The sequence below is a fragment of the Enterococcus sp. AZ103 genome (assembly GCF_051714685.1).
GTDB classification, from domain to species: domain Bacteria; phylum Bacillota; class Bacilli; order Lactobacillales; family Enterococcaceae; genus Enterococcus_A; species Enterococcus_A alishanensis.
Genome location: NZ_JBIOSI010000001.1, coordinates 1,611,237 through 1,668,907 on the forward strand (window position 1 = coordinate 1,611,237; position 57,671 = coordinate 1,668,907).

57 protein-coding genes, 1 riboswitch and 1 other annotated feature (2 of these 59 cut by a window edge) are annotated in these 57,671 nt (G+C 35.4%); of the genes, 44 read left to right on the forward strand and 13 right to left on the reverse strand.

Translation table 11 applies throughout. From position 1 onward, the window contains the following. The 5 genes from ID741_RS08125 to rlmN form a co-directional block, all read left to right on the forward strand. Positions 1–531, forward strand: the 3' portion of a protein-coding gene (locus tag ID741_RS08125) for an amino acid ABC transporter substrate-binding protein (protein ID WP_218326949.1). Its footprint begins 306 nt before the window's first position; only the last 531 of its 837 coding nucleotides appear in the window; its start codon lies off the left edge, out of view; the stop codon is at positions 529–531. Between the two features lie 75 nt (positions 532–606). Then, positions 607–2,952, forward strand: a complete 2,346-nt coding sequence (locus ID741_RS08130) for a DNA translocase FtsK (RefSeq protein WP_438719674.1) — start codon at positions 607–609, stop codon at positions 2,950–2,952. Between the two features lie 125 nt (positions 2,953–3,077). Further along, positions 3,078–3,398 carry a PadR family transcriptional regulator gene (locus ID741_RS08135; RefSeq protein ID WP_218326805.1) on the forward strand — a complete coding sequence of 107 codons (321 nt, stop codon included), beginning with the start codon at positions 3,078–3,080 and terminating at the stop codon, positions 3,396–3,398. A gap of 1 nt (position 3,399) precedes the next feature. Continuing rightward, the gene (locus ID741_RS08140; RefSeq protein ID WP_218326804.1) at positions 3,400–4,236 is read left to right on the forward strand and encodes a DUF1129 family protein; all 837 of its coding nucleotides are present in this window, start codon (positions 3,400–3,402) and stop codon (positions 4,234–4,236) included. Between the two features lie 84 nt (positions 4,237–4,320). Then, a complete protein-coding gene (gene rlmN / locus ID741_RS08145) occupies positions 4,321–5,391 on the forward strand; it encodes a 23S rRNA (adenine(2503)-C(2))-methyltransferase RlmN (protein WP_218326803.1) in 1,071 nt (356 codons plus the stop codon). An 84-nt stretch (positions 5,392–5,475) separates the two neighbouring features. Here the strand turns inward: rlmN and ID741_RS08150 are convergent, their stop codons facing one another. The 4 genes from ID741_RS08150 to ID741_RS08165 all read right to left on the reverse strand — a co-directional run bounded on the left by ID741_RS08150 (position 5,476) and on the right by ID741_RS08165 (position 8,428). Further along, positions 5,476–6,309, reverse strand: coding sequence for an NUDIX hydrolase (locus ID741_RS08150; protein ID WP_438719675.1), 834 nt, complete (start codon positions 6,307–6,309; stop codon positions 5,476–5,478). Between the two features lie 106 nt (positions 6,310–6,415). After that, positions 6,416–7,468 carry a peptidylprolyl isomerase gene (locus ID741_RS08155; RefSeq protein ID WP_438719676.1) on the reverse strand — a complete coding sequence of 351 codons (1,053 nt, stop codon included), beginning with the start codon at positions 7,466–7,468 and terminating at the stop codon, positions 6,416–6,418. A gap of 195 nt (positions 7,469–7,663) precedes the next feature. Continuing rightward, positions 7,664–7,978 carry a YtxH domain-containing protein gene (locus ID741_RS08160; RefSeq protein ID WP_438719677.1) on the reverse strand — a complete coding sequence of 105 codons (315 nt, stop codon included), beginning with the start codon at positions 7,976–7,978 and terminating at the stop codon, positions 7,664–7,666. After that, positions 7,979–8,428, reverse strand: a complete 450-nt coding sequence (locus ID741_RS08165; protein ID WP_438720455.1) for an HIT family protein — start codon at positions 8,426–8,428, stop codon at positions 7,979–7,981. 182 nt (positions 8,429–8,610) lie between these two features. Here ID741_RS08165 and ID741_RS08170 point away from each other — a divergent pair, with 182 nt between their 5' ends. The 19 genes from ID741_RS08170 to ID741_RS08260 all read left to right on the forward strand — a co-directional run bounded on the left by ID741_RS08170 (position 8,611) and on the right by ID741_RS08260 (position 25,014). After that, entirely contained in the window at positions 8,611–9,348 is a 738-nt protein-coding gene (locus tag ID741_RS08170; protein ID WP_438719678.1) for an ABC transporter ATP-binding protein, read from the forward strand. Continuing rightward, positions 9,341–10,549 carry an ABC transporter permease gene (locus ID741_RS08175; protein WP_438719679.1) on the forward strand — a complete coding sequence of 403 codons (1,209 nt, stop codon included), beginning with the start codon at positions 9,341–9,343 and terminating at the stop codon, positions 10,547–10,549. The genes ID741_RS08170 and ID741_RS08175 overlap by 8 nt, the downstream gene beginning before the upstream one ends. Before the next feature lie 2 nt (positions 10,550–10,551). Beyond that, positions 10,552–11,421, forward strand: a complete 870-nt coding sequence (gene dat / locus ID741_RS08180) for a D-amino-acid transaminase (RefSeq protein ID WP_438719680.1) — start codon at positions 10,552–10,554, stop codon at positions 11,419–11,421. A gap of 82 nt (positions 11,422–11,503) precedes the next feature. After that, entirely contained in the window at positions 11,504–12,286 is a 783-nt protein-coding gene (locus ID741_RS08185) for a phosphotransferase family protein (protein WP_438719681.1), read from the forward strand. A gap of 54 nt (positions 12,287–12,340) precedes the next feature. Beyond that, a complete protein-coding gene (gene trmB, locus ID741_RS08190) occupies positions 12,341–12,994 on the forward strand; it encodes a tRNA (guanosine(46)-N7)-methyltransferase TrmB (RefSeq protein WP_438719682.1) in 654 nt (217 codons plus the stop codon). Between the two features lie 51 nt (positions 12,995–13,045). Continuing rightward, on the forward strand, positions 13,046–13,957 hold the full coding sequence (comGA, locus tag ID741_RS08195) for a competence type IV pilus ATPase ComGA (RefSeq protein WP_438719683.1): 912 nt from the start codon (positions 13,046–13,048) through the stop codon (positions 13,955–13,957). Next, entirely contained in the window at positions 13,938–14,945 is a 1,008-nt protein-coding gene (comGB, locus tag ID741_RS08200) for a competence type IV pilus assembly protein ComGB (protein WP_438719684.1), read from the forward strand. The genes comGA and comGB overlap by 20 nt, the downstream gene beginning before the upstream one ends. Next, on the forward strand, positions 14,945–15,214 hold the full coding sequence (gene comGC, locus ID741_RS08205) for a competence type IV pilus major pilin ComGC (RefSeq protein ID WP_218326792.1): 270 nt from the start codon (positions 14,945–14,947) through the stop codon (positions 15,212–15,214). The genes comGB and comGC overlap by 1 nt, the downstream gene beginning before the upstream one ends. Then, positions 15,211–15,663 carry a competence type IV pilus minor pilin ComGD gene (gene comGD / locus ID741_RS08210; RefSeq protein WP_218326791.1) on the forward strand — a complete coding sequence of 151 codons (453 nt, stop codon included), beginning with the start codon at positions 15,211–15,213 and terminating at the stop codon, positions 15,661–15,663. Before comGC ends, comGD begins: the two co-directional genes overlap by 4 nt. Further along, complete coding sequence (gene comGE / locus ID741_RS08215) at positions 15,650–15,913, forward strand: competence type IV pilus minor pilin ComGE (protein ID WP_438719685.1); 264 nt, start codon at positions 15,650–15,652, stop codon at positions 15,911–15,913. Before comGD ends, comGE begins: the two co-directional genes overlap by 14 nt. Continuing rightward, positions 15,900–16,352, forward strand: a complete 453-nt coding sequence (gene comGF / locus ID741_RS08220; protein WP_218326789.1) for a competence type IV pilus minor pilin ComGF — start codon at positions 15,900–15,902, stop codon at positions 16,350–16,352. Before comGE ends, comGF begins: the two co-directional genes overlap by 14 nt. Further along, positions 16,336–16,614: a competence type IV pilus minor pilin ComGG gene (gene comGG / locus ID741_RS08225; protein ID WP_438720456.1), complete on the forward strand. Its 279-nt coding sequence runs from the start codon at positions 16,336–16,338 to the stop codon at positions 16,612–16,614. The genes comGF and comGG overlap by 17 nt, the downstream gene beginning before the upstream one ends. Before the next feature lie 133 nt (positions 16,615–16,747). Next, entirely contained in the window at positions 16,748–17,755 is a 1,008-nt protein-coding gene (locus ID741_RS08230) for a class I SAM-dependent methyltransferase (protein ID WP_438719686.1), read from the forward strand. A 28-nt stretch (positions 17,756–17,783) separates the two neighbouring features. Continuing rightward, on the forward strand, positions 17,784–18,980 hold the full coding sequence (locus ID741_RS08235; protein WP_438719687.1) for an acetate kinase: 1,197 nt from the start codon (positions 17,784–17,786) through the stop codon (positions 18,978–18,980). A 152-nt stretch (positions 18,981–19,132) separates the two neighbouring features. Next, positions 19,133–19,702, forward strand: a complete 570-nt coding sequence (locus ID741_RS08240; protein ID WP_438719688.1) for an NAD(P)H-dependent oxidoreductase — start codon at positions 19,133–19,135, stop codon at positions 19,700–19,702. Positions 19,703–19,742: 40 nt separating this feature from the next. Then, positions 19,743–19,803, forward strand: a riboswitch (Fluoride riboswitch). Between the two features lie 80 nt (positions 19,804–19,883). Further along, a complete protein-coding gene (gene eno / locus ID741_RS08245; RefSeq protein WP_438719689.1) occupies positions 19,884–21,161 on the forward strand; it encodes a phosphopyruvate hydratase in 1,278 nt (425 codons plus the stop codon). A 102-nt stretch (positions 21,162–21,263) separates the two neighbouring features. Continuing rightward, a complete protein-coding gene (locus tag ID741_RS08250) occupies positions 21,264–22,115 on the forward strand; it encodes a DUF368 domain-containing protein (RefSeq protein ID WP_438719690.1) in 852 nt (283 codons plus the stop codon). 45 nt (positions 22,116–22,160) lie between these two features. Further along, positions 22,161–22,378: a binding site (T-box leader), on the forward strand. Between the two features lie 57 nt (positions 22,379–22,435). After that, positions 22,436–23,875, forward strand: a complete 1,440-nt coding sequence (gene proS, locus ID741_RS08255) for a proline--tRNA ligase (protein WP_438719691.1) — start codon at positions 22,436–22,438, stop codon at positions 23,873–23,875. Positions 23,876–24,054: 179 nt separating this feature from the next. Then, entirely contained in the window at positions 24,055–25,014 is a 960-nt protein-coding gene (locus ID741_RS08260) for a D-2-hydroxyacid dehydrogenase (protein WP_438719692.1), read from the forward strand. Positions 25,015–25,055: 41 nt separating this feature from the next. On the opposite strand, the gene ID741_RS08265 is transcribed toward ID741_RS08260, so the two are convergent. Further along, the gene (locus ID741_RS08265; RefSeq protein ID WP_218326781.1) at positions 25,056–25,991 is read right to left on the reverse strand and encodes an aldo/keto reductase; all 936 of its coding nucleotides are present in this window, start codon (positions 25,989–25,991) and stop codon (positions 25,056–25,058) included. Between the two features lie 84 nt (positions 25,992–26,075). Continuing rightward, positions 26,076–27,008: an aldo/keto reductase gene (locus tag ID741_RS08270; RefSeq protein WP_438719693.1), complete on the reverse strand. Its 933-nt coding sequence runs from the start codon at positions 27,006–27,008 to the stop codon at positions 26,076–26,078. 416 nt (positions 27,009–27,424) lie between these two features. Between ID741_RS08270 and hisS the strand changes: the two genes are divergently transcribed. From hisS to ID741_RS08290, 4 genes are all read left to right on the forward strand, one after another. Further along, positions 27,425–28,723, forward strand: a complete 1,299-nt coding sequence (gene hisS, locus ID741_RS08275; protein ID WP_218326779.1) for a histidine--tRNA ligase — start codon at positions 27,425–27,427, stop codon at positions 28,721–28,723. A 100-nt stretch (positions 28,724–28,823) separates the two neighbouring features. Continuing rightward, positions 28,824–30,596: an aspartate--tRNA ligase gene (aspS, locus tag ID741_RS08280; RefSeq protein WP_218326778.1), complete on the forward strand. Its 1,773-nt coding sequence runs from the start codon at positions 28,824–28,826 to the stop codon at positions 30,594–30,596. Positions 30,597–30,699: 103 nt separating this feature from the next. Then, positions 30,700–31,578: a YitT family protein gene (locus ID741_RS08285; RefSeq protein WP_218326777.1), complete on the forward strand. Its 879-nt coding sequence runs from the start codon at positions 30,700–30,702 to the stop codon at positions 31,576–31,578. Positions 31,579–31,738: 160 nt separating this feature from the next. Then, on the forward strand, positions 31,739–33,616 hold the full coding sequence (locus tag ID741_RS08290; RefSeq protein WP_218326776.1) for an acyltransferase family protein: 1,878 nt from the start codon (positions 31,739–31,741) through the stop codon (positions 33,614–33,616). A gap of 28 nt (positions 33,617–33,644) precedes the next feature. Here ID741_RS08290 and ID741_RS08295 read toward each other — a convergent pair whose 3' ends face one another. Then, positions 33,645–33,920 carry a GIY-YIG nuclease family protein gene (locus ID741_RS08295; RefSeq protein ID WP_218326775.1) on the reverse strand — a complete coding sequence of 92 codons (276 nt, stop codon included), beginning with the start codon at positions 33,918–33,920 and terminating at the stop codon, positions 33,645–33,647. Continuing rightward, positions 33,910–34,644 (reverse strand): tRNA1(Val) (adenine(37)-N6)-methyltransferase, encoded by a 735-nt coding sequence (locus ID741_RS08300; protein ID WP_438719694.1) that lies wholly within the window; start codon positions 34,642–34,644, stop codon positions 33,910–33,912. The genes ID741_RS08295 and ID741_RS08300 overlap by 11 nt, the downstream gene beginning before the upstream one ends. A gap of 80 nt (positions 34,645–34,724) precedes the next feature. On the opposite strand from ID741_RS08300, the gene ID741_RS08305 reads away from it, so the two are divergent. After that, positions 34,725–35,363 carry a lysophospholipid acyltransferase family protein gene (locus ID741_RS08305; RefSeq protein WP_438719695.1) on the forward strand — a complete coding sequence of 213 codons (639 nt, stop codon included), beginning with the start codon at positions 34,725–34,727 and terminating at the stop codon, positions 35,361–35,363. 55 nt (positions 35,364–35,418) lie between these two features. Here the strand turns inward: ID741_RS08305 and ID741_RS08310 are convergent, their stop codons facing one another. Next, positions 35,419–36,150: a DUF554 domain-containing protein gene (locus tag ID741_RS08310; RefSeq protein ID WP_438719696.1), complete on the reverse strand. Its 732-nt coding sequence runs from the start codon at positions 36,148–36,150 to the stop codon at positions 35,419–35,421. A 155-nt stretch (positions 36,151–36,305) separates the two neighbouring features. Between ID741_RS08310 and ID741_RS08315 the strand changes: the two genes are divergently transcribed. From ID741_RS08315 to ID741_RS08325, 3 genes are read left to right on the forward strand one after another with little or no spacing between them, the layout of a single operon-like run. Beyond that, the gene (locus tag ID741_RS08315; RefSeq protein WP_438719697.1) at positions 36,306–37,442 is read left to right on the forward strand and encodes an exonuclease SbcCD subunit D; all 1,137 of its coding nucleotides are present in this window, start codon (positions 36,306–36,308) and stop codon (positions 37,440–37,442) included. Then, positions 37,442–40,570: an AAA family ATPase gene (locus ID741_RS08320; protein WP_438719698.1), complete on the forward strand. Its 3,129-nt coding sequence runs from the start codon at positions 37,442–37,444 to the stop codon at positions 40,568–40,570. The genes ID741_RS08315 and ID741_RS08320 overlap by 1 nt, the downstream gene beginning before the upstream one ends. Next, positions 40,567–43,743 (forward strand): SNF2 helicase associated domain-containing protein, encoded by a 3,177-nt coding sequence (locus ID741_RS08325; protein WP_438719699.1) that lies wholly within the window; start codon positions 40,567–40,569, stop codon positions 43,741–43,743. The genes ID741_RS08320 and ID741_RS08325 overlap by 4 nt, the downstream gene beginning before the upstream one ends. Before the next feature lie 11 nt (positions 43,744–43,754). Here ID741_RS08325 and ID741_RS08330 read toward each other — a convergent pair whose 3' ends face one another. Next, a complete protein-coding gene (locus ID741_RS08330) occupies positions 43,755–44,468 on the reverse strand; it encodes an HAD family hydrolase (protein ID WP_438719700.1) in 714 nt (237 codons plus the stop codon). 761 nt (positions 44,469–45,229) lie between these two features. Here ID741_RS08330 and spxA point away from each other — a divergent pair. The 4 genes from spxA (at position 45,230) to pepF (ending at position 49,370) form a co-directional block, all read left to right on the forward strand. After that, positions 45,230–45,628: a transcriptional regulator SpxA gene (spxA, locus tag ID741_RS08335; protein WP_218326767.1), complete on the forward strand. Its 399-nt coding sequence runs from the start codon at positions 45,230–45,232 to the stop codon at positions 45,626–45,628. A gap of 154 nt (positions 45,629–45,782) precedes the next feature. After that, on the forward strand, positions 45,783–46,427 hold the full coding sequence (locus ID741_RS08340) for an adaptor protein MecA (RefSeq protein WP_438719701.1): 645 nt from the start codon (positions 45,783–45,785) through the stop codon (positions 46,425–46,427). 63 nt (positions 46,428–46,490) lie between these two features. Further along, positions 46,491–47,486 (forward strand): competence protein CoiA, encoded by a 996-nt coding sequence (locus tag ID741_RS08345; RefSeq protein WP_438719702.1) that lies wholly within the window; start codon positions 46,491–46,493, stop codon positions 47,484–47,486. Positions 47,487–47,549: 63 nt separating this feature from the next. Further along, on the forward strand, positions 47,550–49,370 hold the full coding sequence (pepF, locus tag ID741_RS08350) for an oligoendopeptidase F (RefSeq protein WP_438719703.1): 1,821 nt from the start codon (positions 47,550–47,552) through the stop codon (positions 49,368–49,370). A gap of 41 nt (positions 49,371–49,411) precedes the next feature. On the opposite strand, the gene ID741_RS08355 is transcribed toward pepF, so the two are convergent. Together ID741_RS08355 and ID741_RS08360 are read right to left on the reverse strand one after the other, a co-directional pair. Beyond that, positions 49,412–50,053 carry a DsbA family protein gene (locus ID741_RS08355; RefSeq protein WP_438719704.1) on the reverse strand — a complete coding sequence of 214 codons (642 nt, stop codon included), beginning with the start codon at positions 50,051–50,053 and terminating at the stop codon, positions 49,412–49,414. Between the two features lie 23 nt (positions 50,054–50,076). After that, the gene (locus tag ID741_RS08360) at positions 50,077–50,664 is read right to left on the reverse strand and encodes a CYTH domain-containing protein (RefSeq protein WP_246601520.1); all 588 of its coding nucleotides are present in this window, start codon (positions 50,662–50,664) and stop codon (positions 50,077–50,079) included. A 215-nt stretch (positions 50,665–50,879) separates the two neighbouring features. Between ID741_RS08360 and ID741_RS08365 the strand changes: the two genes are divergently transcribed. The 5 genes from ID741_RS08365 to ID741_RS08385 are packed head-to-tail and all read left to right on the forward strand — an operon-like array spanning position 50,880 to position 55,077. Beyond that, positions 50,880–51,524 (forward strand): GTP pyrophosphokinase, encoded by a 645-nt coding sequence (locus tag ID741_RS08365; protein ID WP_218326762.1) that lies wholly within the window; start codon positions 50,880–50,882, stop codon positions 51,522–51,524. A gap of 2 nt (positions 51,525–51,526) precedes the next feature. After that, positions 51,527–52,324 carry an NAD kinase gene (locus tag ID741_RS08370; protein WP_438720457.1) on the forward strand — a complete coding sequence of 266 codons (798 nt, stop codon included), beginning with the start codon at positions 51,527–51,529 and terminating at the stop codon, positions 52,322–52,324. A gap of 2 nt (positions 52,325–52,326) precedes the next feature. Beyond that, positions 52,327–53,220 carry an RluA family pseudouridine synthase gene (locus tag ID741_RS08375; protein ID WP_438719705.1) on the forward strand — a complete coding sequence of 298 codons (894 nt, stop codon included), beginning with the start codon at positions 52,327–52,329 and terminating at the stop codon, positions 53,218–53,220. 10 nt (positions 53,221–53,230) lie between these two features. Continuing rightward, positions 53,231–54,598, forward strand: coding sequence for a magnesium transporter (mgtE, locus tag ID741_RS08380; protein WP_438719706.1), 1,368 nt, complete (start codon positions 53,231–53,233; stop codon positions 54,596–54,598). A 29-nt stretch (positions 54,599–54,627) separates the two neighbouring features. Continuing rightward, positions 54,628–55,077, forward strand: coding sequence for a hypothetical protein (locus tag ID741_RS08385; protein ID WP_218326759.1), 450 nt, complete (start codon positions 54,628–54,630; stop codon positions 55,075–55,077). A 22-nt stretch (positions 55,078–55,099) separates the two neighbouring features. Here the strand turns inward: ID741_RS08385 and ID741_RS08390 are convergent, their stop codons facing one another. Next, positions 55,100–55,735 (reverse strand): copper homeostasis protein CutC, encoded by a 636-nt coding sequence (locus ID741_RS08390; RefSeq protein ID WP_438719707.1) that lies wholly within the window; start codon positions 55,733–55,735, stop codon positions 55,100–55,102. A gap of 69 nt (positions 55,736–55,804) precedes the next feature. On the opposite strand from ID741_RS08390, the gene ID741_RS08395 reads away from it, so the two are divergent. From ID741_RS08395 to ID741_RS08405, 3 genes are all read left to right on the forward strand, one after another. Continuing rightward, the gene (locus ID741_RS08395) at positions 55,805–56,632 is read left to right on the forward strand and encodes a methyltransferase domain-containing protein (protein WP_438719708.1); all 828 of its coding nucleotides are present in this window, start codon (positions 55,805–55,807) and stop codon (positions 56,630–56,632) included. A 212-nt stretch (positions 56,633–56,844) separates the two neighbouring features. Beyond that, complete coding sequence (trmL, locus tag ID741_RS08400; protein WP_218326756.1) at positions 56,845–57,351, forward strand: tRNA (uridine(34)/cytosine(34)/5-carboxymethylaminomethyluridine(34)-2'-O)-methyltransferase TrmL; 507 nt, start codon at positions 56,845–56,847, stop codon at positions 57,349–57,351. A 50-nt stretch (positions 57,352–57,401) separates the two neighbouring features. After that, positions 57,402–57,671, forward strand: the beginning of a protein-coding gene (locus ID741_RS08405) for a histidine phosphatase family protein (protein ID WP_438719709.1). 387 nt of this gene lie beyond the right edge of the window; 270 of the gene's 657 nt are visible here — the first part of the coding sequence; the start codon lies at positions 57,402–57,404; its stop codon lies off the right edge, out of view.

The window sequence follows — 57,671 nt, forward strand, 5'->3', positions numbered from 1 at the left end:
ATTGATTTGATTTGGAATGGTTACACTGTAACCGATTCACGTAAGAAGAAAGTTTCGTTCTCACAACCTTATTTAACTAATGAACAAGTCTTAGTAACTAAAAAGTCTAGTAACATTACAAGTGATGCAGACATGAAAGACAAAGTACTAGGAGCGCAAGAAGGGTCTTCTGGTTATGAAGGTTTTACTAGAGAGCCAGAAAAATTAATGGATATCGTAAAAGACAATGATGCGACTCTATATGCTGGTTTTAATGAAGCGTTTATCGATTTAAAAAATGATCGGATTGATGGCTTACTGATTGACCGTGTATATGCAGATTATTTCTTAAAACAAGATGGCACGATGGATGACTACAATATTTTCAATGCTGGTTTTAATGAAGAAGATTTTGCTGTTGGTGCAAGAAAAGGTGACAAAGAATTAGTTGATAAAATCAATGAAGGCTTTGACAAAATTCAAAAAGATGGCAAATTTGCTGAAATCACCCAAAAATGGTTTGGTGAAGAATTGAGTATGCCAGAAAAATAATCTTAAAAAGGGCGAACAAAACTTTTGTTCGCCTTCTTTTTTTTGTATAATGGGTAAGATGAAAAGAGGGATGACATGGCGCAAAAAAAGCGTAAAAAAAGAAAGACGACTAAAAAACAAAAACAGCTACAGGAACAACGATTAATTATTGTTATAGGACTAATTTTTATCTTATTAGCTGTCTTTGCGTTATTCCATTTAGGGTTTCTAGGGAATTTAATGGCCAACGTCCTACGGATAATTGGTGGGAATACTTACCCAGTTTTAGCAACAGCACTAATCATATATGGACTCTTGTTAGTTTTTAAAAATAATAAATTAAAAATCACCAAAGGGCGTCGCTGGTTAGGGATGCTAGTGTTTTATTTAGGTATTTTATTGTTCTTACAAGCGAGATTATTTGCTAATGTCGGGCAAGAACCAAATATTTTTGAAACCACGTGGGAGATTTTGAGACAGGATTTTGTTGCTAATCAAATTACTCAAAACGTTGGTGGTGGAATGATTGGCGCTAGCTTATATAGTTTAACTTATTTTCTGGTTTCCCAATGGGGCAGTTATTTAATTGCCGTTTTATTTTGGCTAGTAGGGATTTATTTATTTACAATGGTGAAATTAGAGAATGTCTTAGACTTTTTCAGTAACACCGGAGCAGTGCTTCAAGAAAAATTTGCAGAATCGGATGAGAAAAAGGGCTTAAGACAAGCCAAACGAGCCGAAAAAAAAGCTGAGAAGCAGAAAGAACAAGCTGAAAAAAAAGCTGCTGAAGCGGAGAAAAAAAATCGTGTAAGACCATTATCTGAAGGTGAGAAGCTAGCTAAAGCCAGCAAAGAAGAACCAGAAGAACCGGTTTATGAACAATTACGAATTCCCATCGAAGGCTTTCAAGAAAATATCGGAAAATCAGTGCCACAGCCTAAGCAGGAAGAAGAAACAACTGATATCGGTGATTTAGAATTTGAAATCAGTGCCGAGCCAGAGGACCATGATTATCAATTGCCACCGGTAACTTTACTGGATCAAATTCCACCAGCTGATCAAAGTGATGAATACAAACGAATCGAAGAAAATATTGATGTGTTAGAAAAAACATTTGATAGTTTTGGCGTGGACGCTAAAGTTGTACGGGCTTCTTTGGGACCAGCCGTGACCAAATTTGAAATTCAACCGGCTGTTGGTGTAAAAGTTAGTAAAATTGTTGGCTTAACCGATGATATCGCTCTAGCTTTAGCTGCCAAAGATGTCCGGATGGAAGCGCCGATTCCTGGAAAATCTTTAATTGGTATTGAAGTACCAAACAGCACTGTCAGCACTGTTTCTTTTAGAGAAATCATCGAAGCACAACCGAACCATCCAGATAAATTATTAGAAGTACCACTAGGAAGAGATATTTCGGGGATTGTACGGACAGCTGATTTAACGAAAATGCCCCATTTATTGATTGCGGGTTCTACTGGTAGTGGTAAGTCAGTTGCGATTAACGGAATTATCACAAGTATTTTAATGCGAGCGAAACCAAATGAAGTTAAACTAATGATGATTGATCCGAAAATGGTGGAATTAAATGTTTATAATGGTATTCCTCATTTATTAACACCTGTTGTAACTAATCCACGAAAAGCAGCACAAGCACTGCAAAAAGTGGTGCAAGAAATGGAAGAACGGTATGAAAAATTTGCTGCAACAGGCGTCAGAAATATTTCTGGCTTTAATGAGCTAGTAATTCAAAAAAATCTGGAAGACGGACAAAATCGCCCTATCTTACCATTTATTGTTGTCATTGTTGATGAGTTAGCCGATTTAATGATGGTGGCTAGTAATGAAGTGGAAGATGCTATTACTCGTTTGGCTCAAATGGCACGAGCGGCAGGAATTCATATGATTTTGGCAACACAACGTCCAAGTGTTGATGTTATCACCGGAATTATTAAAGCCAATGTGCCATCAAGAATTGCTTTTGCGGTTTCTTCAGGAACCGATTCAAGAACAATTATTGATAGTAATGGAGCAGAAAAATTATTAGGTCGGGGTGATATGTTATTCTTACCGATGGGAGAAAATAAACCGATTCGTGTGCAAGGTGCATTTATTTCTGATCACGAAGTGGAACAAATTGTTGAGTTTGTGACTGACCAACAAGAAGCCCATTATGAAGAAAAAATGATGCCAACAGAAGAAGTAACCTCGTCACCTAATGAAGTTCCGCAAGATGAACTTTATGAAGAAGCCAAAGCATTGGTGATTGAAATGCAAACGGCAAGTATTTCACTGTTACAAAGACGATTTAGAATTGGATACAATCGTGCGGCCAGAATTGTTGATGAATTAGAAGCCAATCAAGTTATCGGTCCATCAACGGGTAGCAAACCACGAGAAGTTTATGTGGAAAAAATTGAAGAAGAACCAACCATCGAAGAATAGCTGAGGAAATCATTTTCCTCAGTTTTTTCTTTGAAAAAAATTAGCTAGTGAGCTTTACAAACTAGTTGAATTTCTTTATACTTTAAAACAGCTAGTAAGTAATACAAATTAGTTAGGAAGATTAGATGAAAAAAACTCAATTACTAAAAGGTGTTTTGGCTGGTTGTGTTTTAAAAATTATTTCTGAGAAAGAAATTTATGGCTATGAACTGGTTCAAATATTACAACGAAAAGGTTTTACTAGTATAGTGGGGGGCACAATTTATCCGTTATTACAAAAATTGGAAAAACAAGAATTAATCGTCGCAACTTTTAAATCCTCGCCAGAAGGACCTGATCGTAAATATTTTAAAATCACAACAAGTGGCGAAAACGCACTGAAAGAATTTGAACTTGAATGGCAGGAATTGGTTACAAATGTCGCGAATTTATGGGAGGACAAATAAAGTGAAGCAAGTGGAACAATACCGCAAGCAAAGAGAAGAGCTAGAAAAACAAATCAAACCGGAAAATCGGATGTATTACAAAAATTTGACAAGTTATACAATGTTTGCTGGATTTACTCATGATGAGACAGAATTAGAGGAGCAATTATTGATGATTTTAAATGATATTATCAAAGCTCAAGAGGATGGTATTTCGGCAGAGAAATATTTTGGTAAAAATCCACAAGAATCAGCAGATCAGATTATTGCGAATCTCTCAAAGAGTTCGTTTAAAGATCGCAGTACGCTAGTTATGATTATCGTAGGGATTGTTTGGATTTGTAAATTCATTGCCGATGTGAATCAAGATAGTGTGATGCAAATAAACTGGCTGACTTATTTATTGGAAGGTGCATTTTCAGTTGGGTTTATTTTTATTGTTTTCAAATTTTTCCAAAAAATGGTGTATCAAGAAAATCGTTGGTTAAAAGATCAAAGAGTTCAATTTGCTATATTATTTTTAGTGATCGTAGCTTGGTTAGCGGCAAGTATCTCAATGGCAATCTTTATGCCAATGTTTTATCCGATCACGATTCCTTTCCCATTTGATCTTGTCATTATCGGTGTATTGATGTTGGCGGCTTTGATCTTTGTTTTAAGATTAAAAGAATCAGTTTTTTATTCAATGATATTTTTATTTGAAGCCTTGGGTATCTTAGGGATTTTACAACGTCTATCAGCGAATGGGATTATTGCCAAAGTTCCTGCATCAGTGACTTTATTTTTCTTGATGGCGGCCTATATGATTTATACTTTTTGGACGATTCGAGAAACGCGAAAATTAAAAAGAAAAAATTGAGTTTTTGAAAAATTTTAACCAAGTAATTGTTTTATCCTGTGAAATCAGTTATAGTATGAATCGACTATTTTAGGAGGACTTTACTTGAAACCATCAATTTACGGCTTACGCAAAGAAAATTTAATCGATTGGTTGGCAGAACACGGTGAAAAAAAATTCCGGGCCACCCAAATTTGGGAATGGCTCTATCAAAAACGAGTAACTGCATTCGACCAAATGACTAATCTATCAAAATCGATGATTGCTTTATTAGAAGAAAATTTTATGATTAATCCTTTGAAACAAATGGTAGTGCAAGAAGCAAGTGACGGTACTGTTAAGTATCTGTTTGAACTACCAGATAAAAATATGATTGAAACAGTGTTAATGCGCCAAGAATACGGATTGTCTGTTTGCGTAACAACGCAAGTTGGCTGTAGTATTGGCTGCTCATTTTGCGCGTCAGGTTTATTGAAAAAAAACCGTGATTTAACTGCAGGTGAAATTGTCGCACAAATCATGCTAGTGCAACATTATTTTGATGAACGAGGTTTAGATGAACGAGTATCTCACGTAGTAGTAATGGGGATTGGCGAACCTTTTGATAATTATGACAATGTGATGGACTTTATTCACGTGATTAATGATGCCAAAGGTTTAGCGATTGGCGCTCGTCACATTACTGTTTCCACATCAGGTTTGGCACCAAAAATTAGACAATTTGCTGATAATGGCCTACAAATTAATTTAGCTATTTCTTTACATGCGCCAAATAATCAAGTACGAACATCTATGATGCGAATTAATAAACAATATCCGATTGAAAGATTAATGGATGCGATTGATTATTATTTGGATAAAACCAATCGTCGCATTACCTTTGAATATATTATGCTATCTGGGGTAAATGATCATGTTGAACACGCCAAAGAATTAGCCGACTTGTTAAAAGACAAGAAGAAATTAGTTTACGTTAATTTGATTCCTTATAATCCAGTAAGTGAGCATGACCAATATTCTCGTAGTGGGAAAGCGGATGTATTGAAGTTTTATGATGTCTTAAAGAAAAATGGGATCAATTGTGTGATTCGTAAAGAACATGGAACCGATATTGATGCCGCTTGTGGACAATTACGTAGTAAGCAAATGAAAAAAACTAAAAAAGTAACTGCTTAGCCTTGAGGAATTTTTCTCAAGGTTTTTTTATATAAAAAGCGAAAGACAGAAAATAGCAAGCTATCTAATGTCTTTCGCTCTTATTTAAGTAGCAGTTTCTTCTCCGACTTGATCTTTTAACCGATAAATTTTTGACGGGCGACCGATCCCCACAGGTCTTTCCCCAATTTCATCGAAAAACTGTAACATGGCTTTTTTAAAATTGGAATGATCCATCGTACGATAATCAATGCCCATAAATTTAGCAAAGACTTTGCGGGCTTCAGTAATAGTAAATTCATCACCTAAAACTTGCAAAATTAATGGGTCATGATCCATCTTGTTAGCCACGCGGTTAAATGCTTTACAAATAATTTGGTTATGGTCAAAGGCGAGAGTATCTTTTCCTAAAGAATCGCCAGTTTTTAAATCAATTTCGATGGAAATATCATCGCTAGTTAAGAAGATATTATTGCCAATTCTTTCCATGTTAAACCAGCGAGCATCTTGGGTATCATCTCCAGCTTGTAAAGGAACTTGCCCTAAAAAAGCAATGTAGCTGACGGTAATTACCCAGCCGCGAGGATCACGATTTGGTGAGGAAAAAGTGTGTAATTGTTCGACATTTTTCCGACCTATCGTTAGGCCTGTCTCTTCCTGAGTTTCTCTGCGGACACTGTCATTTGTTGATTCATTGCGCTCAATAAATCCACCAGGCAAAGCCCAAGAATTACGATAAGGGTTTCCTCGTCGTTGAATTAAAAGAACTTTCAATTGATCTTCGACTTTGTTATAGCCGATACTGACAATATCTACCGTCACCGATGGTTTGTCGTATTCAGGATGGTCTTGTTCTTTATACCATGCCAAAAATTCTTCTTCAGAGGCAACATGCTCGTAGTAATCCTTTTCAGCTGCTTTGGAAGAAAATTCTTTCATATTGGTTCACCTATCTTTTAAAAGTATTATGTACTTTATTGTAGCATGAAAAAATAAAAAAAGGGAATCCCCATAGGAATTCCCTTGAAATGTTATCTTGTTTTAATTATTCAGCGGCTGAACTATCAGTAGCGGCTGAACTATCAGTAGCGGCTGTACTTTCGCTGGTTGCTGTACTTGATTCAGTTGTACTTTCAGCAGTTGAACTTTCACTTTCTGAAGTGGATGAAGATTTTTTCTTAGAAGATGATTCTGATGTACTGCTTGAAGTTTCTAAGAAGTCAGACAATACGCTGCTGAAACCATCATCTTCAATCTTCACATTTGCTTTTTTCAATTCTTTACGAATGACTTTAGTAGTAAAAGTAGAATCGCTTGTTTTTGTTGCGCGGGCAATTTTACGTAATTCTTTTTTGTATTTGTCCATGTCGTTGCCTTTAGAACTTTGTTTTTCCATTTTCACAATGTAGTAGCTAGTTGAATAGGTAGAAGAATCAGTTGATGAAATCACATCTGATACTTGATCATTTTCAAGACTGAAAGCTGCTGTTTTTACTTCATCTGGCACAGTTGTAGATTGTGAATCAAATTTAATTTTGCCACCATCTTCAGCCGTAGTAGTATCTTCTGATTTACTTTTCGCTTCTTCAGCAAAATCAGCGCCGCCATCAACTGCTGCCTTGATTTCATTGGCATCATCTTCGCTACTTACTTTAATGATTCGAGCAGTAACTTCTGGATGGAATGACTCCCAAGCAGTTTTTAAATCTTTGTCGGTTAACTTAACATTTGCATTTAAGCCTTTTTGGAAGGCCAATGATTGTCTTAAGTAATCTTTATAAGTACTCTTAGTGTAGCCAGCTGATTTTAACTGACTCTCAAAAGTTGAACCATATTGTTTTTCTTGGCTCTTGTATTCTTTGTCGACTGCTTTATCAGAAACTTCATCTCCATAAGCATTTTCAAATACTTTATAGATAATCATGTTACGGACCAAAGTTTGGTTAGTCGATTCTTTTTTCGCTTCATCGTAAAAATCTTCTACAGTGATTTTTCCGCCTTTCATTGTAGCGATGTCTGCGTTTGAACCGCCAGAACAAGCTGCTAAAACGACTGTACTTAGTAAGCCGACTGCGGTTAAAAGAACTTTTTTCTTCATAAAATTTTGACAACTCCTGTATTTATAATTTATATGTGTAATTATTTCCTTAATCACTATACCACAAGCAAATTTGGAAAATAAAGGTTTTTACAATAGTTTTCAACAATATTCATAATTTAGACACATTTGCTTTAAATATAGAAGCAAATCAAAAAAACAAGCGAACTTTTTTCATAAAGTCCGCTCTAACAGCTAATCGATTGAAAGATGATCGATTGTTTCTTGTATTTGTTTGATGCGTGGTTCTGCCTGAAAATTAAAATCTTCAATATCTTTTTTTACACCCGAAGTAAATTCTGGCACTAAAGCATCAAAAGTTGTCTTTAAATCAACTACCGCTGCCCGGAAATTTTTCAAGCTTTCATTTAATTCATCGGTTCGTTGTACGATGTCACGCACATCATCAATTATTTTTTCTTGGGTTTTACTTCCTTTTCTTGGTGCTAACATTAAGCCAACCGCTGATCCTACACCAACACCAAAGAGAATTCCTTTAAAAAAGCTCATTTATTTCACCTGCTCCTTAATAGCGTTAGCAATTGCAGTCATTTCTTCTGTCGAATATTTGCCAGTATGATCACCAAAATGAATCGAAAAGTCATCCTTCTTCGAATAGCGTGGAATCAGGTGAATGTGGGAATGGAAGACAGATTGGTAAGCTAATTCTTTATTATTATTCATAATGTTTAGGCCTTCCATTTCAGGAAAAGCTTTCTCGATTGCTTTGGCAATTTTAGGAATACGAGCAAAAACTTCAGCTGCCAAGTCTTCTTCGTATTCAAAAATATCTGCAACGTGTTCTTTCGGTACAACTAAGGTATGGCCTTTAGTTACTTGAGAAATATCTAAAAAGGCATAAACTTTTTCGTCTTCATAGACTCTATAGCTAGGAATCTCTTGATTAATAATTTTACAAAATATACAATTTTCCATTCTAGCACCTTCTTTTGAATTGATTAGTTTTACTTTACCATAAGTTATACTTTCTGGGTATGTTTCCAAAGCTTTCGCGTGAAAAAGTAAAAGACTTTGGTATAATTGACAAGAAAGAAATGGCAACTATTTTTAATACATGATAAAGACAAAGTTAAATCAGACTTAAATAGCCAAAAAGTCTGAAATTTAGGAGGAATTTTTCAATGAGTTTAGCGATTCAGCAAGTGACTGGTGGTTATGGTCATCTACCAGTTTTAAAAAATATCAGTTTCGATGTAGATAACGGGGAAATGATTGGTTTAATCGGTCTTAATGGTGCTGGTAAATCAACAACTATTAAAAATATTATTGGATTACTGACGCCAACGAAAGGTTCGATTACAGTCGATGATTTAACGCTACAGACATCACCGGAGGATTATCGAAAAAAAATTGGTTATATTCCAGAGACACCCTCTTTATATGAAGAATTAACTTTACGAGAGCACATCGAAGTAACTGCTATGGCTTACGATATTCCAAAGGATATCGCTTTTGAACGAGCAGAAAAATTGTTGAAAACCTTTCGTTTAGAAAACCGAATGGAGTGGTTTCCAACCAATTTTTCAAAAGGAATGAAACAAAAAGTGATGGTTTTATGTGCATTTTTAATTCAACCAAGTCTTTATATTATCGATGAACCTTTTTTAGGATTGGATCCGTTAGCGATTAATGCATTATTAGAATTGATGGTGGAAATGAAAAATGCAGGCGCGGCAATTTTGATGTCTACCCATATTTTGGCAACCGCAGAAAAATATTGCGACCGTTTTGTGGTTTTACATGAGGGTGAAGTCCGCGCACAAGGTACTTTGGCTGAGTTACAGCAAGATTTTAAAATGCCAGAAGCTTCTTTGGATGAAATCTACATTGCTTTAACAAAGGAGCAGGCTCATGGATAACTTTTTTAAAGAGCGCTTGGCTCGTCATCAAAAAAAGATGATGCGTTATATGCGCTATGTTTTAAATGACCATTTTGTTTTGGTTTGCTTATTTTTAGTCGGTGGTTTAGGTTTCTATTATTCAAATTTATTAAAACAATTGCCAGCTGATTTTATATGGAGTTTGCCAATTGTAGGAGTGGTTTGGTGGTTTATTTTACCTTTTGGTAGTTTAGCTACATTAGTTGAACCAGCGGATATGACTTTTTTATTACCGAAAGAAACTGAAATGACTGGCTATTTAAATAAATCTTTGCGTCATTCATTGCCTTTTCCTTTTTTAGTAGAAGGATTAATATGTGGCGCGCTTATGCCACTAGTTGTTTTAGCCCAAAATAGTTCTTTCAATCGATTTTTCCCATATTTAATTATGCTGTGGGTGTTGAAATATAGTCTTTTAACGATTGAAAAATTTGCTAGCTATCAAGAGACAGCAAGTTTAGTCAAAAAAATAAAAATCGGCTGGTTTTTGTTAAGTGGTGGAATTATTTTTGTTAGTTTATATATTGGTGCTATCATTGGTATGATTGCTGCATTAGCATTAATGGCTGGACTGATTGGTTGGTTAAATGGTCATCACAGATTATTAGATTGGACCTTTCTAATTAATCGTGAAAATCAGCGATTACATCGAATTTATCAATTCATTAATCTATTTACCGATGTACCAGAAATTGAAGCTAAGGTGAAACGTCGTCGTTATCTGGATCCTTTTTTAAGTAAGATTACTTTCAAACAAGAAAATACGTATTTGTATTTATTTGCTAGAAGAGCTTTTCGCGGTTCGGAAATAAGTGGGTTGTTTCTACGTCTAATTGTCTTGGGTGGCGTAATTATTTTCTCGTTAAATGATTTTATTTTCTCCGCCGGGGTTAGTGCTTTATTTATCTATTTAATTGGTTTTCAGCTGATACCTTTGTATGGGCAGTTTGATTATGTAACGTTGACACAATTATATCCAGTAGCGAAAAAAACCAAAGAAAAAGCTCTACAAAAATTAATTGCTGGTTTATTAGCGACAGGTGCGGTTATTTTTAGTTTGTGTACTTTAGGGCGAATTAGTTTGTTAGAAAGTGCCTTAGTTTTTGGGATATTAGTGATTGAGATTACTGTCTTTAGTTTAATTTATTTACCAATTCGAGTGAAAAAAATGGAGGCTTAGTTATGAAAGTTTTGTGGAATGAAGAAATTGTTGATGAAACAGAGGTACAGATTGATTTAGAGGATCGCGGCTATCAGTTTGGCGATGGCTTATATGAGGTCATTCGGATTTATGACGGTCAATTTTTTATGGAAAAAGAACATTTAGATCGATTGTGGGCGTGTGCAGATAAAGTTCGATTAACTTTGCCTTTTGAACGTGCAGAATTTAGTCACCGTCTACACCGTTTTGCTGAAGAAGTTGGGATTAAAGAAGGACGTTTATATTTCCAAGTGACTCGAGGTGTTTGCAAGCCTCGTCTGCATGATTTTCCTGATCCTAAAGAAGTCAAGGCTGTATTGACTGCTGACATTCAACCAGCAAGTCGACCTTTAGTGAAACAAAAAAATGGGATTCATTGTGGTTTTGTAGCTGATAAACGTTGGCTCCATTGTGATATCAAATCAATTAGTTTGTTAGGAAATATTATGGCATTAGATGAAGCCAAGCAAAAAGGTTTTGAAGATGCAGTTTTAGAACGAGATGGTATAGTAACAGAAGCTTCTGCATCAAATTTATGGATGGTCAAAAATCAAAAATTATTTACTCATCCTGATGGTGAATTGGTACTGCCTGGGATTACTAAAATAAAATTACGAGAAATTGCTCAAGCTTTAAATATCGAGTTAATAGAAGAACCATTTACGACCACAGAATTGTTACAAGCGGATGAATGTTTCAAAACCAGTTCTGTGGCAGAAATTATGCCAATCGTTTCGATTGATCATCAAAAGATTGGTACAGGTGAAGTTGGTACGATAACCAATCGTTTGCTAAAGGCTTACAGCGAGGTAATCAAAATGACTGTGCAAGAAAATAAAGGCGAAATCTAAAAAAACGAACGTATATGCCCTTGACGAAGTGAGTTCAGGTGGCTAGAATAAGGATTACTGTTAATTGTTAGGGGGGACAAGGATGGAATTTCAGTTAGATAGCGACTGGCGTTTGCAACCGATAAAAGGTGATACTGGAAAAACTTATATTGGTTACAAAGCAGACGAACGAGTTTTTATCAAACAGAATACAACGCCAATGCTGGCTGCCTTGTCACAAGAAGGAATTGCACCAAAATTAGTTTGGATTAAAAGAACTGGCAATGGCGATACGTTAACTGCCCAAGAATGGTTAGATGGTCGTCTTTTAGAAGCCGATGAAATTACACAACGTAATGATGTAATTGATGTTTTGTATCATTTGCATCATTCTGAATCATTAAAAACTATGTTAAAAAAAATCGGCGGCCAACAAGTTTCACCAGAGCAACTATTAGCATCCTATGAAGCCGATTTACCAAATGAGTTGAAGGAAAACGAATTTGTAGAAAAAGTCCATGGTTACTTAACTACTCATCTACCAAAATATCCGAAAAAGGAATATACTGTTGTCCATGGTGATGTCAATCATCGAAATTGGCTAGTTTGTCGAAATTATTTATATTTGGTGGACTGGGATTCAGTTATGTTTGCTGATCCGGCTTTAGACATTGGTACTATTTTAGGGAATTACGTTCCGCTTTCTAGTTGGGGAACATGGCTCCTGAGATATGGGATTCAACCAACTGATGCCAATATTGAACGAGTGTATTGGTATGCTTTAATGAGTATTCTACTGGAAATTTCTCGCTTTTATATGCGAGGAGAAATCCACCATATGAATCGAACAATTTTACAATTAAAACGTATTTTTGCCGGAAGCTGAACATCTTAGTTCAGCTTTTGTTGTGAATAACGATATGAAATTAGGAGGAACAAGATGCGTGTTAGAAATCGTCCTGGAGCTGCTGAATTAGTTGCAGCTCATCCAGAATATATCCCAAATGAGCCAAAAAAATTAAAAGGTCATTGGCAAGAACAATTCAAGAATAGTAACCCTATTCAGATTGAAATTGGAACTGGAAAAGGTCAATTTATTGTGGGGATGGCAAAAGCACATCCAGAAATAAATTATATCGGGATTGAAATGCAGTTAAGTGTGGTGTCTTTAGCGCTAGATAAATTAATTGCAGAAGAGTTACCAAATTTACAACTGTTGCATGTTGACGGATCTGATTTAACAGATTATTTTACCGAAAATGAAGTAGATCAAATTTATTTAAATTTTTCCGATCCATGGCCTAAAAAAAAGCATGAAAAACGCCGCTTAACTTTTAAAACATTTCTAGCAATTGACGAAGAAATTTTAAAACCTAACGGAGAAATTCATTTTAAAACTGACAATCAAGGATTATTTGAATACTCGTTAAGTAGCTTTTCTAAATACGGCATGGTGATTGAACAAGTGTGGTTGGATTTACATCAATCAGATTATCAAGGCAACATTATGACAGAATATGAAGAGAAGTTTTCTAATAAAGGCCAACCGATTTATCGAGTAGAAGCACGATTTATTTCCAAAGCGAGAGACTAAATTTTAGTTTTCTCGTTTTTTTTTGCGTATTTTTTTATAGAGGTGAAGCAAATGTCAGTTGAACTTTATTCAGATGAATTGATTGCTTATGGTACAGATAACCAAATGCAAGATTTTTACATTAAACCTGGTAACGACTATTATGAAATTTATTTTCGCAAAGGTCCTTTTTATTTTAATCGAGAAAAAATTTCTCTAGATCAAGGCAAACAATTAATTAGTCGCTTTAAATACATTGGTGAAATGGACGTAAGTGAGCATCGTAAAACACAATTTGGGGCAACTACTTATCCTTTATTGAAGGGTCCGCAGCGCTTACGGTTGTCTAGTGTCGGTGATTATCGTCAAAGGGAAAGTTTAGTGATTCGCTTTTTGCATACTTTTGGGGTGAGCCAAGAAAATTATTGTGTGCCGGAACAATTAACGATCATCCAACAACAAATTGCCGGTCGCGGCTTATTTTTATTTAGTGGACCAGTTGGCTCAGGAAAGACCACTTTAATGTATAAACTAGCCCAAGAAATGGAGGGGCAGGTGATTACGATTGAAGATCCGGTAGAGATCGAAGTGGATCATTTTCTACAGCTTCAAATTAATGACAAAATCAATCAAGACTACGATGAATTAATCAAACTATCCTTGCGTCACCATCCAGATATTTTAATTATTGGCGAAATTCGCGATACTAAAACGATTCAGGCAGCTGTTCGTGCCGCTTTGACAGGACATTGTGTTTTTGCCACGATTCACGCCAAAGATTTAGCAGGAGCAACTGCCCGTGCATATGAATTAGGTGGGGAAACCGATCTGCTAAAAGAAGTGCTAAAAGGAGTTGTTTATCAGGAATTATTGCCGATAGCAACAAATGAAGTCGGCTTAATGTTGGCTTACGAGTTTTTAAACACTGGCGTTGCTGCATCTTGGGAGGAAGGACTGAAAGCTTTTGAAACAAAAAATGACTAAAAAAGATCAAAAAAAATTTGTTCTACTTTTAGGAGAATTATTGAACAATGGCTTTAGTCTGTCTCAGGCCTTAGGTTTTTTTCAAACAGGTAAATTGTTTGATTCTAAGTTAATTACAAGAGTCGAGGCAGATTTAAGTGCTGGTGAATCACTGGCGAGTATATTAAAGCAATTATCTTATAGTAAAGATCAACTTTTACAACTAGAATTGGCTCAAATTCATGGCGATTTACCTGCTACATTGATTGGTATTGGTCAACAAATGGATTTACTAGAAAAACAGCGAAACAATTTTATTAAAGCAATTTCTTATCCACTATTATTATTACTTTTCTTAGTTTTGATTCTTTTAAGTATGCGTTTTTTCTTATTACCTGAGTTATTGGCTAGTGGCATGATTCAACAAGGTAGTCTAGCAGTCTTATTTATTCATGATTTTCCAATATTGATTTTCGTTATTATATTTTGTGGCTTTTGCTTTACATTATATTTTAGACAGAACAGAAAAAAACAAAGTTATTTAGCCCGTTATACTAGACTATCGAAATTTCCGCTAATTGGTAGTTTGCATCGAGATTATTACTCAGCATATTTTGCTTTAGAGTGGGGGAAATTATTTAATCAAGGTTTGGAACTAATTCAAATCATTCAATGTTTATTGGTAACCGATCGTGATTCGCTGATGAAAGATTTAGCCGAAGATTTACAAACGGCTTTAAATAACGGCCAGTCGTTACCGGAACAAATAAAAAAATATCCGTTTTTGACACAAGAATTTAGTCAAATCATATTGCAAGGACAAGCCCGTGGAAATTTAGGTAAGGAATTATTGATTTATAGTGAAATTATTTGGCAACGGTTATTTAGTCGTATTGAATGGATGATTTCCTGGTTACAGCCACTAATTTTTTTGTTTGTTGCTGTGTTGATTGTCAGTATTTATGTGGCTATGTTATTACCTATAACTAGCGGATTGGAGGGTTTTTAGTGAAAAGAATACAAAAAGGCTTTACGCTTTTAGAAATGTTGGTTGTTTTATTTGTGATCAGTCTATTATTGTTACTGTTTGTACCAAAAATCATGGAGCAACGAAAAATGGCTGAAGAAAAAAATAATGCTGCCGTTGTAAAAGTAGTGGAAACACAAATTCAATTATATGAAATGGAACATGATGGTCAGAGTCCAAGCGAAGGTGATTTGGTCCCTAATTATGTGGATGCTAAGCAGTACAAAATTTATCAGGAAAATAAGAAATGATTAAGCGTCAAGGTTTTACTTTATTTGAGATGCTACTGGTTTTATTTGTTGTAACTAGCTTTGTCTTGTTACCAACGTTAGCGATTGGAAAATGGCATAGTAAGCTCACACAAAATTTCTTTTTTTATCGAATTGAAAAATCCCTGTTACATTTTCAACAATTGGCCATTACCCAGGGAACTCGATCATCCGTTTATCTTTCCAAAGAGAACCAAGAACTCATTTTCATGATTGCCAACGATCCAGAAGCTAAAAAAAATATTAGTTTACCCGAGGATATTCGGTTATTAAATAATAGCTATACCATCTATTTTAAAAGCGGTACAGGAAACATTTCAATTTCTAAAAGTCCCGGCAGTTTTTCGAATATTATTTTCAAACAATTAAGCACGGATAAACAAATCATTTATCAATTCATGCTAGGAAGTGGACGTTTTGAAAGGAAGTAAGGGTTATATTTTAATAGAAAGTGTCGTTGCTTTAGGGATTCTTTGTGTAATTGTCTTTGGTTATTTGGATTTATCAGTCAAGCTTCAGATAAATCAAGAATCTCAAATGCAGCAGTTGGCAGATTATCGCAGTCTTTATATGGCGAGTCGTCGTTTGCGTATTACCGGAGAGATAGGAGATGACAATGTTCAAGGTTCAGCAGAGAATTGTTGGGTGGAAAAAGGGACAGCTAAGATTGGCAAAGAATAAAGGATTCACTTTGATAGAATGTTTAGTGGCACTTTTGATGTTGAGTGGTTTATTACTTTTAATCAGTGGCTTGTTTAAGCATGTCCAACAAACTGAAAAAGTTGTCTCCAGTCATAACGAAAGAGAATGGCAAGTTTTTTTGTTACAGCTGGAAAATGAATTGGAAGAAGTTGAAATTAATCGTGTTGAGAGAAATCAAATTTTGGGAATGGAGGAAGAAAAGAGCGTCAAAATTTATTTGGTAAATAAAAAAATCGCCAAAAGTAAAAATAATGGGCATCAGCCATTACTGACTGACGTAAAAAAATTCACTTGCCAACAAGAAGGAGCGGAAATATTCTTTGAAGTCACATTTACAGACAATTTGGTCAAAAAAGACAGTTACATCATATCCCGGAGGTATTCTGCTGACGGTGATGCTGGTGCTTTTCTTGTTTAGTTTTTTAGCATTACAATTACTAACTAGTTACCAAGAAACGATAGATTTTAATCATCAAAGTCAAAAACTGTATCAAGGAAAAACGGCAAAAGAATTATTTTTAATTGATTATCCCAATTTGCCACAAGAAAGTGGAGAATGGACTTTTAATCTGGGGGAACTTGTTTATCATAGGAACGGACAAAAATTAGTAATCGTAGTAAAATTAAAAGACAAACAATATCTTTTTTACGAGGCTGTATCGAATAATGCAGAAAATTAGTATAGTCTGTTTAACAGATTAAACAGGAAAGAAACTTTTATTTAACAATCAAGAAAGCGATTGATATTTTTTGAAAACTCAGCTAAAATAAAACAGGTATCGAAGGTGTTATATATTTTTTGTGAGGTGTAAGATGGATACAGAAAAAATTGAGCAGGCTTTTTCTTTGATGGAAAGCACAATTTCTCAGTTGCAACAAGGATTAGACACTTCTTTTTTTGACGCCTATATCGAAAATGCAGAGAATTTGGTAGACAATGCCAAAGTCCGAATAGTGGACGGCCAACCTAATGCAGAAATTGTTTCGCGGGTTGAAAAAGTTTATCAAGAAATTTTAGCGTTGGATTTAAGTAGTGAGGAATGGCGTAAGTTAAGTCAATTATTATTGTTAAAAGGTGCTAGAGGGGAACAATTACAACCTAATCATCAGTTAACACCTGATAGTATTGGGTTTTTATTTGTGTTTCTGATTGAGCAGTTAACAAAAAATAAAGCAGAAAACTTGCGGGTGCTAGATGTTGCCGTTGGTATGGGAAATTTATTGTTAACTATTTTGATTAATCTACAATTAGCACAGTACAATGTACATGGTATTGGGGTCGATATTGATGAAACTTTATTGGCTATCGCAGCTTCTGACAGTTTGTTAAGCGAAACTGAGTTGGAATTATTTCATCAAGATAGCTTGCAAGATTTATTGGTGGACCCAGTTGATTTTGCTGTGGCAGATTTGCCCGTTGGATTTTATCCACACGATGAAAAGGCAGCATCATTTATCACTCATGCCACCAAAGATCACAGTTATGCCCATCATCTATTGTTAGAACAAGGGATGAATTATGTGAAAAACAATGGCTATGGTTTGTTTTTAGTTCCAAGTAACTTTTTGGAGGCAGAACAAGGCCCCTTGTTACAGAAATGGCTGAAAGAGAAAGTTTATTTACAAGGTATTATCCAATTACCAGATGAATTATTCCAGTCAGTCCATTCAAGAAAAAGTATTGTTATATTGCAAAAACCAGGAGCGTTAGCAGAACAAGCCAAAAAAGTCTTGTTGGTAAAATTACCTACGCTAAAAGATCCTGCCAAAGTGTCACAATTTTTCAGCGAATTCGAGGAATGGAAATCCTCTAATTTATAGTAAAAAAACAAAGGAGAGTTTACTTAAAATGTCAAAGACAATTGCAATCAATGCCGGAAGTTCTAGTTTGAAATGGCAGTTATACCAAATGCCTGAGGAAACCGTAATCGCCAAAGGGATCGTCGAAAGAATTGGAATCAATGATTCAATCTTCACAATCAAATATGGCGAAGGTGAAAAATTTAATCAAACACTAGACATTAAAGATCATGAAATTGCTGTTCAAATGCTGTTAGATAAACTAATTGATTTAAAAATCATTGGTTCATTTGATGAAATTACTGGCGTTGGCCACCGTGTCGTAGCAGGTGGAGAATACTTTAAAGATTCAGTCGTAATTGACGACGATGTCTTAGCAAAAATCGAAGAATTAAGTGAATTTGCTCCATTACACAACCCAGCCAATGCGATGGGAATCAAAGCTTTCAGAAATATTTTACCAAACATTACAAGTGTGGCTGTGTTTGATACGTCATTCCACGCAACAATGCCTAAAGTAAATTATATGTACAGCTTGCCAAAAGAATATTATGAAAAATACGCTGCTCGTAAATATGGTTTCCACGGAACAAGCCATCGTTATGTGTCCGAAAGAGCGGCAGAATTATTAGGCAAACCTTTGGCAGAAACTAAAATTATCACAGCACATATCGGAAATGGTGGTTCAATCGCTGCTGTTTTAGGTGGGAAATCTGTTGATACTTCAATGGGCTTCACGCCACTTGCAGGTTTAACAATGGGAACTCGTTCTGGTGATGTGGATGCTTCTCTATTACCATACATTATGGAAAAAGAAGGCATTGCTAACATTAACGAAATGATCGATATCTTAAATAAAAAATCTGGTGTTTTAGGAATTACTGGTTTATCAAGTGATATGCGTGATATCGAAGATGCATACGCTGAAGGAAATGAAGATGCCATTTTAGCAATGGAAATTTATACTGATCGGATTCGTAAATATATTGCGCAATATATTTCAGTAATGGATGGTGTAGATGCAATCGTCTTTACTGCTGGCGTTGGTGAAAATGCTGACTTAGTTCGCGACATGGTTACAGCAAATATGTCTTGGTTTGGTGTTGAAATCGACAAAGAATTAAACAAAAAAATTCATGGTAAAGAAGCAGAAATCTCAACAGCTGACTCTCGCGTAAAAGTTTACGTGATTCCGACTGATGAAGAAGTAATGATTGCCCGCGACGTAGAACGTTTAAGCAAATAGGCAACGAATCATTCAATATTGTATTTAAGAGTGTTAAACTGAAATAAAGTTTAACACTCTTTTTTTGTAAAATTAGTATTATGTAAATGAAAAAATTTTAAATTTGGAACAGACTTTTATCAAAATATTTCCATTATGTAGGAGGCGTCATGATGACAACCACAATCTTAATTGATCATCCTTATCAAAAAAGTTTTAATCACCAAATCAAAGAAAATTTAATCAGCCATTTAATCACTGATAAAAAAGATTATCAAGTAATTGACCTAAATGCTGATCGGTTTAATCCTGTTATGACAGAAAATGAGTTGGCTGTTTATCAAGCAGGAAAAGTATTAGATCCATTGATTGAAAAATACATGGAAATATTGAAAGATACACAGCAGTTAATAATTATTTTTCCTGTTTGGTGGTATGCTACACCAGCAAGTTTGAAAGGTTTTTTAGATAAGATTTTGCTAAATCAATTTGCTTTTTATGATGAAGGAAATGGGATTCAGCCGCTATTGAAGATTGATTCAGCAGTTGTATTTTCAACATCAGAACAATCGACTGAAAGTCTGAAAGAACGTTGCAATGATAGTTATCGTCACCAGCTGATTACTACGCTAAAGGATGTGGGTGTGAAAAAAGTAGCTTGGCATCATTTGGATTTAATTGGTACGATTTCTTCAGACGAACGGCAAGAATTCCTGAATCGTGCCTACAAAAATTTAAAATAGTTATTATTTGATTGTTTTTTGAAATAAGTGTATATTCTTATTTAATCAAAGGGATGGTGTTCCCCTATAACCGCTGCAAAGCTGATGACACCTATTGCAAGTTAAGTTTTTTTGTCTGCTTACAAAAAAATTTACCTTTCGATAGGTGTTTTTTTGTTTGCAAAAATAAGGAGGAATTATCATGTCAACAGTTATTGAAAATGTAAAAGCTCGGGAAATTTTTGATTCAAGAGGAAATCCAACTGTCGAAGTCGATATTATATTAACAGATGGGACGTTAGGTCGTGCTGAAGTTCCTAGCGGTGCCTCAACTGGGGACCGTGAAGCAGTTGAATTAAGAGATGGCGGTAGTCGCTTGCAAGGTAAAGGTGTGTTAAAAGCCGTAGACAATGTAAATACAGAAATTAAAAATGCTTTGATCGGTAAAAGACCTTTTGATCAAGCTGTAATTGATCAAATTATGATTGATCTGGATGGAACGGATAACAAAAGTCGTTTAGGTGCTAATGCGATTTTAGGTGTATCAATGGCAGTAGCTAGAGCTGCCGCAGCGAGCAAAAATATTCCTTTATATCGTTACTTAGGTGGTGTAGATTTAGAGCTACCACAACCCTTTTTTAACGTAATTAATGGTGGGGTTCACGCAGATTCAGGAATTGATGTGCAAGAATTTCTAATTACGCCGGTAAAACGTGAAAGCTTTCGCGATGGTGTGGAAAAAATTGCTAATATTTATCATACTTTGAAAGCTATTTTAGCTAATAATGGTTATGAAACAGCGGTTGGTGATGAAGGTGGCTTTGCTCCTAAATTACCCTCAACTGAGGTAGCCATTGAAACATTGATTGAAGCAATTGAAACGGCTGGCTATACACCAATTGAAGAAATTGCCATAGCGATTGATCCAGCATCCAGTGAAATTTACGATGATGCTAGCAAAAAATACAAATTCGAAGGCAAAGAATTATCTTCTGCTGAAATGTTGACTTATTACCAAAATCTAGTTGCAAAATACCCGATTATTATTTCAATAGAAGATGGTTTTTCTGAACATGACTGGGACGGTTTTAAATTAATGACGGAGGCAATGAAAGATAAAATTCAATTAGTAGGCGATGACATATTTGTCACCAATCCGAAGATTTTTGCAGACGGAATTAAAAATGGTATTGCCAATTCTATTTTAATTAAATTAAATCAAATTGGAACAGTATCCGAATCAATCGAAACGATTTGGATGGCACGGGAAAATGGCTATACTACTATGATTTCTCATCGTTCTGGCGAAACAGGAGATACATTTATTGCTGATTTTGCCGTGGCTTTGAGTGCTGGCCAAATCAAAACGGGTTCAATGGCCCGTAGTGAACGCGTAGAAAAATACAATCAATTCTTACGGATAGAAGAAGAACTTGAAGGACAAGCTAAACTAGCTCATTTTCCTAAAGAAAGCTTATAGAATTTTATAAAAAAATTAAACCAACTAAAAAATAACTTGTCTCCTCCTTTCTTTATCGTTAAACTATTTTAGATGACGAAGAGAGAAGGAGATTTTTATTAAATGGAAAAGCAGGCACGGTCTGAAAAAAATGTAGGTAGTTGGATATTACGTTTTGTTAAAGGGATGTTTATCGGTTCAGGTTTTATTTTACCGGGAATCAGTGGCGGGGCATTGGCGGCAGTTTTTGGTATTTATGAACGAATTATTTCTTTTTTAGCCCATATAACGCGAAATTTTAAAGAAAATGTTTTATTTTTTATTCCAGTAGGTTTAGGTGGCTTGACTGGGGTTTTTGTTTTATCTTTTGCGGTCAGTTTTTTACTTGGTTCCTTTGAGACTATTATGCTATGGTTTTTTGTGGGTTGTATTATTGGAACTGTGCCGGCATTGTGGAAAGAAGCGGGGAAAAAAGGTCGCGATACGAAAGATATGATTATTTTAGTCGTGAGTTTTGTAGTTGGCTTTTTATTTTTATGGCAAGGCTCTAGCTTATTTGGTGAAGTGGATCAAAGCTTTTTCACTTGGATGATTGCTGGCGGCTTGATTGGTTTAGGTTTAATTGTACCTGGACTGAGCCCTTCAAACTTTTTAGTTTATATGGGGATGTATAAAGCGATGGCTGATGGTTTTAAGACAATTGATTTAGGCGTGATTATTCCGATTGGTATTGGTGGATTAGTCGTGGTACTAAGTCTATCTAAAGTAATGGATTGGGTTTTTGCGAGATACTATGCACCGATGTTCCATTTTATTCTAGGAATTGTTTTTGCATCGACAGTAATGATTGTACCGACAGATTATGCAGGATTTAGCTTTTTGGCCTTCTTTGCCTGTGGTGTATTGTGTATTTTAGGTGCTGGTTTAGGCTGGTGGATGAGCCGTTTAGAAGAGCGTTATGTTCCTGAAGATTAAAAAAATTTTATTTTTCTCTTGCAATTTTAAATAAATCTAGTTAGTATAAGAACAAGCATTTGGATTAGTAATAAATTTTTACGGTAGCAGAGAGTTGATTCACCGGCTGAAAGATCAACACACCCACTGAAATTTATGAACCTACCAAAGAAGCCTATTGTGAAAACAATACGTGACTCTAGCGTTAATAGAGCTGAAAGTTGGATCAAATAAGTTTTGATCAAGCAAGGTGGTACCGCGAAATTATCCGTTTCGTCCTTACATTTACGTGAGGACGGAGCGGTTTTTTTATTGGCAATTTTATTTTAGGAGGAGACAATATGTCAGATTTACAAAGAGAAGATTTTTCAAAATGGTATTTGCAAACTATCCAAAAAGCTGATTTGATGGATTATTCACCTGTTCGAGGATGTATCATTTTTAAACCAGATGGTTTTGAATTGTGGCAGCATATCCAAGATGATTTCAACAAATATTTACGGACGCAAGATATCCGCAATGTTTATTTTCCAATGTTGATTCCTAAACATTTCTTAGAAAAAGAAGAAGAACACGTGGAAGGTTTTGCACCAGAACTACCATGGTTAACTCGTGTTGGTGATGAAGAATTAGAAGAACCTTATGCGTTACGTCCAACTTCTGAAACGTTAATTGGTGATGCTTTTTCTAATTGGGTGAATTCTTATCGTGATTTACCATTAGAAATTAATCAATGGGCCAATGTTTTCCGTTGGGAAAAGAAAACTATGCCATTTTTACGGACCTCTGAATTTTTATGGCAAGAAGGTCATACAGCTCACGAAACTGAAGAAGATGCGCGTCGTCGGACAATGTCAATTTTAGAAGCTTATGCAACTTTGATTGAAGACACGTTGGCTATTCCAGTTTATCGTGGTCAAAAAACACCATCTGAACGATTTGCTGGTGCGGTGGATACTTATTCTGTTGAAGCAATGATGCGAGATGGTAAAGCAGTTCAAGCAGGAACGTCACACTATTTAGGTCAAAATTTTGCGGAAGCTTTTGATATTAAATTCTTAAATCGTAATAACGAACATGATTTTGTTTATACAACATCATGGGGTATTTCTACTCGTTTAATTGGCGCATTAATCATGGTTCATGGAGATGAGCAAGGCTTGGTATTACCACCAAAAGTGGCACCAACTCAAGTTATTTTAGTTCCAGTTGGTCCTTGGCAAAAAAATCCAGCAATCTTAGATAAATTAAAAGAAATCAAAGCACAATTACAAGATACAGGATTACGTGTGAGAATTGATGAAACTGATAATACACCAGGTTATAAATTTAATGAGTGGGAATTAAAAGGTGCACCATTACGAGTAGAATTTGGTCCTAGAGATTTAGAAAATAATCAAGTTGTCGTGAAAATGCGTGATTTGGCCGACAAAGAGTCAGTTTCTCTAAATGAGTTAACAAATTACGTAACAGAACAATTAGATATTATGCAAAAACGGTTATTTGAAAGTGCTAATGTTCGTTATGCTGAAAATGAGCATACTGATGTAGATACTTTAGATGAATTAAAAGCCCACATTGAAAAATCTAAGACAGCTGGTGAAACACCAGGATTTGTGTTAATTGGTTGGGATGGGACAGAAGAAACCGAAGCCAAAATTAAAGAAGAAACTGGCTTTACAACACGAAATATTCCATTCAATCCACCAGTTGAAAAAACGGTTGATATCGTTTCTGGCAAACCAGCGAAACATACGGTTTGGATTGCTCGGGCGTATTAATAAATCTGTCGCTTAAAAATACTAAATGATGAACATCGCTAGAATACGGAAATCAGCCACCAGTTAGCAGATGTGAAGAGTTTTTAACAGGAAAGGTAATTTTAAGCTAGGAAAAAGAGTTTGAGCCGAGTGCTTTAAACTCTTTTTTTGTTATAATAAACCAAAAAAGAGGTTTGAGTATGAAAATTATTGTATTAGATGGTCATGGACTAAATCCAGGCGACTTAAGTTGGGCCGGCTTTGAAAAATTAGGTGAGGTGACGATTTATGATCGCACACCACAAAATGAGCAAACTATTTTAGAGCGAATCGGGGATGCAGAAATAGTCCTAGTAAATAAAGTGATTTTATCTGCAGAAGTGATTGAAAAAGCCTCTCATTTAAAGTACATTGGCGTCAACGCCACAGGATTTAATGTGGTAGACATTGAGGCCGCACGCAAGAGAAATATTCCAGTGACCAATATTCCGACTTACGGAACAGATGCTGTCGCACAATTTACTTTTGCTTTATTATTGGAGATTGCAAGTCGTGTAGGTTTACATGATCATTCCGTTCATCAAGGAGATTGGCAAAAAAGTTTAGATTTCACTTATTTTTTAGCGCCTACTTTAGAGTTAAGTGGGAAAACTATTGGAATTATCGGTTATGGGGCAATTGGTCAAGCCGTGGCGAAAATTGCTCATGGTTTTTCAATGGAAGTGATTTATTATAATCATCGTGAGAAGACACCTAAAAATATTGGTGATCGACAAGTGTCTTTAGCCGAATTATATAGTAAAGCAGATATTGTTAGTTTGCATATTCCTCAGACTCCTGAAACCACTCAGATGATTAATACTGCAGCGATTGACCAAATGAAAAATGATGTTATTGTGATTAATACTGCTCGGGGTGGTTTGTTGGATGAACAAGCGGTAACTGAAGCTTTAAATACTGGGAAAATCTCTGCGCTCGGTGTGGATGTTGTTTCTAGTGAACCAATCCAAGCAGATAATCCATTATTAAAAGCCAAAAATGCGGTAATTACGCCGCACATTGCTTGGTCACCAACTGAAGCTCGCAAACGTTTGATGGATATAGCTGTCGACAATCTAGATAACTTTTTAAAAGATACGCCAAAAAATGTAGTCAATTAAAAAATAGCGATGACGTTCAACTTTTCGTCATCGCTATTTGCTTATTTAAATATTTGGTTGATTTTATCAAAATCAGCCTGTGATAAATGCAAGTCAACAGCTTTTGCATTGGCTTCAACTTGATCAGGTGTCTTAGCACCAGGAATCACGATACCAATTTGTGGATGTTTCATATACCAAGCTAAAACAAGTTGTGTAACTGTGGCATCGTAGTTTTTTGCGATTGGTTTTAATTGATCTACTTTAGTAATAATTTCTTTAAAGCGTTCTCCTTTGAAGTCGGGATTTTTACTACGTAAATCACTCGCAGGAAAAGTTGCTTCTTGATCATATTTTCCAGTAAGCAAACCAGAATCTAACGGATAGTAAGGGACAAAACTAATATGGTGTTTTTCTAAATAGGGGAATAAATCTTTCTCATGTTCTCGATGTATTAAACTGTAACGGTCTTCAACAATATCTACATAGCCATCAGTATTGGCTTCTTTTAATTGTTCTAGAGAAAAGTTCGAGACACCAATGGCGCGGATTTTTCCGGCTTCTTTTAATTCATGCAAGGTTTTAACTGCTTCACGTTTATCGGTGTTTTCATCTGGAAAATGAATATAAAAGATGTCTAAATAGTTTGTTTGCAATCTTTGTAAAGCTTCTTCTACAGCATTTCTTAAAAATTCTGGACTATTGTTAAATTTGAAATCTTGTTTGGGATCGTGGGCTGCTTTGGTTGCAACGATCGCCCGGGCACGATCAAATTCTTCTTCTTGTAGGACTTCTCCAATTAATTCTTCAGAGTGTCCGTGACCATAAGAAAAAGCAGTATCTAATAAAGTAATTCCATTACGTAAAGCTACTCGAACCACTTCTTTTCCTGTTTCGTCACTCAAGTTAGGATACAGGTTGTGTCCCCCAACCGCATTTGTACCTAAACCTAAATCTGAAGCATAAACCTGAGATTTACCAATTTGAATATCTGCCAAAATTATCAGCTCCTTTTTATAATAGTTTAATCGAAAGTCAAAAAAAAAGCGATTCAAAATCATTTCGAATCACTTTTACTTGGATTATTGGAACAATTGATTGATTAAATCGTAGTCGATATTTGATAAACGAATATCCACGGCTTGGGCATTGGCTGAAACTTGTTCCGGTTTTTTAGCACCTGGAATAACAGCAGCAATCGCTGGATTTTTTAAATACCAAGCCAAAACCAATTGTGCAACAGTTGCATCATAATTTTTGGCAATCGGTTTTAGTTGATCAACTTTGGAAACAATCTGTTGGAATCTTTCACCTTGAAAGTCAGGATTACCGTTCTTACCATTTTTAGCAAAAGTATCTGTTTGACTATATTTTCCCGTTAACAATCCTGAGGCCAATGGAAAGTAAGGAATAAAAGCGATGTTTTTTTCTTGTAAATAAGGAAGAACTTCATTTTCAAGTTCTCGATGAACCAAATTATAATGATCTTCGACGACATTTACATGACCATCTAAGTTAGCTTCTTTAATTTGTTCCAAAGAAAAGTTAGAGACACCGATGGCTCGAATCTTACCGGCCTCTTTTAATTCATGTAAAGCTGCAACTGCTTCACGCTTATTGGTTGCTTCATCAGGGAAGTGGATGTAAAAAATATCGATATAATTGGTTTGTAATCTTTCTAAAGCTGATTCAACAGCGTTTGTTAAAAATTCTGGTGAGTTATTTGGCGCACCGTCTTGTGATAAATCTTGTGCAGCTTTGGTAGCAATGATTACTTTTGCTCGGTCGAATTCAGCTTCTTGTAAAACCTCACCAATTAATTCTTCTGATCTACCAAGACCATAGATAAAAGCTGTGTCCAGTAACGTCAAACCATTTCGTAGCGCAGTTCGGACCACTTCTTTACCAGTTTCATCAGCTAAACCCTTAAATAAATTATGACCACCGACTGCATTGGTTCCTAAGCCTAAATCCGTTGCATAAACACGAGATTTTCCAATTCTAACATCTGTCATTTTTAAAACGCTCCTCTTTATTTTAAAATATAAATTTAGTTGTTAAATTAATTCTATGTTGGTCAGTTTAAAATGAAGTTGAAAAAAAAGAAACTATCTTGCTTTTTATTAATGAGAAACCTTGACTTTCTCATTTTTTTTTAGTAATTTAAACTTTGACAGTTCAATTTCGATGAAGGAAAAAGTAAGTGACGTGGTGTTGTAAAGAAATGATTGCCTTGGCTGAAAGCAATCACACATCTGGCTGCTGAAAGACATTCTGGAGATGAGTAGTGAAAAGCTATTCCGTTTAGCAAGCGTTAATTGTTTGAGAAGAGGAGACTCTAAAAAATAGGTGGTACCGCGATATTTCGCCCTTGTTCATTTGAACGAGGGCTTTTTTTGACTGCATATGTAAAGAAGGGAGCAAATAAAAGATGAGTTATCAAAGACCAAAAGGCACCAATGACATTTTACCGGGTGAAAGTGACAACTGGCTGTTTATTGAGGAAACGGCCCGATTATTATTTAACGATTACCAATATCAAGAGATTCGGACACCTATATTTGAACATTATGAAGTTATTGCTAGAAGTGTCGGGGATACTACGGATATTGTTTCAAAAGAAATGTACGATTTCTATGATAAAGGGGATCGGCATGTCACATTACGACCTGAAGGAACGGCACCCGTTGTCCGTGCATTCGTAGAAAATAAATTATTTGGACCAGAATATCAAAAACCCTACAAAGCATTTTATATGGGACCAATGTTTCGTTATGAACGCCCCCAAAAAGGTCGCTTGCGTCAATTTCATCAAATTGGGGTTGAAGCGTTGGGAAGTGAAAATCCAACTTTAGATGTTGAAACAATGTCAATGGCGATGGATTATTTTAAACAGTTAGGTTTAAAAAATATTCGACTGGTGATTAATTCTTTAGGTGATAAAGAAACGCGTCAAAATTACCGTCAAGCATTGATTGATTATCTTTTGCCACACGAAAATGAACTGAGTGAAGATTCAAAACGTCGACTACATGAAAATCCTTTACGAGTATTAGACAGCAAAGATAAAAAAGACCAAAAGTTTGTAACGGATGCGCCAAGTATTTTGGATTACTTGAGTCCTTATGCAAAAGAATATTTTGAACAAGTTACGAAAACACTGGATCATTTAGGCACACCATATGAGATTGATCATCGCATGGTACGTGGCTTAGATTATTATATGCATACTATCTTTGAAATTATGAGTGATGCACCGGGAATGGGGAGTCAATCGACTATCTGTGCTGGTGGCCGTTACGATGGTTTAGTAGAAGAGCTAGGTGGACCACAAACACCAGGAATTGGTTTTGCGATGGGTGAAGAAAGAATCTTAATGACATTAGCACAAGAAGATGTTTTGATTCCAGTAGCGAAACAATTAGATGCTTACGTTGTTGGTATAGGTGCTTTAACGAACATAGAAAGCTTAAAAATTGTACAGTCCATTCGTAATTTTGGTTTCTCTGCAGATCGTGATTTCATGGATCGCAAGGCAAAAGCGCAATTTAAATCAGCTGATAAAGCTGGAGCTAAGTTAATTTTAACGCTAGGAGAAGCGGAATTAGAAAATGGCACAATCAATGTGAAATCTTCAGCGACACGAGCTGAAAAAACTTTCCCATTGACTGAAATATATCATCACTTTGATGAAATTTACGATGAAATGATGACACCAGTTTTTGATTAATATCTTCGTTCAGAGGTTCCTTAACTGATGTAACGAGACATTGTCAAAACTTACTTAAAAAAATGAATATTAAACAATTGGTTAAAGGAGAAAAACAAAGATGGCAAAAAGAACAGTTTATGCGGGACTAGTTTCCGAAAAATATTTGGATCAACAAGTTACTTTAAAAGGTTGGGTCCAAAAGCGACGTGACTTAGGTGGCTTAATTTTTATTGATTTACGTGACCGTGAAGGAATTGTCCAAGTAGTCTTCAATCCAGAAGAATCAAAAGAAGCTTGGGAAGTTGCAGATCAATGCCGCAGTGAATTTGTCGTTGAAATTACTGGTAGAGTAATTAAGCGGGATGAAAATTCTGTTAATTTAAAAATGGCAACTGGATTATTCGAAGTGAAAGGTGAAGACATCACTATTTTAAATAGTGCGAAAACTCCTCCATTTTCAATTGAAGATGACCAAAATATTAGTGATGAAGTCCGTTTGAAATATCGTTATATGGATTTACGTCGTCCGAAAATGACTAGTAATATTAAATTACGTCATAATTTGACTAAATCAATTCGTCATTTTCTAGACAATAATGACTTCTTAGATATTGAAACACCAATTTTGGCAAAATCAACGCCAGAAGGTGCCCGTGATTATTTAGTGCCTTCACGGGTTCATCCAGGACATTTTTATGCCTTACCTCAATCACCACAAATTTTAAAACAATTATTGATGACTGCTGGCTTTGATCGTTATTATCAAATCGTTCGTTGTTTCCGTGATGAAGATTTACGGGGCGATCGTCAACCAGAATTTACCCAAGTCGATATTGAAACTAGTTTTTTAACGGCAGAAGAAATTCAAGAATACACGGAACAATTAATTGCTCAAGTGATGAAAGATATTAAAGGAATCGAAGTGACGTTACCTTTCCCACGGATTACTTGGGATGAAGCGATGACTCGTTACGGTTCAGATAAACCTGATACTCGTTTTGAAATGGAATTAATCGACGTGACTGAATTAGCTTCAGCAACAGATTTTAAAGTATTCCGTATGGCAACTGATAATGGTGGCGTGGTAAAAGTGTTAAATGCTAAAGGAGCCGCTGACAAATATTCTCGTAAAGAATTAGATCGTTTAAGTCAATTTGTCAGTCAATTTGGTGCGAAAGGTTTAGCTTGGATGAAAGTTGACGAAGCAGGCGAATTAACTGGACCAATCGCTAAGTTTGTTGGTAATATCGCAACTGATTTGAAAGAAGTAACCAACGCAGAACCTGGTGATGTCTTAATGTTTGCAGCAGATCAATTTTTAACTGCAGTAACTGCTCTAGGTGCTGTACGTTCAAAAGTTGGTAAAGAATTAGGTTTAATCGATGAAGATAAATTTAATTATCTTTGGGTCGTGGATTGGCCACAATTTGAATTTGATCAAGAAGCAGGACGTTATGTGTCTGCCCACCATCCATTTACGATGCCAAATGAATCGTCTATTCCAGATTTAAAAGACCATCCGGAAAAAGTGTATGCGCAAGCTTATGACATTGTTTTAAATGGTTATGAATTAGGTGGCGGATCACTACGGATTCACACACGAGAATTACAAGAACAAGTTTTTGAAACATTAGGTTTTTCAAGAGAAGAAGCCAATGACCAATTCGGATTCTTGTTGGAATCATTAGATTATGGTTTTCCGCCAATTGGTGGTTTAGCTTTAGGGTTAGATCGTTTCGCGATGTTACTAGCGGGCGAAGACAATATTCGTGAAGTAATTGCCTTTCCAAAAAATGGGAAAGCCGCTGATCCAATGTCTGATGCGCCAAGCACAGTGTCTCCATTACAACTTTATGAATTAAGCATTAACACAACAAACATCGAAGAATAAGAAATTCCTAAAGAAAGCACAGACTTATCCAGTTGGTGCTTTCTTTTTTCAAATAAACTCCGTATAATGTGAGTGACTTTTGATGAAAGAGGCGTTTAATTACATGTTAAAAAAGATAGCGGATTGGCCCTATCATGATTATGCAACAAGATTATCGGTGGCAGTTGTTTATGCTTTTATAGCTGCCATTGCGGTGAATTTTTTCTACCAACCTGGAAATATTTATTCCAGTGGGATTACTGGTTTCGCACAAATTTTGACTACTTTGTCTAAACAATTTGTCGGACACACAGTCCCAGTTTCAATTACTTTATTTGCTTTAAATATTCCGTTATTTGTTTTAGCTTGGTTTAAAATTGGTCATAAATTTACTTTCTTTACTTTTATTACCGTATTCTTAACATCCTTTTTCATTCATATTATTCCCGAAACGACTTTATCAACAGACCCGATTATTTGTGCGATATTCGGGGGCGCAATTTCAGGTGTAGGAATTGGCTTTGCCTTGAAAAATGGCTTGTCATCTGGTGGATTAGATATTTTAAGTATCACCATTCGTAAACAAACTGGTCGCTCAGTTGGGTCGATTTCGATGATTTTTAATGTAATGATTATGTTTGTGGCGGGACTTTTATTTGGTTGGCCTTACATGTTTTATTCGGCCTTTGCTATCTTTATGAGTGGGAAATTGACTGATGCATTGTATACGAAACAACGAAAGATGCAAGTCATGATTGTTACAAAGCAACCCGATAAAGTTATTGAAGCGATTCAAGATAGTATGCGACGGGGGATAACAATAATTAATGAAGCAGAAGGTGCTTATAAGCATGACAAACAGACGATTTTGTTTACTGTTGTCACTCGTTTTGAATTACCGGCATTAGAAGCCATTATGCGAGAAACTGATCCGTTGGCATTTGTTAGTATTTCAGAAAATGTTCGAATTTTGGGTCGTTTTTACGAAGAATCGATGGACTAAATTTAATCACTGCAGAGTAAGTGAGTGTCACTTGCTTTGCAGTTTTTTAATTTTAAATGAGGAAAAAAAATTATTTGTTAGTAAATGTTGCACTTTTAAGCAATAACTTTTAAGCTATATAAGTAGCTTTGATTATAGAAAGAAAAGATGGAAGAAAAAAATGGAGAAGAGACTTAAAACAAGTCGCTATATTACTGGATTTGATGGATTACGATCGCTTGCGGTAGTTGGTGTCATTTTATATCATTTATTACCTAATACAATGCAAGGTGGATTCTTAGGGGTACCGGTATTTTTTGTTGTCTCCGGTTATTTGATTACGGATTTATTACTACAAGAATATCGTCAAAATGGTCGGATCGCGGTTAAGCAATTTTATTATCGGCGCATGCGTCGTTTATATCCGGCTTTAGTCACGATGTTGATTTTCGCTTCGGCTTATATTACTTTATTTCAGCGTAATTTATTGAATAATTTGCGGGGAAATGTCTTGAGCAGTTTGGCTTATGTTAATAACTGGTGGCAGATTAATCATGGCATGTCTTATTTTGACCGCTTTGCTGCGGAATCTCCTTTTACGCACATTTGGTCATTGGCAGTTGAAACACAAAATTATTTAATTTGGCCAATCGTTTTTATCTTATTGATGAAGTTTGTTAAAAATCGAGGAAAAATGTTTTTAACAGTTACAGCATTGGCGATTTTATCAGCCATATGGATGGCGATTTTATATGTTCCTGGACAAGATCCAACAAGAGTATATTATGGAACTGATACGCGAATTTTTTCAATTCTTTTAGGAACAGCACTCGCATATATTTGGCCCAGTTCTCGTTTAAAAATGACAATTCCTCCCAAAGCTAAACGAACCCTAAATATTATTGGTTTTGTTTCATTGGCTTTGCTAATTCTTAGTTTCTTCACTATTTCAGATGGGACCACCTTTTTGTATTATGGAGGGATGTTCTTAATTAGTTTGTTAGTAGTCATTTTAGTGGCGATTACAGCTCATCCAGGCGCTAGTTTGAATCGGTTCTTAACCAATCCAGTTTTTGCTTGGTTAGGAAAAAGAAGCTATGGTATTTATTTGTATCAATTTCCAATTATGATTTTTTATGAGGCTAAGATAAATATTGCCAACCATGTATATTTACACGCTTTAATTGAAATCATTTTGATTTTAATTGCTACGGAACTTTCTTATCGTTTGGTAGAAAATCCTTTACGAAAATTCCAGTATGCAAGAACTTTTTCAGTTGTAAAAAATTGGGTGATGGCTCCGATCAAAAGTAAACAAAAAATTGGCTTGATCGCCGGAAGTCTAGTGTTTATTATTTCATTAGTGGGATTAATTATTGCTCCAACAAATCAAGTCGATGCCAATCAACAAAAATTGCAAGAACAAATTAAAAATAATCAAAAAGCAGCGGAAGAAAAACAAACTGCGGAGACAAAAACTAGTGACAGTTCGGAATCAGAAACAAAAGACAGCACCGAAGCTTCTGGCGAAATCAGTTTGGCTGAAAAATATAACTTGACCAATGCAGAAGTAAATATTGCTAAACGAATGAACGTTACAGCATACGGGGATTCCGTTTTATTGGCTGGTTCTAACGGTTTAACCTCATTGTTTCCTAAAATGACGGTGGATGGTGAAGTTGGTCGCCAATTGGCTGATGGAATTGAACAATTACAAACGATTAAAGACGATGGTAAACTGGAAGACACGGTATTATTAAGTTTAGGAACTAATGGTGCTTTCACTGAAGATGACATTGCACAAATTATGTCGATTATCGGGAAAAAACGAAGAGTTGTTGCAATCAATGTTTACGTTCCAACTCGGCGTTGGCAAAATGAAGTGAATCAATTATGGGATGTTTCAGCCCAGAAATATAAGAATCTGACTGTCATTGACTGGTATGATTATAGTAAAGATCATCCTGAATGGTTTTATGAAGATCAAGTCCATCCAAATGAAGAGGGCGATATCTATTACACTAGTCTTATCACGAAAGCCCTAGTAAAAGGACAATAAAATAAAAACGTTTTGTGAGATAAATTTTTCACAAAACGTTTTTTTGTTGATTAGATTGTAAATAGATATCCTTTTTTTGCCGATTTAATTTTTTAAAGGCAAATTCAGCTTTCATAGCGGCACTTTTACTGTCAAAAACTTCAGCATGAACCATTTGAACGGGCCGACGACTAAGTGGATGAGTATACTTAGCACCTTTTCCACTATTATGCTCTTTTAGACGACGAGACAAATCAGTAGTATAGCCGCCATAATAAGTTTGATCACGACACAACAGAACATAAAAATACGCATTAGTTGCCATAAAGCATATCCTTTAACGGTGGAGAATAGTTTCCCTGATCATCATAAGTAATTAATGGTGGTAAGAAACGTAGACCATCCTTTTTTCCATCTTTAATGGCTTCTATTAATAAAATATTGGCTTCTTTATCAGCTTTAGGATAGACAAATTGAATTCTTTTCGGGGCCAAACGATTGGCCCGCAAGCAATCCAGTATTTCTAAAAAACGATCGGGGCGATGAACCATTGCAAAGCGACCATTGGTTTTGAGTAAATCTGCCGACATTTTGATCACCTCAGCTAGATTTGTTTCGATTTCATGTCGGGCAATTGCTAGATAAGGATTAGGGTTTTTTTGACTGAGAGGCAATTCCTTAAAATAAGGTGGATTGCAAACAACCAAATCAAAGGCATCTTTTCTAAAGATACTCAATGTATCTTTTAAGTTCAGTTGATGCATAGTCATTTGATTTTCTAAATGGTTGAGTAAAATACTTCGTTGGGCCATTTCGGCAAGACGTGGTTGAATTTCGATTTGTTCGATTTCAGCTGCTGTTTTTTGACTAATAAAAAGACCAACGGCACCATTTCCGGCACATAGATCCATAATTTTTCCTTTTTTCGGGACACGGGCAAAATTAGCTAATAAGACCGCATCAATTGAAAAAGAAAAAACTTCAGAGCTTTGAATAATTTGAATACCTTCAGCAAAAAGTTGATCAATTCTTTCTCCATTTTTTAACAATTGTTAAATCCCCCTTAAAAAAATCACGCCTATGTATTATACTACGTTTAGTACGCTTTAGGAACAGAGGAGAAAAAAGAATGTTTTTTAGATTTATTCGTGGCTTTGTAAGAATTTTTTTAGGCTTAATTAATGGCAATGCCCATTATCAAATGCAAGAAAATTTACCAAAAGACAAAAACTATATTTTAGTAGCCCCCCATCGGACTTGGTGGGATCCTTTTTACTTGGCGCTAGGAGCATCGCCGAAGCAGTTTGTATTTTTAGCCAAGGAAGAATTATATAAAAATGCTGTTATTCGTTATATTTTGGTTCATTTGAATGCATTTCCGGTGGATCGTGATAAGCCCGGGCCAAGTGTTATCAAACGACCAGTAAAATTGTTAAAGGACTCCGACAAAGGCTTGATTATGTTTCCTAGTGGCACGCGGCATTCGTCGGATTTAAAAGGCGGAATGGCCCTGATTGCTCGTTTAGCAAAAGTTCCGATTGTACCAAGTGTTTATCAAGGACCAGTAAAGTTTTCTGATTTATTTAAACGTCGTCCTGTTTACGTTCGTTATGGTGCACCGATTGATATTTCAGATATTAAAAAGCTTGATACAGCTGGATTAGCAGAAATTGAACGCAGAGTACAAACTGCCTTTAATCAGCTGGATTATGAAATCAATCCAGATTATAAATATTTGCCAAATAAAAAAGGTAGTGAACAAGATTAGTTCACTACTCAAACTGTAAACAAAATCCAAAATTTGGAGATTGTTTACAGTTTTTTTATTGCAGAAAGGGCAGGACATAAGTCAACCAAACCCAGCTGATGGGCATCACTAAAATCATCGCTGGTATCATATCAGCAGTAGGAAACATCCTAATTTTACTCATACGAAAGCCAGTCGCTAACATTAAGAAGCCACCACAAGCTTTAAAATCCAGAATCATTTCTGGTGTAGTCATTGGAAAAATCACGCCGGCAAATAAAAATAAGGCAAAAAAGATAACAAATTGTGGCAAGGCAATTACAGATACGACATAGCCTAAATTACTAGCAAAAATAACTGCTGTGAAGAAATCTAAAACAGATTTGGCGATTAAGATCGTATGATCACCAGTCATGCCAGCCGTCAAACTGCCGTATATACCTGTTCCGCTAGCGCAGAATAATACAATTGCTGTAACTAAACTATTGATAAATTCATCATGGGAAATTGCTAAGTTTTCGTGAGGAAATATTTTTCCAATCGGTCGTTGCATTAAAGCAGCGACTTTTTCAATTTGCTGACCAAAATGGAAAACCAAACCTAAAGTAGTACCGACAACGACTGCTAAGATGACGGCGGGCATATTGGCCATTTGAGTAATACTGGGAATTCCCATGGCGATGGCACAAATGCCAAAGACACCATTTAATTCATATTTTATTCTTTCAGTAGCTAAGTGTCCGAGTAACCCTCCGATGATACCACCTAATATAATCACGATTGAGTTAACGATAATTCCAATTGGCAAACTAAGACCTCCAAATCCATTCTTTACTTCCTAATGTTAACGTATCTTTCATGAAATAAAAAGATGATTTTCAGGATTGATGGAGCATAAAAGGTAAATAAACATTAATTCTGTTATAATATTGGGAAGGACTATTTTTAGAAAAAGGTGATGACGTGAAGTTTTTACATACCGCAGATTGGCATTTAGGGAAAAAATTGCATGGTTATGATTTGTATGACCAGCAAAAAGACATTTTACAAAAAATAGTTGCCCTAGCTTTGTCAGAAAAAGTGGATGCTGTGGTGATTGCGGGTGATATTTATGATCGTTCGATTCCGCCAGAAACCAGTGTAACATTATATAATCAAGTGATTGCTGAAATTAATTTAGAGGCAAAATTGCCGGTGTTAGTCATTTCTGGGAACCATGATAGTGGCACGCGTTTAGGTGCAGGGTCTATCTGGTTTAGCCAGACTCAATATGAATTAAAATCTAGGTTAGCTGAAAGCTTTGAACCAATCACGATTGATCAAACAGATTTTTATTTGTTGCCATATTTTGAACCAGTAGATGCACGAATTTATTTTGAAGATGAATCTATTCGATCGATTCATGATGCAATGCCAAAAGTGATAGAAAAAATTGTAGACAGCTTTGATCCAACAAAGAAACATATTCTGGTTAGCCATTTTTTTGTGACGGGTGCCAGTAAGACAGATTCGGAAACAAAAATAGAAGTGGGCGGCTTAGACGGGATCGATGGTCATCTATTGGCTCCATTTGATTATGTAGCATTGGGACATTTGCATCATAAAAATGCTTTGCAATTACCAAATGCTCGTTATAGTGGCTCGCCATTAAAGTATTCTTTATCGGAAAAAGATCAGGCAAAAGGTGTTTTTATTGTAGATACTAGCGACAAAGTAAGCTTTGAGTTTAAAACTTTGGCACCGTTATACGAAGTTGTTGAAATAACTGGTAGCTTTTCAGAATTAACAGATCCAAAATTTTATCAATCAATTAAACGGGATGATTATTTATCGATATTATTGACAGATCGTGCCATCATTCCTAATATAATGAACCAATTAAAAGAAATTTATCCTCATATCTTACAAATAGAACGAGCTACTGGACGAGAAAATAGCGTAAAAAATCAAAAAAAAGCCGCTCGCATAAAAAGCAAAGGGCCGCAAGAATTAGTCATGGACTTTTTTACTGAGGTGACAGAAGAAAATCTTTCAGCTAAACAAATTGAATGGATTCAAGCGGAATTATCACAAGCCTTGAAAGAAGGAGGCGAAAAATAATGGTACCTAAAGAACTAAAGATGGAAAATTTTGGCCCCTTTTTAAATGAAACCGTTGATTTTGAAAAACTACAATCGTCGCCACTTTTCTTGATCAGTGGGAAAACGGGTGCTGGAAAGACTACTATTTTTGATGCTATCACTTTCGCTTTGTTCGGTGATCCGTCGGGGGATTTGCGCAGTGCTGAAGAAATCCGGTCTATCTTTGCCAAAAGTACCGACTTAACAAGAGTGGTATTTACTTTTGTCCATCATGGTAGAACTTATCAAATTGAACGTCAGCCGAAACAGACGATCGCCAAAAAAAACGGCAAGGGAAATACGATTAAAAATCAAAAAGTGCAATTAACGATTTTTGATGAAAATAATCGAGAAATTGAGAGTTATCAAAAAATTGATCGTGTGCGGGAGTTCTTAAGTCAACTATTACATTTGGAAAAAGAACAATTTCGCCAAATTGTGATGTTGCCCCAAGGAGAATTTCGCAACTTTTTAATGGCCAATAGTACCGAAAAAGAGTCTTTATTAAGAAATATTTTTGGAACCGGTTTTTATCGCCGTTTTACCGAAAAATTGAAACAAAAAAGACAGGCCTATGATCAAGAAGTTGCAGAAACGATGGTACTGATTGATCAATTATTTGAACAAATAGAAAGTGAAAAAGGCTTAAGTTATCAAGAATCATTAAATAATACTCATCTGTATTTAACTATTGAAAAGAAAAAATTGTCTGACCAAGAAATTAGTTTAACTAGATTGCAAAAAGAAGTAATTGAAAAACAAACGATTTTTAATGAAGCTCAGCAGTTGGCGGCTTATTTTAAAGAGTACCACCAAACGAAAGTCGTTTTAGCAGAACAAAACCAAGAATTACCTGAAATTGCAGCAATAAAAGAACAGTTAATCATCGCTGAAACAATTGAAAAAATCCAACCTTTCATGGATGAAGAAATCAAGCAGCAAAGTATCTTAAAAGCTCTTCGAGAAGAATTTATTAATAATACTAATGAAATTGAAAAAGTAGAAACTCAACAAGCTACATGGGAAACAACAGAAGCAACTTTACAGTTGGAAACTGAAGAATGGAAAGAGCGCCAACAACAGCTTCAACGATTAGAAAATATCTTACCGTTATTAGAACAGCAACACACATTGCAAACGGAGCAATCAGAGCTGCTAACTAAACAACAGTCAAAAGCAGATGAATTGGAAAAATTTAAGCTTGAACGCCAGCAACGACAAGAAAAAATCGCTAATCTAAAAGAAAAATTACGCTCTGAAAAAGAATTTCAAGAACGTCGTTATCAAGAAGTACAATTTCAGACAATCTGTACTGAGTTAACTAGAAAACGACAGCGTGAATTTGAGCTACAAGAGTTAGAAGAAGATCAGCAAATCGAATTAGCAAAACTAATCGAAAAGACTTCTCGCTTAAGTAATCAAATGACTAGCGCGACTGCTGAATTTCAACAAATTCAGCATCGTTGGGCGAGCTTAGAAATCGCTCGTTTAAGCATGCAACTGATTCCAGGTGAGGCTTGTCCTGTTTGTGGCTCTCCAGAACATCCTAATCCAGCAAAACATGCAGAAATTTCTCTAATTGAGCTACAAGCATTACAAATTGAAATGGAAGAAAAAGAAGCCGTTTTAAAAAATTTGCAGATTGAAAAAGAAAAAACACAGGCTGTTTTTGAGAATCAACGGGTCAGCTTTAAAAAACTACAAGCTGAACGTCAGCAAATTCAAGAACAGCTACTTGAAGAAGAGACAGACTTCCTTAAAGAATTAACTGCTTTTTATCAAATCTCTATTTCTCAAGTTGAGATGGAAGATTTTCTTGCCAAAAAAATAACCGAAACTACTACACAATTGGCAGAGTTGAAAAAAATAGCTGAAGAAGTGGCTGAATTAAGTTTTACTGAAAAAGATTTAGAGTTGCAGGAGCAAACTTTGGTTAATCAATTAGCAGAAATAACAGCTGCTTTACAACTTTTAGAAGGTCGTTTGGCAGTTTTAAATGAACAAACTGATGATTGGCAACTAGAAGAGCTCATAGAAAAAATTACCATTGAAAAACAAGCTGTTTCAGGATATTTAAGTAAGATTGAAAGTCATCAGAAAATGGGTCAAGAATTAAAAACGCAGGTTACCTTATTAACAGAACGAAAAAAACAACTAGACCAATCAATTACTAATCAAGAAATACAACTTGCTGAAAAAACAGCAATAGTGAATGATGGTTTAAGACAAGCCGATCTGATGCGAGAAGCATTTAATTCATTGATAGAAAAAAATTATGTTGCTGCCGATTTGAAGGCACGGATACAAGACTTCGAAAATCGTCGTTTGATTTTACAAGATCGAATAAAAGTTTTGAGCAATCGCTTAGAAAATCAAAGAGAACCTGAACTAGAAATTTTAGCGGTAGCTTTAAAAACTATACAAGATAGACTAGAAGAAGCCCGTAAAATATATTATCAATTAGAAAATCACATCCGGCAACAACAACAGCTAGTTGATAAAATTGAAATTTTGCATGCTGAAAGTCAACAGCAATTAAGTGAACAGCAAGAAATTTCACAACTTTTTAATGTCATGAATGGGGACAATCCTAAAAAAATTGGATTGGAACGATACGTGTTAAAATGGTATTTATATGAAGTTTTAGCTAAGGCCAATCAGCAGTTTACGTTGTTGACTAACAATCGTTATCAGTTTGAATTAAATGAAACTGTTGGAAGTTATAAGGGTAGTACGGGTTTAGAAATCAATGTTTATGATGATCATGCCGGTCAAGTCCGTAGCGCGCAAACTTTATCAGGTGGTGAGAGCTTTATCGCTGCTTTATCGCTAGCATTGGGATTGGCAGAAGTAATCCAAAATCAAGCCGGTGGTGTTGCTATTGAAACACTCTTCATCGATGAAGGTTTTGGTTCACTAGATGAAGAGGCTTTGGAGATGGCCATGACTGCCTTAGAAAGTGTTGATAATAAAGGTCGTATGATTGGTATTATCAGTCATGTTAAAGAATTAAAAGAGCGTATCCCACAACAAATTATTGTGAAAACGAATGGTTCTGGTCAAAGCAAAATAACTTATCAGTTAGAAGAAAGAAGTGAAGTCAGATGAGATGGAGTATACCAGAAAAAGTAATCGATCGTGGACGAACTTATTTAAAAGAGGGTCGGGTGCTATCTGTCGTAGCGGATACTGCCAATCGGGTCTGGCATGCAGAAGTTTTAGGTAGCGAATTATACTTAGTAGATCTAGATGGCAGTGGTAAAGAAAATGATATTTGTGAATGTCCTTATTGGGAGGAACACAGTTATTGTAAACACACGGTAGCTGTTGAACTTTATCTACGGGAAAAAAATATGTCACGTGTGATTACACCGCAAACTTCTCAGGTTCAGACAGTCCAACAAACTGTTTCTTTTGCCGATTTATTGAATCAAGGCTTTACTCGACTTGAAAAAAATGAAGAGCAAGTGGAACCATTGACGATTGAATTTGTGGTTGAGGCAATTCCTACCAATCCGTATCATACCGAATTGGACTTATTAGCTGTTTCCTTAAAAATTAGTAATGATCCGAATGGGCGCAGTTATATTGTAAAAAATATCTATGATTTTTTACACGCATATCAAACGGAAACGACATACACTGTAAATAAACAATATCGTTTTCAAATAGAAGCTGGGGCATTTAATCCCGGCTGCCGTGATATTATTGAAGATTTAGTTGGTGTCAGTGAAACTTATCAATTGCTAGGAAAAAGTGGCTTACAAGTAAAAGGAAAACTGGATAAGCGCTTCTTGTTATTGCCTGTGCACCGTTTGCAGAGTTTATTAAAAGCCATGGAGGCAACTGATAACTTAACAGTTAAGATTGGCGAAAAAACGTATCATCAATTGTCCGAAGCACAAGAATTACCTTTACTATTCAAATTGGATAAAGTAGAGAATCATTATGAGTTGACGATTGAAGATCGAATGACCAATTATTATAGTAATTATTTCTTAGGCTTTAAAGATGACCAATACTATTTATTGAGTCACGCACAACAAGATACCTATTTAACATTGAAGCAATTAATGAAACGTTTAAAAGAACCTGTGATTACCTATGAACAAAGACAATTATCTCATTTATTCACAGATGTTTTACCGCATTTAAGAAGAATTGGTCAAGTAATTATCGCACCAGAAGTTTCGGCAGTAATGAAGGAAGAACCTTTGCGGGCAGTAGTTATTTTTCGACGGATTAAAGGAATGATTAAAGCAGAAGCAGAATTTCATTATGGCAATGCTTATTTTTCAACCAATGAAGAGCATCAAGGGAAAATTCCAAATAACGTTGAAATTCTCCGAGATCGTAAAAGAGAAGGCGAAATTTTGGCTTTATTTAACCAGTTCCGTTATACAAAAATTGATACAGGTTTTGAGAAAAAAATCCCAACAAAAGAAAATTTGTATTACTTCTTTAAAATTGAGATTGAAGCATTTCGACGTTTGGCAGAAGTGAAGATGGGCAAAAAATTACGCCAATTATTTTTAGATGGCGATGAGTATCAGCCAACAATCGAGGTTGATCAAGGCGGCACATGGCTAGATATTCATTTTGATATTAGTGGGATTAATAATAGTGAAATTGATCAAGTGTTAGACAGTTTACTGAGAAATGATCGCTTTTATACTTTGGAAAATGGCGAAATTATCAGTTTTGATTCAGAAGCTTTTCAAGAAACAAGTGCGATGATTGGTGACTTACGGGAAAGAATCAATGCAGAAAATGGCGTTATTCGCTTACCTAAAAGCCAAGGGATTGTGCTAGAGGAAAAATTAAGAAACAATCCCCAAGCGCAATTTAGCGAGAGTTTTAAAAAAATGGTTCAAGATTTAACCCATCCTGAAGATTATCCGGTAGAAATACCGCAAGAACTTGAAGCGACGTTGCGTCCTTACCAAGTAACTGGTTTTAAATGGCTGACTATGCTGAGTGATTATGGCTTAGGCGGTATTTTAGCTGATGAAATGGGTTTAGGTAAAACAATCCAAGTTATTACTTTCTTGTTAGCAAAAAAAGAAAGTGAAGCAATTAAGACGGTTATAGTTGCACCAGCAAGTTTAGTTTATAACTGGCAAGCAGAAATCAAAAAGTTTGCGCCAACTTTAAGTGTTGTAGTGGTTTCAGGCAATCGGACTGAACGAGAGCAGCAGTTAGCAGAAACGGTGGATATTGTTGTCACTTCTTATGCTAGTTTGCGCCAAGATCTTGATTTACATCAGGCTCATAACTATCAATATTTGATTTTAGATGAAGCTCAAATGGTTAAAAATGCCAGCACAAAAACATCATTAGCTTTGCGGCAATTAAAAATTCCACATCGTTTTGCTTTAAGTGGGACACCGATTGAGAATAATTTGGAAGAATTATGGTCACTGTTTTCAATTGTGATGCCAGGCTTTTTCCCAACGATTGGGCATTTCCGCCAGCTACAAGTTAGTGAGATTGCCAAAATGATTCAACCCTTTGTTTTACGCCGTGATAAAGCGACAGTACTGCAAGATTTACCAGAAAGAATCGAATCAAATGTTTTAAGTGTCTTAACAGAAGAACAAAAAACGGTGTATTTAGCTTATCTACGGAGAATGAAACAAGAAGTTGATCAGATGGATTCGGCCACCTTCCGTAAGCAAAGAATTAGTATTTTAGCTGGTCTGACTCGTTTACGCCAGATTTGTGATGACCCGCGTTTATTTATGGAAGATTACCAAGGAGGTTCTGGTAAACTTGACCAAGTCAAAGAGTTAATCCAACAAGCCAAAGAAAATGGTCGCCGAGTATTATTGTTCTCACAATTTACTGGAATGCTTTCTTTAATGGAAGAGGAATTCGCTGAAATTGGAATTAGTAGTTTCTATTTGCGAGGCAGGACTAAAGTTAAAGATCGGCTTGATATGGTGGATGCTTTTAACGCTGGTGAGAAAGATGTCTTTTTGATTTCTTTAAAGGCTGGTGGAACAGGTTTGAATCTTACTGGTGCTGATACAGTTATTCTATATGATTTATGGTGGAATCCTGCAGTGGAAGAACAGGCTGCCGGTCGAGCTCATCGTATCGGTCAAAAGAAAGTCGTCGAGGTTTGGCGGATGATTGCTGAAGGGACGATTGAGGAACGGATGAATCAATTACAACAAGAAAAACGTGAACTGTTCCAAAAAGTTATTCAAGGAAATGAAGAACAAGTTAGCAAGTTAACTGAAGATGATATTCGCATGATTTTAAGTTTCGGTGAATAAGAAAAGCCTCGCTAAAAATTTAGCGAGGTAATTTTTTTAGACATATCAGAAAAGGTGTTGATCTCCAAATCAAAAATTGGTAGTTGGTCCTTTGTCAGTTTCCTGTTCTGGTGATTAAACCACCAAACTTTGAAGCCAGCGTTTTTTGCACCAATCACGTCATTTTCATAACTATCACCGATATAGAGAATATTATCAGCTGGGAGTTGCAGTTGCTTAGCAGCTAAACTAAAAATTAATTCATCAGGTTTTGAACTACCAACTGCCCCAGAAATAAAAATAGCTTCTGGAGAAATAAATTCAGTTACTTGTAAAGAATCAATTTTTTTCTGTTGATGTTCTTTTGGTCCGTTGGTAATGATACCAAGTGGGATTTTTTTTTCGTGTAGAAAAGATAAAGCAGATTTGATTTCTGGATCTAGCTTAATAGCTCTTAGCTCTTTTTCATAATTGTTTTGAAAAGTTTTTGCTAATTCTGGATTGATATCTTTGAAGTCTAAATCATTCAAAGCTGCGGTTATTCGTTCTTCTCGCATTTTTTCTAAAGACCAGATACCTGTGACACTTTTCTCAAAGTGTAGATCACTGTGATAACGAAAGCGGATAAATAATTTTGGTACGGTATTTATGTCAAAAGACGGAAAAGTTTTCATGATTGCATTTTTAAAAGGTTCGACTTGTTGGTAAAGAGTATCATCAACATCAAAAACGAGCGCGTTTATCATATTTTGCCTCCTTCATTTAGTAATAAAACTAGTATATCAGAAAAGAAAAGAGATCGATTAAAAATTCAAATTTTAAAAAAAAAAGAATGCTCTTGTTATATTAAAAAATTGCTGAACAAAGAAAAAAAACATCAAAAAACTTCAATCAAAAAAATTGAGCCTTTTTAAAATAATGATTGATAACAAAAAAAGTGGAACAATAGTATGATGAAAAAAAATCACATTTTTTGTTAAAAGTTTCCATTATTCTTAAAAAACATCATATTTACTTTTAACTTGAAGAGCACAAATAAACTCTAAATAGAACAGATATTCTCCCATAGATTAAATTTAAAATAACTAAATGTTAGTTATGAATATAAGAATAAAAAAACTACTATCAGCAAAATTGTAAATAAATTCATCTATTCATCAACCTAGAAGGCGATTTCAACCAATGATGAAGAACATAATAAATTATTCTTTTTATTAAAATAGTAACTAGAAATAAATATTTTATAATAAAAGTATAACAGTTTTTAATCCTGTTCAATAATACAGGAAAATGATAAAAAATTAATTCGAAATAATTCACATATTTCAAATCCGCGCGGTCAATGGCATAAGAAAAGATGGAAAATTAAATAACACTAATATTTACTAAAAAAATGTACTCCTCCTCTTTTTTTTGTTACGTTTTTTATGTATAATAGTAAACAGATAGAAGCAAATGGCCTTCTGTTATAAAATTAACATTGGTCAAGAAAAGGAGTGATACATGTATGTTGACACTATATACTTCCCCTAGCTGCACATCATGTCGGAAAGCACGTGCTTGGTTACAAGAACATGAGATTCCCTACGTTGAACGGAACATTTTTTCTGAACCCTTGAATATCGACGAATTAAAGGATATTTTGCAAATGACTGAAGATGGAACTGAGGAGATCATATCAACTCGTTCAAAAGTATTCCAAAAGTTGAACATGAATTTGGATGATTTATCATTAAAAGAATTATTAGATTTAGTAAGAGAAAATCCAGGACTTTTACGTCGACCAATTATGATCGATGAAAAACGTCTACAAGTTGGATTTAATGAAGACGAAATTCGTCGTTTCTTACCAAGAGTTGTTCGTCAATACGAATTACGCCAAGCACAATTAATGGCGGGATTATAATTAATTAAAGTTTAAAGACTAAACTAGCCGGTCCAGATTGGATTTTCGGCTAGTTTTTTAATTTTTTCATCATAAAGTAAACGTGCTTTCTTTACATTTTGTTGGAATCAGTTACAATAAGATTATATATCTAAATGAAATGAGGTGTGTTTAGATGGAGATGGAGCACATCAATGAAAATACCATTCGAGTCTTGATTGGTAATGAAGATCTAGCAGATCGTGGCATTACTTTTTTAGATTTGTTAGGTAACCATCGTGAAATTGAATCATTCTTTTATTCCATTTTAGAAGAAGTGGATGTAGAAGACGAGTTTAAAAGCAGTGAGGCAGTAACATTTCAAGTGTTACCGAAAAAAGACGGGCTTGAATTATTCATTAGCAAAAACATGTCTCAAGAAGAATTTAACAAAGCTGCGGATGCCTTGGAGTTAGAGTCAGGTGATTTTGATCAATTGATGCAACAACAGATTTTGTCTTCAACTAAAAGTTATGGCGAAAAAGATGATGTAGAACGCGTCAGAGTATTTGCTTTAGATAGTTTTGAAAATTTGATTGAGTTAGCCAACTATCATTTCTTAGATGATGCATGGTGTGATTTATATCAATTTAACGGACAGTACTATTTATTAGTGTTCTTTGATCCGGAATATTTCGGTGATTTTGCAGTGACCGACATTATTTCTGAAGTTTTAGAATATACCCATAGCACGACTGTTTCTCCAGAAGTTCTTGATGAATACGGAAAAATGTTGATGCGGCAAGATGCCATTGAAACAACGCGAAACTATTTTAAATAATTATTGAAAGATGATCTTTTTGGATCATCTTTTTTTTGCGTATCTTTTTTAAGGGTGATAAAAATGCTCTTTGGTTTTGATGAAAATAAAAAGCTTGTTAAAGCATCGACTACACAAAAAGAGCGGACCATCTATTGTCCAGATTGTGGTGAAAGATTAATTTGTAAAGTAGGTATGATAAAAATTCCACATTTTTCTCATTTAAAAAATAGTCAATGTTGTAGTTTTTCAGAAGGAGAATCAGCGGAACATTTAGCGTACAAAGAAGGTTTTCAAAAATGGGGAAGGATTTTTGAGGAAGATTGGGAAATGGAAGCTATTTTGCTAGAAATTCCTCAGCGTCCAGATTTACTATCACAAAAATTAGTGATTGAAGTCCAGTGTTCACCTTTAAAAATAAGTCGTTTAGTAGAAAGAATTGCCGGTTATCATAAATATCAATACGAGGATTGGTGGCTTTTGGGTCCGAAGTTGACTCCGGAGAAAAAACTGACGCAATTACAAAAGGCTTTTTGCAGCTTTTCATCTGACAAGGGTTTGCATCTGTGGCTAGTGAATCAGCAAGGTGTTTTTTTATATTATTTTTTACGAGAAATCAATGGTGCACTGTTTGCTGATCGTCATCAGTGGATGCCATACTCTGTTTCTTTAAAAGAAATCTATCAGACAAGTTTTCAAAATCAACAACCGCTGATCCATCTGCGAAAAACAGATGCATCCAACTGGAAAAAACGATTGAATCAGCAATTGATAAAGAAAGATCCTTATATTTTACGTTTGCAAAAATATTTTTATCAAGCAAAGACACACTTATTATACTTACCAGAATGGTTTTATTGGCCTAGTTGGTATTTTATCTTTTATCAAGCAGATATATTGTTGTTTCGTTATTTAGTACAAGAAATTAGAGAGTATTCGATTGTGATGGAAGTATTTCAAAAATACTTACTGGATGAAAATATTCCTTGGGGGTTCCTTAGAATTAAACAACAGGAGATTTTGGATAAATTATGGCAGGAAAGCATTTTTTTACTGAAAAAAAGCGAGAAATCTATTTAGAAACCATCTTTTAAAAAAATATGGTAAGATGAATCAACTAGAAGTAAAAGGAGTGTGCAATTCATGAGTCAAGCAAAACAATTACCGACTAGAACGGAAGTACCTGAGGCGTTAACTTGGGACTTAACCCAGATTTTTCCCAGTGAACAGTCTTTCGAAACAGCTTTTGAATCATTAGCTAGCGAATTAAAAAATGCTGATCAAGTAAAGGGAACTTTAAAGATAAGTGCAGAAAAATTTCTTGCCGGAATAGAATATATTTTAGATATTTATCGTAAGGCCGAAGTTATTTATGTTTATGCACATTTAAAAAATGACCAAGATACTACAAATACCACTTATCAAGGCTTATATGCCCGCGCATCAAGCTTAATTGCTCAAACCAGTGAAGCAGTTAGTTGGTTTGAACCTGAGGTCTTGTCTTTATCAGATGAAACGATCTGGGATTACTTTGAACAAGAACCTAAATTGGCAGTATATCGTCATTTTGTAGAACAAATCTTAGCTGAAAGAGCCCATATTTTGCCGGCAGAGCAAGAAGCATTATTAGCCGGTGCTAGTGAGATTTTTGGCAGTGCATCAGATACTTTTAGTATTATGAACAATGCAGATTTGAAATTTCCGATTGTTAAAGATGAAAATGGTGATGAGGTTCAATTAACTCATGGTATTTATGGACAACTGATGGAGAGTACTAATCGAAATGTCCGCAAAGCTGCTTTTGAAGCACTATATGAAGTCTATCATCAATTTAGAAATACTTTTGCCCAAACTCTTAGCTCACATGTCAAAGGACATAATTACAAAGCTAAAGTTCGTGGTTATAAGTCTGCTAGAGAAGCAGCCTTAGCAAGTAATCATATTCCAGAAAATGTTTATGATACCTTGATTTTAGTTGTTAACCAATATTTACCATTATTGCATCGTTATGTTGAGCTACGTAAAGAATTATTAAGTGTATCACAATTGCATATGTATGATATGTACACACCTTTACTTGCTGAAGCGCCGGTTAAATTCACATATGAAGAAGCCAAAGCGAAAACCTTGTTTGCTTTACAGCCTCTTGGTGAGGAATATTTAGCGATTGTTGAAGAGGCTTTTGAAAATCGTTGGATTGATGTGGTAGAAAATCAAGGAAAACGCAGTGGCGCATATTCGTCGGGTGCCTATGATAGTAATCCATATATTCTATTAAATTGGCATGATCAATTGAATGAGTTATTTACTTTGGTACATGAAATGGGACATAGTGTGCATAGCTACTTTACACGTCACAACCAACCTTATGTGTATGGTGACTATTCAATTTTCTTAGCAGAAATTGCCTCGACAACGAATGAAAACATTTTGACGAGCCATTTATTGGAAACCGAAAAAGATCCAAAAGTGCGGGCGTATATTTTAAACCATTATTTGGATGGATTTAAAGGGACGATTTTCCGTCAAACACAATTTGCTGAGTTTGAGCATTTTATTCACACTGAAGATGCTGCTGGCAAACCTTTAACGAGTGAACATTTGAGTATGTATTATGGAGAACTAAATAAAAAGTATTACGGTTCTGTAATTGAAGATGATCCGGAAATTAAAGATGAATGGGCAAGGATTCCACATTTTTACTATAATTATTACGTTTATCAATATGCAACAGGTTTTTCTGCAGCTAGCGCCTTAGCGAAAAAAATTGTGGCAGGAGATAAGTCAGCCTTAGAAGCTTATTTAAATTATTTAAAAGCTGGTAGCAGTGATTATCCGATTGAAGTGATGAAAAAAGCTGGTGTTGATATGACTAAACCGGAATATATTGAAGATGCAATGGAGGTTTTTGCGAATCGTTTAGATGAACTGGAAACTTTAGTAGCAGAAATTAAAGGGCAATAAAAAAATAGGCTACCTAAAATTAATTTTAGGCAGCCTATTTTTTATAGTAAAGATAAATGCTCATTGCTGGCTTTTTGATAAACTTGCCCGCAATGTGATTCAAATAATTGTCTTAAATTTTTAGTGCTTTCACATTGATCCATTAATAATTCTAGCTCTTCGCATCCTTGTGCTTTGACGCCAATTTCCATCTCACCAGAACAATTAAAGATGACTGCTGATGGGTGTGATTGAATAGCCATCTCTTGTGCCAATTGTTGATCTAACAGAAAAGCTTCTTTTACAAAACTTGATTGACGATCTTCTAAAAACATTTCCAAATCACCAGAAGTTCCTTGAAAGATATCTAAGACGAGTTCTTCAGAATAATCTTTTTTCTTTTGACCAATTTCTTCTTGAATCTTTAATAAAAAATCTCGACCACATTTTTTTCCTTGCATTTGTGCAGCTTTTACATCAATAGCTGTTTGATACATTATATTTGTGAGTTGATTTCTTAAGTTAAGGTCGTTCTGATTGCCTTCAAGGCTATCTATGTAATTTGTGACAGTTGTTAAATTTATCAAGGGCACTAAACGTAATTGAAATTTAACTTCACTGCGCTTGATAATACTTAAGAGTCTTTGTTCAATTTTTCGACATTTTATACCGATGGGGTTAACAAACAAAAAAACTTCCAGCAACGTGTAGCCTCCTCATGATTTTTTTAGTTCGAAATACTCTGAGCTGAAATAGCACGGAGTATTTTATTTTTGGCAGGTTGAAAATAGATACCTGCTTCCTTTAATAATGTTAAAAATTCTGCTTCGCTAGTCTGACTATCTTGGACTTCCAGTTCTAATTCAAAATCATGAAGACCTGCATACCAACTTTCATCAAGTGCCAATTTGCCAACAGCAATCGTTTGCTCAATCCGTTTAGTCGTTAGGATTGCCAATAGTTGCAAATTATTCACTATAACACCATTTTTTTGCAGTTGTTCCTGGATTGCAGGTGTATTTTTAGGAAAAGCACCTGTTTCTTCAGCATTTTTAGCTTCAATTAAAGTAAGTTTGTCAGTAACCTCCAATAAGCCCACATTTTGTGGGATTTTCAAGGTTGCTTCAGCAGCATTTTGAAAATAGCGCACTCGTAAGCCACAATGTTGATTCTTTAAGTCAGAAGCTGCTGTATCAAAATATAGATTGGTTTGAGTGAAAGCAGCAACATTTTCTAAACCAAATTTATTTATAGCTAATTGATATTCAGCTTCAGTTAACATTGTTTTGTATTCAATCTCTAATTCCTGCGCCAAAAAAAATGCTCCTCTATATACAATCTGCAGGGTAAAAATCTCCCTAAGGTATATTGACACATAACCTTTAGTCGCGTCAAATGTTAAGTAATTATTCCATAAAAATGTAAATAAACTGTAACAATTAAAGATTTATCAGAAAGTGGAAGTTAATTTTGCATTGATTAAGTTTGTGATAATATAGGATAGAATGGAAAAAGAAGCGAGGGATTTGCATGGATAGAGACTGGGAAGCATTTCTTGCCCCTTATGAACTTGCCGTAGCAGAATTGAAAATTAAATTAAGAGGTCTGCGTAAACAATATCGTGAAAAAGAAGACCATGTACCAATTGAGTTTGTGACTGGTCGAGTAAAGCCAGCTGAAAGTATTTTAAATAAAGCCAAATTACGAGCCATCCCACTGGAACGCCTAGAAGAAGAAATGTCTGACATTGCTGGTTTGAGAATCATGTGCCAATTTGTTGAGGATATTCATCAAGTAGTCGAAGTTTTGCGGAGTCGTAAAGACATGAAAATTGTCCAAGAACGAGATTATATTACGAATCGTAAAGCAAGTGGCTATCGCTCGTATCATTTAGTGATCGAATATCCGGTGCAGATGTTAGAAGGCGAAAAAATCATTTTAGCAGAAATACAAATTAGAACATTGGCAATGAATTTCTGGGCAACAATCGAGCATTCTATGAATTATAAATATCAAGGTGAAATTCCTGATGAAATTAGTGATCGTTTGTTTCGTGCAGCTGAGGCAGCCTATCAATTAGACGAAGAAATGTCTAGTATCAGAGATGAGATTCAAGAAGCGCAACATGTCTTTTCTTATCGTAAATATCGAGAAAAAGGGAGTGACGAAAAATGAGTTTGCGGATTGGAATCATTCATAACAACGAGGCAGATTCACTAAGAGTTTTTCGTGATTTAAAACCTTTATTGAAAAAAAAAGGCGGGATTGAAATTGTCGAGCGTGATCCTGAATTAGTCATCTCAATTGGTGGAGATGGGACATTACTTTCAGCTTTTCATCGTTATAGTCATCAATTGGATCGCATTCGTTTTTTAGGAGTCCATACTGGCCATTTAGGTTTTTATACTGATTGGCGGGATTATGAATTACCAGAATTGGTAGATTCATTATGTAATGACAATAAGAACAGCGTAAATTATCCTTTATTAGATGTGATTGTTAATTTTTCAGATGGAAAGAGTCAACATTTTCTAGCATTAAATGAATCAACAATTCGAAAAGGCACTCGCACGATGGTTTGCGATGTTTATATTAAAGATGAACTATTCGAACGTTTTCGTGGAGATGGGCTAGCCATGTCGACACCAACTGGTTCAACGGCCCACAATAAAAGTGTCGGCGGTGCTGTTGTACATCCGAGTATTAATGCCATGCAATTAGCTGAGATCGCTTCATTAAATAATCGTGTCTTTAGAACATTGGGTTCACCAAGTATTTTAGGACCAGATGACTGGGTGAAAATCAAAGTAAAAAGTGCGGGTCAGCATTTAGTAACGATTGATCAACTAGATATTAGTGGTCAAGATATCGCTTCGATTCAGTATCGGATTGCGACAGAAAAAATTCAATTTGCGGCTTATCGCCACATGCATTTCTGGCGGCGTGTAAAAGAGGCCTTTATTCGTGAGGACTAATTTTGAAATTTGAATGGACTTATCAAGATGATGCATCAGTATTACTACGTACTTTTTTAAAAAAACAAGGGATCTCAAAAAAATTATTAGCAAAAATTAAATTTCAAGGCGGCGAAATTTACGTGAATCAGTCAATCGAAAACGTCTTGTATTCTTTAAAACCTTTTGATAAGGTAGCAGTTGTGATTCCTAACGAACTGCCCCATGAGACCTTGTTATTAGATGAAACGCCAATCGAGATTGTTTTTGAAGATGAACATCTTTTGATTGTTAACAAGCCCGCTAACGTGGCGTCGATTCCGGCGCAGTATCATCCTAATGGAACAATGGCTAATCGGGTAAAGGCTTATTATGTGCAACAAAATTATCCCGATCAAGTTGTCCATGTAGTCACTCGTTTAGATCGTGATACAACTGGATTGATGTTATTTGCAAAGCATGGTTTTGCCCATGCGAAATTAGATCAAGCGTTACAAAACAAAACATTAATCAAAAAATATCAAGCTTTACTTAGTGGCAAAATAAATCATTTGAAGGATCATGAGATGATTGATTGCCCCATTGGACGTGACCTGTCTTCTTTATTGAAAAGACAAGTAATTGAAAATGGACAAACTGCCTTAACAGAATATTGGTTAGAAAAGAAAAATGCAATTGTGGCATTAGTAGATATCCAATTATATACAGGAAGAACTCACCAGATTCGCGTGCATTTTAGCGAGTTAGGTTGTCCGTTGCTAGGTGATGAACTCTATCACGGTAATCTTGATATGGGTATCAAACGTCAAGCATTGCATTGCTATTATTTAGCTTTTACCCATCCTTTTAGCAATGAAGAGCTAACTTTTAAATTACCCTTGCCATTAGACATGGGAGAAGTCGTAGAAAAGATTTGAGGTGAGTATAATGGATGAAAATCAAGAAGAACTTGAACAACATTTCCAACAGCTTCGAACTGAGTTACATCAAAATCAATTACAGGATTTCCGTGAGCATTTTTTAGATTTACATGTTTATGATCAAGGGCAGTTTTATCAAGGTTTATCAGCTGACGAACGTCATTTGGTTTATGCTTATCTGTCTCCTGACGAGTTGGCTGACATGTTTGACGTGATTGAAGAAGACGATGAACATGTGGAAGAATATTTAACTGAGATGCGTCCACGATATGCCGCTGAAATGTTATCTCAAATGTACACCGATAATGCGGTGGATTTGCTAAATGAATTAGACAAAAAGTTGGTGCCCCAATTTTTAAGCTATATGGATAGTGAACATGCCAACGAGATTCGTGAATTATTACATTACGAAGATGAAACAGCCGGTTCATTAATGACGACAGAGTACGTCTCTATCGTAGCGAATCAAACGATGCGCTCCGCAATGTATGTCTTGAAATCTGAGGCTGAATTAGCAGAAACCATTTATTATACTTATGTAGTAAATAATGATAATCAATTAGTCGGAGTTATCTCTTTAAGAGATTTAATTATTAATGATGAAGACGCGATGGTAGCAGACGTTATGAGTGAGCGGGTAATTTCCGTTCACGTCGGTGATGATCAAGAAGATGTAGCACAGACTTTTCGGGATTATGACTTTCTAGCGTTACCAGTTACAGACTATGAAGATCATTTGTTAGGAATCGTGACGGTCGATGATATTATTGATGTCATTGATGATGAAGCTGCCAGTGATTATTCTGGTTTGGCGGGGGTTAACGTTGAAGAAATCAGCGAAAATCCTTTGAAAGCTGCTTCAAGACGATTGCCTTGGTTGATTACTTTACTATTTTTAGGGATGACGACAGCAACTTTAATTAATCACTATGAAGCTTTGGTTAGTAAAGCGAGTATTTTAGCGGTATTTATTTCTTTGATTACCGGAACGGCCGGAAATGCTGGTACCCAATCTTTAGCAGTAGCCGTTAGAAGGTTAGCGATCTCTGATGATGAAGATAAAAGTTTTGGGCAATTAATTCTCAGTGAAATTTTAACAGGTTTGGTAACAGGTTTAGTGACGGGTGTTACTATTTTTGTTATTGTGGGTATTTGGAAGAGTAATTTTATTTTAGGGTTTGTCATTGGTACGGCTATGATGGCAGCGATAACTGTTGCCAATTTAGCAGGAAGTTTTATTCCGATGTTGATGGAAAAATTAGGTTTTGATCCAGCAGTAGCTTCTGGTCCATTTATTACGACTTTGAGCGATTTGACCAGCGTGCTGATTTATTTTAATATTGCTAGTATGTTTATGGATCGCTTTATTAATTAACTTCAAAAAAGAAAACACGGGTGAATGAAATGAAAAAAGCCTATGGAATTATTATTCGAAATGGATTAATTTTATTAGTGCGAACACCGGGGATACCCATCTGGGATCTACCAGGCGGTGTGTTACCGGAAAAAATCGGTGAACGAGAAGGTTTGCAACAAATTATTTATGAAAATCTTGATTTTGAAGCAAAGGTTAAAGAGCTGATTGGCATTTATACGAAGGAATATTCTGATGATATTACTTACATTTATAAAGTAGAAGAAGCAAAATATCAAAGTAAAATGGATTCTGATGTATATAGTGCCTATAGTTTTTTTGATATTGATAGTCTACCGCTAAATTTATACGGAGATCGCCGTAAGCAGATAAAAGATTTTCAAACTGGTCGTTATCCGATTCGTTTGCGTTTTAAGAAGAATAAATGGATTCATAGGGTTGAATCCTTTATCAAAGAAAAGAAGCCAAAACAACTTTAATAATGGTTGTTTTGGCTTCTTTTTAAAATGTCACAATCTTCGTTCCATGAGCTTCTTTTACGCCGAGAAATTCGATAATTTTATCAATATTATTTGCATTAATTCCGCCTCCTGGCAAAATAATGATACGACCATCTGCGTAATCAACTAATTCCTTTAAGTGCGGCAAACATTCATCAATTGTCTGAGTTGCTGGACCTCCGTGAGTTAAAATCCGGTCAATCCCTAATTGTACAAACCAATCAATTGTTTTCAGCTGTTCTTCATGATTTAATTCATCGAAAGCCATATGAAAAGTTGTTTGTAATCCGCTACTGTTGCCTAAAATCATTTCAACGGCTTCCTCATCAACTTCATTTTCTGCAGTTAGACAGCCAAATACGATGCCATCTACACCAGCATTTTTTGCATGAATTAAATCATTTTCAATAATCTTAAGTTCAAGATCATTATAAACAAAATTGCCGCCACGGGGGCGAATCATGGTCATAATCGGTACGTGTTTTTCACTAGCATAAGCCATTGCTTCTTCAATTACACCCAGGCTTGGTGTTGTTCCACCGACAGCTAGGTTATCACAAAGTTCAATCCTACTAGCGCCAGCAGCGATTGCTTTTGGTAAATCGGTAAAGTTTTCGGCACAAAATTCTTTAATCATTTTCCTACCTCCCTCAGATAGTGTAACATAGGAGTCAACAGATTAAGGATTAGAAATTGAGGAATAAAAATGTTGAAAAAAATTGATCTTGCTGAGAAATTTCTGAAGGAACATGGTGGCTATTTCCGCTGTCCAAAATGTCACCATCAGATGTCAGCTGTTGAAAAAAGTTTGATTTGTAAAAATAATCATCGTTTTGATCTAGCTAAAAAGGGCACTCTTTATTTTTTAGATCATCAAATTAAAACGGAATACCAAAAAGAGATGTTTGTCCCGCGAGGTAAAATGATTGGTTCTGGAATGTATCAACCCGTAATTAATCAAATCAGTGAATGGCAAATAGGCGACAATATCTTAGATGTCGGCTGTGGTGAAGGAAGTTTTTTAAATCAATTGTCGCAGTTAAAAGAGATTCCGACGAAAATTGGCTTTGATATTTCTAAAGAGGGTATTTATTTAGCCACCAATCAACCAATAAAGGCTTTTTGGTGTGTCGCTGATTTAACCAATTTACCCTTTAGTGATGATTCTTTTACGACCATCTTAAATATATTTTCACCTTCACAATATAGTGAATTTCGGCGGGTATTAAAAAAAGATGGGCAAGTTTTAAAAGTCGTCCCACAAGAGAACTATCTGAAAGAATTGCGGGAAAAAGTCTTCCCTGAGGGTAAACCCTATTCCAATCAAGCAGTGATTGAACGCTTCAAAGAAGAAATGTCTGATGTTAGACAGCGTCGTGTCACTTATGAATTTGACATTCCAAATAAATTACAATTAGATTTTCTAGAAATGTCACCTTTGGAATGGCAGGCGACAACAGAAATAAAAGCCCAGTTAATCGCCAATCCACTGAAAAAAATTACGATTGATGTAGAGATCCTAGAAGGTTATTAGAGATAGCGTTTTCAGCAAAACTTTGTTGGTTTTCAGGGTTGATTTTCTTACTTCATGGTGGTATAGTACAAACAAGTTGTTTTTCATTGGTTTTTATCAGGTTCCTGTTCTGATAAAAGATAGTGAAAAGTGCTTCACTAACGTAGCAGCTCGCCGTGCAAGACACCGAGTTGATACGTTCTTTTTTTTGTCTAAATCAAGGAGGCCATCAAATGACAAATCATATCGTACTTTTTGAACCACAAATTCCAGCCAATACCGGCAACATTGCTCGTACTTGTGCTGCTACTAATTCACCCTTACATTTAATTGAACCCTTGGGATTTTCAACTGATGATAAACATTTAAAACGTGCAGGCTTAGATTATTGGCATGAGGTAAACATTACCTATCATGAAAATTTAGCGGCTTTTTTAACTTATGTGGGAGAAAATCCTTTGCATTTGATTACTAAATTTGCCAATCAAGTATATTCTGAAGTCAACTACCAAGATGAAAGAGATCATTATTTCATGTTTGGTAAAGAAACAACTGGCTTACCTGAAACTTTCATGCGTGAAAACGAAGAGAAATGCCTACGTATCCCTATGAATGACCAACACGTTCGTTCGCTAAACTTATCCAACACGGTGGCGTTAGTTGTTTATGAAGCGTTAAGACAACAAAATTTTCCAGCTTTAGAGTTACAACATCATTATGAGCATGATAAATTAGATTAAAGTTTTTAATCTCATATTTGTCTTGAAACTATTTAAACTAGGAGGATTTCATGAAATTATATTTTACTCGTCATGGTAAAACACAATGGAATCAAGAAAAAAGATTTCAAGGAATGATGGGGGATTCTCCATTATTACCAGAAAGCTTTGCGGCGATTGAAGCTTTAGGAAAAACTTTAAAAGACATTCCTTTTGAAAAAATATATACCAGTAGTCAAAAACGTGCTTATTTGACCGCTGAAGGAATTAGCCAACATTTAGAACAACCTGTGCCGATTGTCAAAACCGATGATTTACGAGAATTAGGGTTAGGTAGTTTA

Bases quoted from the DNA above. Each gene is read 5' to 3' on its own strand.
- ID741_RS08240 (WP_438719688.1), top strand. From the start codon at position 19,133: ATGACAACCACAATCTTAATTGATCATCCTTATCAAAAAAGTTTTAAT.
- hisS (WP_218326779.1), top strand. From the start codon at position 27,425: ATGAGTTATCAAAGACCAAAAGGCACCAATGACATTTTACCGGGTGAA.
- ID741_RS08330 (WP_438719700.1), bottom strand. From the start codon at position 44,468: ATGATAAACGCGCTCGTTTTTGATGTTGATGATACTCTTTACCAACAA.
- ID741_RS08170 (WP_438719678.1), top strand. From the start codon at position 8,611: ATGAGTTTAGCGATTCAGCAAGTGACTGGTGGTTATGGTCATCTACCA.
- ID741_RS08395 (WP_438719708.1), top strand. From the start codon at position 55,805: ATGTTGAAAAAAATTGATCTTGCTGAGAAATTTCTGAAGGAACATGGT.
- ID741_RS08175 (WP_438719679.1), top strand. From the start codon at position 9,341: ATGGATAACTTTTTTAAAGAGCGCTTGGCTCGTCATCAAAAAAAGATG.
- trmB (WP_438719682.1), top strand. From the start codon at position 12,341: ATGCGTGTTAGAAATCGTCCTGGAGCTGCTGAATTAGTTGCAGCTCAT.
- aspS (WP_218326778.1), top strand. From the start codon at position 28,824: ATGGCAAAAAGAACAGTTTATGCGGGACTAGTTTCCGAAAAATATTTG.
- ID741_RS08340 (WP_438719701.1), top strand. From the start codon at position 45,783: ATGGAGATGGAGCACATCAATGAAAATACCATTCGAGTCTTGATTGGT.
- spxA (WP_218326767.1), top strand. From the start codon at position 45,230: ATGTTGACACTATATACTTCCCCTAGCTGCACATCATGTCGGAAAGCA.
- ID741_RS08160 (WP_438719677.1), bottom strand. From the start codon at position 7,978: ATGAGCTTTTTTAAAGGAATTCTCTTTGGTGTTGGTGTAGGATCAGCG.
- pepF (WP_438719703.1), top strand. From the start codon at position 47,550: ATGAGTCAAGCAAAACAATTACCGACTAGAACGGAAGTACCTGAGGCG.
- comGA (WP_438719683.1), top strand. From the start codon at position 13,046: ATGTCAGTTGAACTTTATTCAGATGAATTGATTGCTTATGGTACAGAT.
- ID741_RS08320 (WP_438719698.1), top strand. From the start codon at position 37,442: ATGGTACCTAAAGAACTAAAGATGGAAAATTTTGGCCCCTTTTTAAAT.
- ID741_RS08135 (WP_218326805.1), top strand. From the start codon at position 3,078: ATGAAAAAAACTCAATTACTAAAAGGTGTTTTGGCTGGTTGTGTTTTA.
- proS (WP_438719691.1), top strand. From the start codon at position 22,436: ATGTCAGATTTACAAAGAGAAGATTTTTCAAAATGGTATTTGCAAACT.
- ID741_RS08390 (WP_438719707.1), bottom strand. From the start codon at position 55,735: ATGATTAAAGAATTTTGTGCCGAAAACTTTACCGATTTACCAAAAGCA.
- ID741_RS08345 (WP_438719702.1), top strand. From the start codon at position 46,491: ATGCTCTTTGGTTTTGATGAAAATAAAAAGCTTGTTAAAGCATCGACT.
- dat (WP_438719680.1), top strand. From the start codon at position 10,552: ATGAAAGTTTTGTGGAATGAAGAAATTGTTGATGAAACAGAGGTACAG.
- ID741_RS08250 (WP_438719690.1), top strand. From the start codon at position 21,264: ATGGAAAAGCAGGCACGGTCTGAAAAAAATGTAGGTAGTTGGATATTA.
- ID741_RS08365 (WP_218326762.1), top strand. From the start codon at position 50,880: ATGGATAGAGACTGGGAAGCATTTCTTGCCCCTTATGAACTTGCCGTA.
- trmL (WP_218326756.1), top strand. From the start codon at position 56,845: ATGACAAATCATATCGTACTTTTTGAACCACAAATTCCAGCCAATACC.
- ID741_RS08295 (WP_218326775.1), bottom strand. From the start codon at position 33,920: ATGGCAACTAATGCGTATTTTTATGTTCTGTTGTGTCGTGATCAAACT.
- comGD (WP_218326791.1), top strand. From the start codon at position 15,211: ATGATTAAGCGTCAAGGTTTTACTTTATTTGAGATGCTACTGGTTTTA.
- ID741_RS08130 (WP_438719674.1), top strand. From the start codon at position 607: ATGGCGCAAAAAAAGCGTAAAAAAAGAAAGACGACTAAAAAACAAAAA.
- ID741_RS08305 (WP_438719695.1), top strand. From the start codon at position 34,725: ATGTTTTTTAGATTTATTCGTGGCTTTGTAAGAATTTTTTTAGGCTTA.
- ID741_RS08325 (WP_438719699.1), top strand. From the start codon at position 40,567: ATGAGATGGAGTATACCAGAAAAAGTAATCGATCGTGGACGAACTTAT.
- ID741_RS08260 (WP_438719692.1), top strand. From the start codon at position 24,055: ATGAAAATTATTGTATTAGATGGTCATGGACTAAATCCAGGCGACTTA.
- ID741_RS08185 (WP_438719681.1), top strand. From the start codon at position 11,504: ATGGAATTTCAGTTAGATAGCGACTGGCGTTTGCAACCGATAAAAGGT.
- ID741_RS08290 (WP_218326776.1), top strand. From the start codon at position 31,739: ATGGAGAAGAGACTTAAAACAAGTCGCTATATTACTGGATTTGATGGA.
- ID741_RS08150 (WP_438719675.1), bottom strand. From the start codon at position 6,309: ATGAAAGAATTTTCTTCCAAAGCAGCTGAAAAGGATTACTACGAGCAT.
- eno (WP_438719689.1), top strand. From the start codon at position 19,884: ATGTCAACAGTTATTGAAAATGTAAAAGCTCGGGAAATTTTTGATTCA.
- ID741_RS08270 (WP_438719693.1), bottom strand. From the start codon at position 27,008: ATGACAGATGTTAGAATTGGAAAATCTCGTGTTTATGCAACGGATTTA.
- mgtE (WP_438719706.1), top strand. From the start codon at position 53,231: ATGGATGAAAATCAAGAAGAACTTGAACAACATTTCCAACAGCTTCGA.
- ID741_RS08155 (WP_438719676.1), bottom strand. From the start codon at position 7,468: ATGAAGAAAAAAGTTCTTTTAACCGCAGTCGGCTTACTAAGTACAGTC.
- ID741_RS08235 (WP_438719687.1), top strand. From the start codon at position 17,784: ATGTCAAAGACAATTGCAATCAATGCCGGAAGTTCTAGTTTGAAATGG.
- ID741_RS08230 (WP_438719686.1), top strand. From the start codon at position 16,748: ATGGATACAGAAAAAATTGAGCAGGCTTTTTCTTTGATGGAAAGCACA.
- ID741_RS08385 (WP_218326759.1), top strand. From the start codon at position 54,628: ATGAAAAAAGCCTATGGAATTATTATTCGAAATGGATTAATTTTATTA.
- ID741_RS08285 (WP_218326777.1), top strand. From the start codon at position 30,700: ATGTTAAAAAAGATAGCGGATTGGCCCTATCATGATTATGCAACAAGA.